The following is a 44,728-nucleotide window of genomic DNA, read 5'->3' on the forward strand; positions in this document are numbered from 1 at the left end:
TGAAAGAATTGTATCCATTGAAAAACTTGAAGAAATTTTAAAGAATGTTAACAACATAAAGTAATAGTTACATACATTATGCAAATAATCTATACAGATAAAAATAATTGAAAATGAATATAATTGAGATTTCCAGGTCTAAGGCAGATTTTATTTTGCTTTAGACCTTAATCCTTTAGTAAGGATTTTTTAAAATATATTCCTATATCAAGATTAAATTTCTTGGTATTCATAAAAGACATAATAGTTAAGAGAAAAAGCACTAATCAAAGATTAGTACTTTATTCTCGAATAAAATATTAACTTTAGTTAGCTTGTTTAAGTGAACTCTTTAAATCTTCCTCTGGTGTACTTATTGGTGTTATATTAAATGTATCAACTAGATATTGTAAAACATTCGGAGATATAAATGCTGGCAAACTTGGTCCTAAATACATTCCTTTTATTCCAAGTGACAACAATGCTAATAAGTCAGCAACAGCTTTTTGTTCATACCAAGAAAGTACAATTGTTAATGGTAGTGAATTTACATCTGTTTCGAACGCATCTGCTAGTGCTGTAGCTATTCTAACTGCCGAATAAGCATCATTACATTGTCCTACATCTAATAATCTAGGTAATCCAGCTACTGTTCCAAAATCCAATTTATTAAATCTGTACTTACCACATGCTAAAGTAAGAATTACGCAATCCTCAGGAACCATTTTAGCAAAATCAGTATAATAATTTCTACCTGGTTTAGCTCCATCGCAACCACCTATCAAGAAAAAGTGTCTTATTTTTCCTTCCTTAACTGCATTAATTATAGTTTCTGCATGGGATAGTGTTGCGTTATGTCCAAATCCCACTAGTATTTCTTTTTCTTCTTCCTCTTCTTTAAATCCCCCTAGTTCTAACGCCTTATTTATTATTTCACTAAAATCTTTAGTCCCATCCTCAGAGACTCCAATATATTTTACACCGTCCCAACCTACAACACTGGTTGTAAATATCCTATCTTTATATGTTTCTCTTGGTCTCATTAAACAATTAGTAGTCATCAAAATACACCCTGGTATTTCATCAAATTCCTTTTGTTGATTTTGCCATGCGGAGCCAAAGTTACCTACTAAATGTTTATGTTTTTTTAATTCTGGATATCCATGGGCTGGTAACATTTCTCCATGAGTATAAATATTAATTCCTTTACCTTCTGTCTGCTCTAGTAACATTTCTAAATCTCTCAAGTCATGACCAGATACTATAATAAATGGACCTTTTTTGATGTTAACGTTTACCTTGTGTGGTGACGGATTTTTGTATTTAGTCGTATTAGCTTCATCTAAAGTCTGCATCACTTGCACACTCATATCTCCAACTCTCATGGTCATACGTATCATATCTTCAAGAGTTAAATTGTCATTTGTAGTAGATTCAAGACCTAAGAAATAAATATTATCTACTTGTTCATTATTATATCCGATAAATCTTGCTTGATGTCCATAAGCACTTACTCCCTTTAATCCATATAATATAGTGGATCTTAGGGAACGAATATCTGCGTCAAGATTCTGATCATACATAATTCCCGCTTTTACTGAATCCTTTAACATTTCTTCTTTAGTATCACTTAGATTATATGTAGCTGCATCTGGATACTTTCCTTCTGGTGCTTGATCTCTTAGCTCTTCTTTTATTTTTTGTGATTCCTTCAACATCCTTACATGAACTTCAGCATCAAAATTTACATTTGTTAATGTTGTAAATAGTCCATTTTCTACAAACTTAACTATATCCTTATCAATAACTTTGCCCTTTTCAATTAATGGTTTTGCATAACAAGAAATGCCCTTTAATTGATATATCAATAAGTCCTGTAAGTTTGCAATTTCTGGTGTTTTTCCACAAACACCACTCTTAGTACATCCCTTTCCTCCAGCAGTCTGTTCACACTGATAACAAAACATTGCATTTTCCATATACATTCCTCCTCATAATAAATTATAAATTAAAGTAGTGTTAACTACATTAATATCATATACTTGCCCCTAATTATAATTTTTTATTATGTATATATGTTTTCTGAAAAATTCCGCCGTAGTTATTCTTACATCTTAATTAAAATATATACTTTTTTATTTCTTTAATTATAGCACATTTTGTAAAAATATAACTATTTATGTTTTCAATTTATATCAATTATATTGTATTAATCTATTATATTATTAGTCTAATTGATTCATTTGTAGATTTGATTTTTGTTTAAGTTGTGAATCACCATATAAAAAACACTGATTCTATTATATTTTACATATAGAATCAGTGTTCCTTCAATGTCTTCTAATCGGATACCTCAGATAACCCCTTTAATAAAAGGTTCTGTTTATTTTTATTTATATAAATATTGCTCACAAGTACATTACTTACTTATAGCATAAACATAGTCATCTATATATTCTCCAATTCTATCCTTTAATAAATCATATGCATTAGGCTTTAATTTTCCTTGACGTATTTTTATATATTGTGTATGCATGTATTGACTTATTAATGTTAGTGGTATCTCTATATTAGTTAAGTTATCTATCATTTTATTTAATGCAAATTCTACTTCTTCATTAGGCATATAATACCTACATCTATCCGATAAGCTGTATTTTCTTTCTAATTTTATTTCTTCTCCTGTTCCATTATAATGTTTCTCCCATTGACTTGGATCCTTTACCATAACGAAATCTAGAATTTCTCTAAATTTTGATACTTCAAAATTAGAATTATATCTAAAGAGTTCATTTTCTATATCATTTAATGCAAAAGCGCCCTCTCTAAAACCAAATGTGAGTGCTGGGCCTACTTTTAATATGATAAATCCATCCTCTACCATTTTCCTTAAAGCTTCTTTTGTTTGATAATCTGTAGAATGTGCTTCAAATACTAATTTATCATATTTTTTTATAACATTTGAAATATCTCTTGCCTTCTCTCTATCATATTCCCATACACTTGTGGACCCAAATTCTACACCTGGCTGGACAACAACTCCAATAACATCTTCAAAAGCTTTGGAGATACCATGTCTTTCAAAGGCTTCTTTAAAGGTTCTAACAGTATTTTCAAAGTTCTCTACCTTCGTTATTTGTAACCCTTCTTCCTCTTCTACAGCTTCAGCACCTCCAGGTATAGGAACTTCACTTCCTATTATATAAATAGGATGCACTGCAGCTTTATCACTGTTAAGTAGCTCTAAGTAAGCTTTCTCAGCAGTTTCACACAATATTGCTGCTCTTTCAGCAATAATCTCATCACCAAATTTTCCATCTTCTGCATCACCTTTAATCTGCATGCTTGTATCAATATGAATCTTTGTAAATCCAGCCATAACATATTGTCTAATTAATTCCTTTGAATTTTCTAAAGCTTGTTCCCTATCTATGTTTCTCCAGGTAAGTGGTCCTAAATGATCTCCGCCTAATATAACTTTATCCTTAGGAAAATCATTTTTCTCGCATAATTCATAAATAAAATCTTTATACTCTTTAGGAGTCATTCCAGTATATCCACCAAATTGATCAACTTGATTTGCTGTTGCTTCTACAAGCAAATACATGTCTGTATTTCTTATCTTGTCCATTGAGGCTTCAATAACAAATTTATTTGAACAACATACTGAAAATATTCCAGCATGTTTTCCTGATTTATAATTTTTTATTATATCTATTATTGGATGTTTACTCATACTTTTTCCTTCTTTCACTATTAATGACCTATTTTTATCACAAAACTTTTAATCAAAGTTTAAGGCACAAGCCTTAATACCTGTGCCTTAGTACTCTCTTTATGAAAATTGTATTATGGTTTTATGGGTCTGTTAGTATCTATTGTTTTTATTTATTCTTTAATATAAAATATATTTGATCATTTATTTTATTACTTACTGCAATAAGTAATATTTACTGGGCTTAGGATTGTTATTTTTCCTAAGCTTTTTTTGTTTTAGTACCTATTAGCACTTCCACAAACTTCAATTTTATGCTTTACAATTTGTTTCATAGCTTCTTTTCCTGGAGTCATATATTTTCTTGGATCACTTTCTACTGAATTTTCACTAAAAAATGTTCTTAATGCATTTGCAAAAGGAATTTTTAAATCAGTTGCAACATTTACTTTACATATTCCAAGTGAGATAGCCTTTTTAACTAATTCATCTGGAACATCAGATGCACCATGCAAAACTAGTGGTACACTAACTTTACTTCTTATTGCCTCTAATCTTTCAAAATCAAGTTTTGGCTCTCCTTTATATAATCCATGCGCAGTTCCTATAGCTATTGCTAATGAGTCAACATTTGTTCTTCTTACAAATTCCTCTGCATCATCTGGATTAGTATATAATGCGTCTTTTTCATCAATTATTAAATCATCTTCTTTTCCACCAAGCTTACCTAGTTCTGCTTCCACCACTGCATCATATCTATGAGCATATTCCACAACTTCTTTAACAATTTCTATGTTTTTTTCAAACTCATATTTAGATGCATCTATCATACATGATTTAAATCCAATATTGATATTTCTCTTTATGTCATCCACATCTTCAAAGTGGTCTAAATGTATAGCTATTGGAACATTATACTTATTTGCTGCAACTTCTGCCATAGCTTTAATATAGTCTGGGCCTGCATAATTTTGTATAGTTGATGGTGTTCCTGCTATAATCACGGGTGACTTCATTTCCATGGCAGTTTCAACAACTACTTGCAAAGTCTCCATATTGTGTATGTTGAATGCAGGAACTGCATATCCTTCACGTTGTGCTTTTAAAAGCATTTCTCTCGTTGATAATATCATATATTACTCCTTCCTTACTTGAACTTAAAATTTCACATGCTTAGATTCCATCTTCACTGCTAATCTCTTCGTTTTGCTTTTCTTTAAGTTCAAATACATTTATTCCATTAGCTCCAGCTTTTTTTGCTTTTTCTACTAGATCTTTAAGACTAATATTATCCCTTCCAAGCACTACTTCCAATAACATTGGTACATTAGTACCTGAAATAACCTCTATTTTTTTATCACTTAATTCCTGCTTTAATAATACAGAATTCATATATGGTGAACCCCCAGCCAAATCTGTTAAAACTAAAATCTCATCACCCAAATTATTTATAGCTTCCTTTAGATTGTTTTTTAATTCAGCTGAACCTTGTCCATCTATAAAATCAATTCCTATTACCATCTCCTGTTCCCCAGCAATTAACTTTATATTACTTAGTAAACCTGAAGCAAAATTACCGTGACCAGATAATATTATCCCTATCATTTGTCCAACTCCATCCTATTTATATTCGTGAATTACAACACCCTTAACTACTCTATTTACAGTACCATCAGGTCTTGGATTGTCTGGTGAAATATTAAGACTTAATGAGTTTAAATATCCAAACATTTGTCCAAACAACATATAGTTAAATACCTTATATATATCAGGTACATTTTTACCATCTATACATAGATAATTATTACAGTTATCTTTTAATTGTGCATCCTCTTCATAACTAATTACTGCAAGCTTATGCTCTCCTGAATCCCCATAGATTTCTTTTACTAAGTCTAAATCATACAATTTAGTGTATTCATTGCTAGAAGCCATAAATATAACTAAAGTGTCATCATTGATTATTGATTTAGGACCATGTCTGAATCCCAATACAGATTCACATATTGTAACTATTCTTCCACTTGTAAGTTCAAGATTCTTAAGTGCCATTTCCTTACATAAGCCTTTGAACATATCAGAACCTAAATAAACAATTCTGCCAGCTTTATAATCAACTAGATTTTTAACTTCTTGCCATTTATTTTCTAATATATTTTCTCCTTGTGATGAAATTATATCAATAACTTCCTTGTTCTTTTCTATATTATCTATATCAAAGATAAGAAGTGTAGCAAGTGTCATGCAGCTAAATGAGCTTGTCATAGCAAAACTTTTATCATTTGATTTTTCTGGCATTAGAATTAACAAATCTTTTTCATTGTTTTTACATCTCTTTGCCAAGTCACCATCTTTATCACAAGTAATTACTAATTGAAGAATATTATCAACATTATTTTCAAATAAGTCATATGCTCCTACACTTTCTGGTGAATTTCCTGACCTACCATAAGAAACTAATATTGTTTTAGTTTCTTTTTCAATATACTTTTCTGGGTTGGAAACTATATCAGTTGTTGCTATAGCCTCTACCCTAGCACTTAAACGTTTATTTAGCTCTAAGTAAACAGTATTACCAACATGCTCTGATGTTCCTGCTCCTGTTAAAACAATTCTTGTATTCTCATCAACATTTTCTTTGATAAATTTTTGAATAACTTCTTTTTGATTCAATATTATCTCATAAGTCTCTTTCCAAAGATCTGGCTGCTGTCTTATTTCTGTAGCTGTAAATATTGCATTTATTTTTTCTAGTTCTTTTGTTTCTTTTCCAAAAATCATTTTCATTTCTCCTTTTTATATTTTAATTTTTTTAAGTTAATATAAATTATTTTTCTTAAGTCCATTTTTATAAATTAAGAAAAATATTAATTTGCTTTAAAAATCTATAAAATACCAAAGAATGATAATACAATAGCCATAACAAATGTTGTCATTATTAAGATTACAGGGCTAACTTGCTTTTTCTTTAATAGATAGAACATTAATAGTGTATATCCCATTGATAATATATTAGGGAAAATTTTATCTAAAAAGTCACCTTGTATCATAACAGTTTTATTTTCATTTACAACTATTCCAGTTAAGACTTGAATCTTAACATATGAAGCTATTAAACCACCAATTACTGTTACTCCAAGTACTGTCGCTGATTTAGCAATTAACTGTGATGTATTCTTGATTTTTTCTACTGCATTAACTCCAAGATTGTATCCTAGATGTGTCCAAACAATACGTAGTACAAATATGGTTACATATGTTGCAAAAAATATTATAGGTCCTATAGCGCTTCCTTCCATAGCAAATGAAGCTGAAATACCTGCTACTATCGGTAATAAAGTAAACCAAAAGATTGCGTCACCTATACCTGCAATTGGAGCAAATAATGCTAATTTTAATCCCTTAATAGTCTTTCTATCTTCCTTATTTTCCTCTAAAGAAATTAGTAATCCCATTAAAAAACCAACAAGATTAGGATGTGTATTTATAAATTCTAGGTTATCACTCATAGCGTCTGAAAGACCTTCTTTGTCATCTTTATATATTTTTTTCAGACTTGGTAATTGAGCTAATGTAAACCCACCACCTTGCATTCTTTCATAATTGAAACTTGCTTGTAAGAACGATGACAGTAGTCCTAATTTCGTAATATCTTTCTTATTTAATACCTTTTTTTTAGATTCCATCGCTATAATCATCTCCTCTATTCTTATTTATACTTGCACTTAAAAGTAGCTTTTCTTTATCTTGGTTGTAAATGAAAAGTGCCAACGCTACTCCTACAATTGCAACTGGTAATAGATTTGAAAATGGTACAAACGATGCTACAACAAATCCAATAATTATAAATGGTATGAATTCTCCTTTTAGCATAACTTTCAAAAGCATACCAAATCCTACAGCAGGTAATATTCCACCAGCGATACCAAAGCCATGTGTAAGCCATTCTGGCATTGATTGTACAAGACTTCTCATTGCATCTTGTGCAAGATATGAACATAAGAACACAACTACTCCATAAGTTATTGCCACTATAGATGTTGTTATAATATTTAGTCTTATGAACTTATTTATATTGGCTTCCTCTGCATATTCATCTGCCTTTTTCATAAAAACTGAGAATGTTGAGTAATAGAATAATATTATATATTGCATTAAGAAACTAAATGGTAATGCAAGTCCTATTGCTGCAGCTGGGTCTTTTCCAGTTGTATGTGCAATAACTGTTGTCATTACACCCGCTAAAATTGGATTTGGAGGTTGTGTTCCACCAGCTGGAGTTAGTCCAGCAAACGCTAACTCTGTTAAACCTCCTGCAAGTAATCCTAACTTAATATCTCCTATAATAATTCCTGTTAAAGTACAAACAATAATTGGTCTAAATATAAATAATCCTTCTAACCAAAAATCAATTCCAACTATTATTGCCATAATTGCTAAGCAAATACCTTGCGTTAAAGTAATAGCCTCCATATGAATTCCTCCCAAAATTTAAATTAATTAATCTTTTCCTTTATGCTACCTGGAACATCTTGTATATATATATCTACCCCCATATCCTTAATAGCTTTCAAGTCCTCCATATCTTGATCATCCACATATACTTTTTTACTTATTTGTCTTTTACCTTTGTCAAAATGCATGTTTCCCACATTTACCTCTTTGATTGGCACCCCCCCTTCAATTAGTTTTCTTACTTCTCTTGGTGATTTAACTACTATAAATATTTTTTGATGTGCTGCTGCCTTGTGTATTACATCTATTGTTTTTTGTAATGTAAAAAACCTAACACCAGCTCCAGATGATTGTGCTGTAACTTCCATCAATTGCTGCTGTAAAGTATTTTCTGCCACTTCATCATCAGCTACTATAATTAGATTTGCACCTAATGTAGTTGTCCATGTTACACCTACTTGCCCATGAACAAGTCTGTTGTCAATACGTGTTAATAAAATATTTGGTGTTCCCATAATCCTTCAGCTCCTTAATTTTTGATTTTATGAGTTCATTATATTGGGGTTTGAAAAAGTTTTCAATAGTTTGGGGGGATTATCGCCCACAGGTCAAAGTTGTTACTAAAATACATACATACCACTCATCATACTGGTATTGTTTTTTCATATCGATATTATCTTTTTCATAGTAATCATCAAATATTTATGTTATTATTTATGTAATTCAAACTTATACGCGAGGGGATACAATAATGAGTAATACTCCACTGTATATGGAAATTTATTTAGATATTTTAGAAAAAATTAGAAATGGGTTTTATTTAGAAAACTCTCCGATAGCATCTGAACGAGAATTGTGTTTATCATATCATGTGAGTCGTTCCACTATTAGGCAAGCCATGTCATTACTCTATAAAAATGGTTATGTTTATACGGTTCAAGGTAGAGGCACATATGTGAAACCTCACATATTTGAACAACCTCTATATAAGTTTTATTCTTTTACAGATGAGCTTAAGAAGAATAATATGGATATATGTAATTCCATAATTAGTTGCGAAATTATAAAATTAGATGCACATCTTTCTTCGATTTTAAATAGACCAAAAGAGGATTTATTTCACAAAATAGTAAGGCTTAGAACTGTTGAAAATTCGCCGCTCATGATAGAGTCTACCTACTTACCTAAAAATAGGTTTTTTAGAATAGAAAAGTCCCTATTAGAGAATGGATCGCTATATGCATACTTAAAATCCAACTATTCTCTAAATGTTGACAGGGCCTTAGAAACCTTCAAGCCAATACTTCCTAAGCAATGGCAGGCTGAATTATTAAATATTTCTACTAAAACGCCTTGTATGCTTCTTGAAAGATTTAGTTATGAAGATGATGAATTAATAGAATATACACATTCCATTGTTCGTGGAGACAAATATGTATTTAAAGTAAACTTATCAAATTAAAATTTGTTAAAAATAAAAAGCACTGATTCCTTTATATTTTATATATAGAATCAGTGTTTCTTCATTCTTAATCATTATTTTCTCAAAATCTTATCCATCGCTTTTCCCTTTGCTAGCTCATCTATTAGCTTATCTAAATAGCGAATTTCCTTCATAATTGGTTCTTCAATGTCCTCCACTCGAACACCGCAGACAACTCCTTTAATTAAAGTTCGTAAAGGATTAAGCTTCGGAGCTTCCACAAAGAAAGTCTCGAAATCAGTCTGTTTTTCTAGCTGATCTTCTAGCTCTTCTTGGCTATATCCTGTAAGCCAACTGATAATTTCATCAACTTCTGTTTTCGTGCGCCCTTTTTTCTCCGCCTTCTTAACATAAAGGGGATAGACACTTGCTACACTCATTGTATAGATACGATGTTTGGTCATAATAAATCCTCGCTTATGTAGTTTTCTTTATTATATCACAATAAATAATCTATTTTGCTTTTTATTCACACCTAGTTTATTTTTAAATCTCCTTAGAATACGGTACAATATTTAGCACTATTTCTTTACTTAATAAATATTTTCATAAGTTTATTATAAAGAGGATTAATCATATAACCTGTAGGACTATGGGAATACCTTTTTCCTGTATTCAGTTGGCCTATTCTTTCCATTTCCTCGTCGGATAATTCAAAGTCAAATAACTGAATATTTTCTTTAATTCTCTTTGGATTTGATGATTTAGGAATAATAATAATTCCCCTTTGTATATGCCAGCGTAGAATAACTTGCGCCACAGTTTTTTTATGATTACTTGCAATTTCATTCAAAATCGTATTTTTAAATAAATCCTTATTGCCTTGTCCTAATGGAGCCCAAGCTTCATGTAAAATCTTATGTTTAATTAAGTAATCATGTAGTTCATCTTGTGGGAACTCAGGATGCGTCTCAACCTGGTTAATCATAGGTGAAATCTTAGAATGTTTCATTAATTTCTCAAGGTGTTGAATTTCAAAATTTGCAACTCCAATAACTTTAATTTTTCCTTCTAGATACAACTCCTCCATAGCCCTCCATGCTTCAATATACCCAGGCGCTGCAAAATGAATTAAATACATGTCAATATATTCTATATTTAGATCTTTACATGTTTTTTCAAATGCCTTTTTAGTTGCTTCATACCCAAGTTCCGTATTCCATACCTTAGAAGTAATAAAAAACTCCTCTCTTGGAATCATACTTTTTTGAATTTCTGCTCCTAAGTTTTCTTCATTTCCATAAATTTTAGCTGTATCAAAGTGACGATAACCAATTCTAATAGCTTCCCCAACCGCAGTTTTAAAGTCTTCTTCCTTAGTTAATTTATATACTCCGAAGCCTACTTGAGGAATTTTCACACCATTAACTGCTTCTACTTCCTTATTAGCTAATTTCATTTATTTACTCCTTTCAAAACGAATTAATATAACCATACCTATTGAAGGTTATAACTTATATGTCTGTCTCATCTGGGTTATCTTTCCAGCAATCTGACATAAATTCTTCAAGATGGGAAAATAACAATTTCATCAAAGCCAACCCGCTTTTTGCCGGATTATTTATATGATAAAAGTTCATCGTACCTTGTTTTACAACATTCACAATTTTTGCTTCTTTCAATATCTTTAAATGATGTGAAACTGCTGGACGTGATAAGTTTGTTCTTTTAGTTATTTCTCCAACCCTCATTCCAGGATACGATCCCTTAGCCAAACTTAATATAATTAATTGTCTTGTCTCGTCTCCAATAGCAGTTAGTACTGGTCTGCATTCTTTAAATTCATTTTCTAGCTGCTTTAAGTTTTCTAATTCATTCATTGATATGACTCCTTTACGAAAGATATCAAATAATAAATGGTTAACTCTTTTCTTTACATGAAATCAACTCATTTATATGTTGATGGTTTAATCATTTAATCCATGATAGCAATTTATAATTACCTTATCAACATTGGGAAAGTAAATCGAGACGAATATCTTATTATATAAATTAACTTGCTTTTAAAATACGTTTTTCAATTGCATATTTCAAAATAAATTTTTATTTACTATAATAAACATAAGAGATACATTATGTGAGGAGCAATTAAGACATGAAATATAAGGTAGAATTATTAAAAGAAAAAAATTACAAGCCAACATTTTGGTCAGGTGGCATGGCTACAGAGTTGACTACATATCCTCTAAATTCTGATTATGCCAGTAAAAACTTTTTATGGAGGCTGGGAGTTGCTAAAATTGATATACCCGAATCCACATTTAGTAGTCTACCAAATGTATCACGTAAATTCATGGTTATAGAAGGAAAGATAACTCTCGACCACAAAGATAGGTATAAGAAATTACTTAACCCTTTTGAACAAGACGACTTTATGGGCGATTGGACAACTAAAACTTATGGTAAAGCTTCTGTTTTTAATTTAATGACAAGGGAAAATTATAGTGGTGAATTACTTCATCTGAATATTAATCCCAGCAACCAGCTTAAATTTGACTATAGAACTTCGTTAAATAAAGATTTAGTTTCAATTTGTTTTTACACTGTGCGTGGAGGATTTAATACTACTATTAATGATACAGTTTTTAAAGCTGTTAAAAATAACTTAATTACAGTTAACTGTGTAAATTCAGATCATACTCATGAATTTATGCTTTGTAACAATACTTCAGAAATTACTGATATAATAGTCAGCATAATTTATCGCAATTAGTTTACCTAATAACATTTATAGTGTTTCTTAAGCTACTAGAATTGTATAAGTAGAGTGTTGCAGCACTCTACTTTTTAATTTATATTAACTATATTCAATTATTTATTTTCAAAGAAAGAAGCTGATAACGGTTGTCTTTCTGTAAATCTTTTAAAGCTATGCTTAGGATATCCTACCATTACAACTCCTGTTATTTTCTTTTTTTCAGGAATGTTAAAAATCTTGTACATTGGCGAGCTATCACTTCGTGCACAAATTTCAAATATTCCTGCCCAGCATGATCCAAGTCCAAGGGATGGAGCAAATAATTCAAGATATGACAATGAGAGCATTGAATTTTCTCTACCATTACGAAAATCTTCATCAGCCAAAGCTATAATTATACTAGGTGCATCTCTTAGGATAGTATCAACTTTATTATTCCTATAACCACTAATCATCCCTGCCAATGCCTTACTCAACATTTCATTATTCTCAAACCAGTTAATGCATTCTTCAACTGCTAATTCAATTGTTTTTTTATCATCTACTATTAGATACGATATCCCTTGTGAATTACTTGCAGTTGGGGCTAAGTGGGCAACTTCAACAAGCTCCAATAATTTTTCTCTTTCCACTTCTATATTCTTATATGAACGAATAGATCGTCGTGATCTAATAAAATTCTTTGCTTCTTCAGGATTTAATTTTTTGATTTCTCCTATCTCACTTTGCATAGCTAATGGCGATTTCTTATTATCTATAGCTTCTTTTGGGCATATTGCTACACAATGTCCACATTCTAAGCATGCATTTGGATTGACCTCTTTTGGACCAGTAGCTTCTAGTTTTAGTACTCCTGTTGGACATTCTGCCACACACATTCCACATTTTATACATTTTTCTTCATTGACTGTTATTAAACTCATTTTCATTCACTCCTCATTAATTTTTTACTTTGATTAAATACAAGTACACTTAATTTTTAATTGATTTATAATAAATGCTTTTACATAAAAGTATCACATGTGATTATCACCTCCTTTAGTTTATACTTATATTTTTTGAGAACAATCGTTCTAATTAACACAAAAAAAATTTATCAGTTTTAATAGAGGTTTTACTTTTCTATAAAGCAAAAGTGTTTAGAGAATCTTAAATATTTCGAGAACGTTCATTCTAATTAATACAAAAATTTATTTATATAATAAATCCAAGAAAAAATTTGCTATACGATGTAACTTTTCTTTACTCGCGGACATTCTTAGCTGTACACGAATTCCATGCAAGGTATTTTGAAAAACTTCTGATAAAATATCAGAATCATAATTGCAGGAAATTTCCCCTGTTTGTTGTCCTTTTCGAACAAGATCAGCAATAAGCTGTTCTGTTTCCTTAAATACTCTTTCTATTTTTTCTTCTACCTCTTTATCCCTGAGAGCCATCTCAGTTGCTGAATTTACAATTAAGCAACCCCATTGTTTATCTTCATATCCTTCGATTATAAAATCAAAGATAAATTGTATAGCTTGCTTTGATGTTTCTGCATGTAAAATTCCAGCCTTTATTTTGTTTTTAATTAATTCTTCATAAAAATCCATGGCTTTTAAAAATAATGTATGCTTATCACCGAAGGCATCATATAGGCTTCTACGATGGATTCCCATGTGCTCTACTAAATCATTCATAGATGTCTTTTCGTAGCCTTGTCTCCAAAATAATTCCATTGCTTTCTCAAGAACTACATTCTCATCAAATTCTCTACTTCGTCCCATTTAGATTCCTCCTTTGCAATATTAATACTATCATTTTGAGAACGATCGGTCAAGAATCATTTATGCTACGGGTGGGTTGTCATCTTACTGATAAACAGATAGAAAAAATAAAAGAGTTCCTATCGGATGTTTTATCTGATTTTCAAGATTAAAAAAAGCGTATCCATTTGCATAGCCGATAGATACGCTTTTCTATATAATGTTCTTTAATGTGTCTTTCCTTTGCTTCTTTACTAAATCTTTTCTCTAATTATAGGCATACTCATGCATCTTGGGCCTCCACGACCTCTAGATAATTCATAAGATTCAAACTCTAATACCTCTATATTATTTTTTCTTAAAGCTTCGTTAGTTACATGATTACGATTATAACAAATTACTTTGCCAGGTGCTACAGCAAGTGTATTACTTCCGTCATTCCATTGTTCTCTGCTTGCTGCAATAGGATCGCCATTACCACACCTTATTAGATTTACTGCTGGCAGGTTTAGATGTCTTTTTAGTATACTAGATAACTCCTCATGTTCATACTTTATTTTGATTTCATTATTTTTTCCTTTATGAATGCTATATACATCTAAAGGTTTCTCAATACCAGAATATATAGTAAACTGATCATAATCCACCATAGTAAATACCGTGTCTAAATGCATGTAAGCCCTTGTTTTAGGGATATCAAAAGCTAAAACTGTTTCAAATGGTTCCTCTGAACTTAACAGCTTATGGGCTAATCTTTCAATTGCTATTGATTCAGTTCTATCGCTTATTCCAATAGCTAAAACCTTATCAGAAAGAACTAAAATATCTCCACCCTCAATTGGATGCGTTTTATTTCTGTTATACCACCTTGGCGTATCTTTGAACCTAGGATGATTATCAAATATATATTTTGCAAATATAGTTTCTCTATTTCTTGTTACATTAGCCATAACATTTAAGGAAATACCTGATCCAATAGATGCAAAAGGATCCCTTTGAAAATACATATTAGGAATAGGATCTAAATAAAAAGGATAAGGATTTTTAACCATATCTCCTAAGGACTTTGGTTTAATATCAATAAGCTCTTCTTTTCTAACACCAGCTATACATTTTCTTATTAGTTCCTTTGGTGAACAGTGGGCAAATAGCTCCATTAGAGCTTCCTGAAACCCTTGTGTAACTATTTTTCCCTCTTCCATAAATTCTTTTAGAAATTCATCTCTAACCTTAGTATCCTCTAAAATATCTGCCATAAGATCAGTAAGATATAGAACTTCTACACCTTCATTGCGTAAAATATCTGCAAATTGATTATGTTCTTTTTTTGCCTGTTTTAGAAAAACAATTTCATCAAATAATAATCTTCTTAAATAATCCGGAACTATATTTTCAACCTCTTCTCCAGGGCAATGAAGAAGTACACTTTTTAGATTGCCTATTTCACTATAAACAGAAATATTAGAATTAGAAACCACGAAATTCATCCCTTCCTTTAGTAATCTAATCCTTAGTGTTCCATTTTTCTTTAATATTATGTTTTGAGTAGCGCTTCACTTGTGGAATGGTTCTATGTATCAGTAACAGGTGAGGCTTTTGTATTATTTAAAATTTAAGATTACATTTTTTGATCTTGATATAGATGTTAAAAGCAAAGAAAAAAGTGCCTCACTCTATAAAGAGTTGCACTTTTTCTTAATTAATATTAACTATATTAAAACCTTGTCTTCTACTCTCTTCAATAAAGTTTTCTCCATCAATGTGAATACAATAAACTTGATTTCTATATTCTTTAGGTACTAATTCACATAACCTTCTTAATGATGTATGAACATTGTCTTTTGAATCATCTATACATGTATCATGATATACTATATTTCCATTCTTTAAAAAATCAACTATATCAATGTTAGTCTCATAAGTGTCTCCACTATAAAAGATACTATTTCCTATATCAAATTTTAAAATATAAGAATAAGAATTAAGTGCTTTCACGTGTTTCGTCAATTTTGAATTTACATTTAAACTTAATGATTCAATTCTATTATTAGAATCCACCACCTTAAAGCTCTCATTATCTTTTAATCCTAGTAATTCTAAAAATATTTTTATTCTTTCTTTTTCTTTAAAATACACTTTTGATATTATTTTATATTTCCAATAACAAAATCCAATAAATCCACCTAATGACCCAATATGATCTGAATGCATATGCGTTATTAATATATGAACTTCTTCAATTCCGTCCATTAAGTTTTTCTCTAAGACTTTCTTAAATACAGTTTCCCCGCAGTCAATTAATAATAACGTTTTATTTTCTTTAATGTATGCTGATGTATTGGCTTCTATAGAATGATACCCTGAACCTCTACCTAAAAACTTCAACCTATTCATATAAATACTCCTTTTTAAAATTATAAATTAATACTCTTATAAACATTAATATCGAAAGTATCCTTAGTTAAGCTGAAATATCCTATATCTATACTAATAGGTATACTCAAACCTATTTCCTTATAATCTTTTACAATATCTAAAATGTTTAGAATTTTATCATGTTCTACTTGTTCTAAAAATCTAATAATTGTAATATGAGCTCCCCAGGGCATCTTAAGTTTAATATTATACCTACTTGCCTCTCTTTCAATAGAATCTAAATACTCTATAAAGTTTTCATTTGGAGTTCCAGAGACTATTATTGAATCTTGATTAATTAAACATTCACTATAATATATTTTGGTATCTTTTATTATTAATCTATTATTAATAGCTATATTAGATATCAGTTCTAATTCATCTTTAATTAATTTAAATCCAACACATTCATTATAAGTTGCTAAAGTTGTATGAATATTGCTCTCATCATACTTAATACATTTAACTTCTTTATATATTTTTGAAGTAATATTTTTAATATTATTAATTACATTATCAGGATGTCTTAATGCTATAATATATCCACCTTTATTTTCTTGAATATTAGGTTTCAGACCTTCTACTATAACTTTTGATGTATCTCTAAACTCAGAATATATTCTCTCTTCATTCTCTAAAAAGTTACTATAATTCAATTGATTTCTCCTAATTATAAAATACTACCTTACCTTAATAATTCTAAAACCTTATTTGCCCATATAATCAATATTATACCACATAAGAAATGTATATATTTACTTACTGCTGTTCACCAAACTATATTCCTCTTCTTCAATTATCTTCTTATCAAGTCTTTCAAATAATAGTGTGACTTCATCAATTGAAACTCCATACTTAGGCTCAATTGTTTCCCATCTATCTCCAGGAATAGCTAGCCATGCTTTTATCTTTCCTGAAGACTCAGGTAAAAAAGGTGATAATAGGTTTGCTAAATTTGCTATTGAATAAATGCAATTATATATTGTATTACTGCAAACCTCGAAATTATCTTTTACTGTAATCCATGGTGCGTTTTCATCAAAATATTTATTTATACTTCTTATAAATTCAAAAATTTTCTCAAGTGCAACTTTTAAATTTCCTTGTTCAATAAGACTTCCTATAACCTCATATAAATTGTCTATTTCTTCTTTTATATTAATAGATACCTTACCATTAGGAATTTTACTGTCAAAATACTTTTTAGCAAAAACTAAAGTTCTATTGACTAAATTGCCATATGCCCCTAATAATTCACCATTATTACTATTCACAAATTCTCTCCAAGAAAAATCAGTATCTCTTTTTTCTGGTGCATTAATTAAGAAAAAGTATCTTAACGCATCTGAGTTGTAACGTTCTATTATATCTGGTACCCACACAGCCCAGTTATTACTTGTTGATATTTTCTTTCCCTCTAATGTTAAATATTCACTAGATATTATCCTATCAGGCAACTTATTATATCCTATCCCATTTATTAAAGCCGGTAAAATTATAGAATGAAAAGGTATATTATCCTTACCATGTATATAATATGAAGTAGCATTTTCATCCCAAAAATCTTCATATGATTTTTTATTTTCTAATGCCCACTTTTTGCTCATTGTAAGATATCCTAATACAGCATCTATCCATACATAAACCTTTTTATCTCTAAATCCTTGTATAGGTATATCTATTCCTAATGATAAGTCTCTTGATATAGCCCTATCACACAACCCTTCATTTAGGTATCTCTCTGTATTATTTACTGCATTAACTCTCCAATTACTTTGAGTTTTATCTAAGTTTTCTTTAATAGTGTTTTGAAATTTAGATAATGAGAAGTATAACTGTTTTGTATTCTTTACTATTGGTGTACTATTGCATAACTTACATTTTCTATCTGAAAGTTCTAATGGCTCTAGTAAAGCTCCACAATTATCACATTGATCTCCTCTTGCAATTGAATGACATTTGGGACATACTCCTTCAACATATCTATCCGGTAAAAATTGGTTGCAATGCTGACAGTAAATTTGCTCTACTTCCTTTTCATAAATTAATTTTTTATTGTATAGCAATACTATAGCTTCTTGTACCTCTCTCTTATGAAATTCATCATCTGTTCTCCCATAATAATCATAAGAAAAATTTAACCTCTCAAAACACCTTTTAAATTCTGCATGATATTTATCTGCTATGTCCTTTGGCAATACGCCTTCTCTTTTTGCTCTTATTGAAATAGGCGTCCCATGACAATCACTCCCTGAAACATATAATACTTTATCTCCCTTCACCCTATAATATCTTGCTAAAACATCTCCTGGTAATAATGCAGCTATATGGCCTATGTGTAATGAACCATTAGCATATGGCCAAGCTCCTCCAATAAAAATATTCATTTTCTAAATCCTCCTCATATATAATAAAATTTAAATAAAAAAACTCCCGTCCTAAGAAATTAATCTTAGGAACGAGAGCTAAACTTCGTGTTACCATCCTATTTCATGCATACCTTACAATATGCACCTCATCAAGTACGTCATATATATCATATGATTATACTCTATCACCATAACGGGTGAATCCGTTGCAGCCTTAATTCTTATAATAAAAATCTCGGTACACTGCTCCAAGGCCATTTTCACTTTAATATCATTTGCTTCCTCTCACCAATAGAAACTCTCTGTATAAGTATTCTTAAAGTTACTTTCCTCTTCATTGCATTTGTAGTTATTATACTCTTCTTAATTACATTGTCAACGTATTTCTTACAAATTCAGTAAAAAATTATCCACAGCAACCTTTAATCTTATCCACATATTCAGGAATAATTGTGTGTATGTCTCTTGTCACGCGACTAGCACTATTACTATAAAGCTCCCATATCTTTAGCTGCATATACAGAAGGATATTGGGGTTTAAAATTCAACTCATTTTTAATACGGGTTGAATCTGCTGTCAATTCCCATATGTTAGACATAAGCCATCCATTTTCAGTAGGTACTTGCTCTGGTCCTCCTTGAAGTTTATATATTTCGCCTATAGTAATAGGCTTATCATCTGCAACGTTATATATACGACCGCCAACATCTGGGGTGGTTGCAGCAAGCAATAGTGCTTGACTTACATCTTCATGATGTATCATCGATTGCAGCTTTAAAGGATTCCAGTTAATCATGTACGGCAAAATTTCTTCAATATGTGGATCACCATCACCATAAACAAATGCTAATCTCATAATACGAATATCTAGTCCTTGTTCACGATGCAATTTTAATAGAGCTTCTTCTGCAGCAACTTTTGTTTTAGGATATATCAGTTTAGATGGCACAAGAATATCATCTTCTCTGCATGGTCTATTTACATTTATGTCACGATATACATTACCGGTACTTGTAAATACAAATCTTGTAACACCTACTTCTATAGCTGCTTTAGCTAGTATAATAGTTGCATCTAAATTTACTGCTGTAGCTACCTCATCACTAATACCGCCTCGGAATTGAGCAGCTGTATGAATCACTGCATCAACACCTCGTATGATTTCAGTAAGATTATCATTATTTAAAAGATCACCTTCAACTACTTCTGCTCCTTGCTCTTTCAATACAAGTGCCTTCTCAGCATTTCTTACAAGAATACGAACAGAATGCCCGTTCTTAAGTAAATATGGTACTAAACGGCTTCCAACTTTGCCTGTTGCTCCAGTTACAAATATTTTCATAAATTAATTCACTCCAATCTAGATAGTTTCGTTTAACAGTTATTTTATGCTATATTACTAATATAGCAGGACTAAAACTATTCAACCACATTGTAGCTATCCTACGATTGAGAGTGGTAGGATATGAAGATGTTGAAGCTCTAAATGAACTTCAACTTGTAATCTTTCGATGGGAAACGGAGGATTCCCCAGTTTTTTGAATGAAAGGAGAAAAACAAATGAAAGACATTATTACATCACAGCAATCCCTAGGTGAATTTTTGAGAGCTACCAGAGAGCGCCTTGCACCTGAACAGGTCGGATTACCCTCATACGGACGCCGCCGTACACCAGGACTTCGCCGCGAAGAAGTAGCTCAACTTGCCAATGTGGGTGTTTCTTGGTACACGTCTATAGAACAAGGTAAAGATGTGCATCCTTCCCGTCAAGTATTGGAAAGTTTGGCTTCTGCGTTAAGATTATCCGATGATGAACGCCGATACCTTTTTTTATTATCTAAATCAGATGAAGCGGACGAAATAAAAACTCACCCCAAAATTAGTACAGGGTTAGAAAGAACTATTTTTGCATTGGAGCCTCATCCTGCATATATTATGGATAAATACTGGGATGTACTATTATGGAATCGTGGAGCAGAATTTATATTTGGATTTCCTTCTTATTCCACCAATATAAGTCCAAAACCTAACATATTGCATAAGTATTTAACTGATTCACAGGAAAAAGAAAATAAATCAGAATGGGAAGAACGGATTAAAATCATGATTGCCAGATTTAGATCTGATTGTGCTAGGTTCCCTCAAGATGCCAGATTAAATGAAATGATTGAAAAGCTTAAAGAGGAAAGTGAATTATTCAAATTATGGTGGCCACGCTATGAAGTAAAAACTGTTACCGACTGCCGCAAGTTAAGGATTGATCCTCTCATTGGCGAATTGGAGTTTGAACATGTGAATTTGCAAATACCGGACTGCCCTGATCTGAAGCTAATGATTTATACTGCCTCGCCTTCTACAGCAGAAAAGCTTAAGCAAAAAATATAAGCAGATTTTTACAGTTATCCACTTTATATTAATTTTACACGTCGATAAGTCCCTCAGAACAAAAACTAAAGGTAATTCTTCAGATTTTTTCTTCTAAAATTCCTTTAAACCACTCTGGGGGACTATATATTTTATTAACATCTTCAAGAAAGTGAGTTTATTCAATTATATTCATCCTTATAAAATACCTTTCTTAAAACTACTACGTATTCCTTTAATTTAGTATAAAATTCATTTCTGCTATCATATCCATAATCATCTAAGGATTTATATAATAAGTTAGAGTTTTCTAAAATTCCGTTAAGGGCCATATCTATAATTTCAAGTGCCTTTTGTTTATCTATATCGTCACGAAATAAAGATAAATCTATATCTATCAAGGTTAACTTTTCTGAATACTCCTTTAATCTTTTATAACGCTCATCAATATCATTTTTTAATTCCTCTGGTGTATTTATAAATACAGATGCAAAAAATTTATACACAATTGGATTTTCTGTAGAAATAGAAATTTTTAATTCTTGCCATTCTAAAATACGCTGAAAAATATCAGGGTTATTAATTTTTATTTTATCCATCATATAATTTAAATAGTATTCTATTGCATAATCTGTAACATAAAGATACAAGTTCTTCTTGTTAGCAAAATAATTGAATAATGCACCTTTTGAAATATCAGCCTCTTTAACAATATTATTTGTAGAAGCCGCCATATATCCTTTATCAGCAAATTCCCTTATGGCTGCTTGTATTATTTTATCCTTTTTATCATCATTTAATTTATCAAAATTTTTATACAAACCATCACCTCAAAGTTATAATAATATCATTCATTTATAATTCAAAAAACTGCTCATTTTTAATACTTCTATTGTTTAACCAGGCTCTTATAATCTCATTAAAACTATCAAACATAACCCAAGGATAAGTATGTAATCCATTTTTTATAATTATACCCTTAGCATTAGGAAGAATATTTATTATATCAGTGACAGATTGCTTCATTGCTTTGGGTTCCTTTCCGCCTGCAACCACCAAGGTAGGAACATATATATTTTCTAATTCCCTAGGAATATTCAAATGTTTATATATTTCATCATAAATTCTAAACAGCGTCTCAGGAGTCATATCTTGAAAATCTTTTTTTAGATAATCTGAATTAATATCCGGAGGAAATTTAAATTGTTTAACTTGAAAATTCAATATCCAATTTACTTTAAGCATTTCTACTGTAAGTTTATAAATTACAGGTTTATGTGTAAGCTTCATAAACGGTATAGGCCTGCATAATGCACTAGCAATAACTGCATGATCAATAATTTCTGGTCTACTATTTAATAATTCTATAACAATTTTTGCCCCCAAAGAATGTCCAACAACATTTACTTTTTTACCTTTAGCAATTTTTTCAACAAGCTCAACAATTAGCTTAGCACTATTTATTATAGATATTTCTCCACTATTTATTGTTTTACCATGCTCTGGCAAATCAGGAACAATGCAATAATAGTCCTTGAAATGCTCTAATTGCTTTTCCCACATCCAACCACTTATTCCTCCACCATGAATAAAAATAATAATTTCCCCCTGCTTATTCCCTGACTCTTTAAAATATAAAGACATATTACCCCTCCTTGACCACATGGTCACTTATAATTGTAATGTACCATATATTTACTATGTGGTCAAGCGATGATTTAGCTGTTGTTTATTGGACATCAACATTTGTAGTTGTAAAGCCAACAAAAGACATCCTGATTTCTTATCTTAAGAAACCTGTTGATAATTTTAAAATAAGTATGTTATCTATTATTCCTGTCTTTCTTTGCATTTTTTCTTTCTTATGGTGTGATACCTTTTTGACTTAAAAACTTCAATAAATCGTTATTAAGTTTCACAACTTCGTTATTTGCATTATTCGCATAATCCGGTAGCATCATATCCTTCACCATTTTAGTTCGTAGCCACATCATAAAGAAAAATTCCAGAATCAAATTTGGAAATTTAAGCACAATTTTAAATGCAGATGGATTAATAGATACTCCAGCTTTTTGTATTGCCCTTAAATATGCTTTTAAAGTGATTGTTATTTTGTGTGCCGTCTTTCTGGTTCTTGCTGTTTTTTCATCACTTATCCTATTTTCAAAATATAAACCTCCCAAAAGTGCAATGTCCGATACTGAATGTGTTATTAGATACGCTTTCATATCCTTATTAATTGCATAGGGAAATTTTGCTGCTTTAAATAATTTTGCGAGATTTTTTACACGATCTGTCTCTAAACCACTTATTTCTCCAAACATAGTAGCTATTAAACCCTTTGGTGGAATTCTAGCATACAATATTCCATCTTTAATCTGTCCGCCAACACTAGGAAACCCTGGTAACAGTCTATCTCCAACAATATCTTGCCAGGTCGAAAACCCAATTGAACTGTTTGTCATCGTAACTATATTTTTGCTTTGATTGTCTTTCAGTGCTAACAACGCTGATTCGGATTGATCGTAACGGACTGTAACGAAAATAAAGTCATATACATCATCATTTTCAAGCTTATCAATGACATTAACTTTTATAGATTTAACCGTACTTTTTTCATTATATTGTAGCCCATTTTCTTTCAATGTTTTAAATCTATTAGAACGTGCAAACATAGTAACGTCAAGCCCAGCTTCAATGAATTTCATTGCGTATATGCTCCCTATAACACCTGCACCAAAAATTAAAATTCTATTTTGTTTTACTGACATAAAAACCACTCCTACTTATTGATAATATCCTCTATTGACTATAAGACAACGCGTTGTATAATAGGATTGTAAATCTTTATTATGGCTTTATCAACCATCAGTTTTTTATTATTTGTTGGATGATATTTTTGCCCACTAAGGAGGATAAAATGAAAAAACAACCCGAAATTACAGAAAAAACTAGACAAACGTTTATAGATGTTTTTTGTGAATTATATAGTCAAAAGCCCATTGAAAAAATCTCGGTTAAGGATATTACCAACAAGGCGGGGTATAACCGTAGCACATTTTATCAATACTTTGCTGATATTTACGAATTGTTAGACTTTGTTGAAAATGATTTATTGAACTACATGAAAAGAGAATTAACGAATGAGAAAGCATCTACGCATCCTATCGAAAATGCGTTTCATTGTTTGGAAAATAGCGAGCATATCTTAGCTCTCAAAGCCCTTTTGAGCGATTATGGAAGTATTCGTTTCTTAGAACGCTTGAAAAAAGAAATTCCCTTTGATGGATTGGGATTAAACTTTCCAGAATATAATTCCTTAACGCCATACTTGATTGAGTTTTACATATCAACATCCCTTTCCTTATTTCGCCTTTGGATAAGACAAGAAAAGGATTTATCGTCAGAAGAATTGTGCAAGTTAGTAGATAACCTATATAAAAATGGGATAACAACCTATTCTAAAAAATGATGACCATATTCCTGCGAGCTACTAAAATGCACAAACTTTACTGTTGATATATTTCCGATTACTACTGAACTCCAAATCAGCAAAACTTCCTACCAGTCGGGATGTTTCCATGCAACGAAAAAAGTGGCAAAGTCAATTTTATAACCAACCTTGCCGCTTTACTATATTCTTAGAAATGCTGTGAAATCAAGACAACATTCTCAATGAGAGCTGTATGTGGAAACACACAAATAATCGCATTTACTTATGGTACGTTTCACCGTATCAGTAGCAAGTGAGGTTTTTCCATTTTATTCTTGTGTTTACGTTCTACATAATTATGGTATAATCCTAAAGTACAATTAGTTGAATGTGGGCTACTGGTATCACTCACCTTTCTTGTGAAAGGAGGTGATACATGTGAGTAACAATACTTTAATGTTACTATTTCAGACAGGATTATTTTTACTAGCACTACTAACATTTATAGTGTTACTTATTGATAAAATGTCAAAAAAATAGTAGCCCCGACTCGCAATTGGATGCTACTATTTTTTATTTCTATAAAATATAGTGATACCAGTTGCCTAAGCAACTAGAATTGTATATTTAGTAGAGTGTTAGCGCACTCTACTTTTTTATTTTCTGCATTTCTTACTTATATTATATCAAACTTTTATAAAAAATAAACACAAATAATTTTTTAATATTTAACACCCCTATAAATCTGGAATTTGTTTAATTCATGAAATTAGATTATAAATTGTTCTCCCCAGACTATTTTTATTTCAATAACGAATATATCAATTTAACAATGGTCAATCCGTAATCAACAAAGAAGTTCTTTTGATCTTCCGAATAGGAATTTCTTTCTGCTATTGCTTCATCTGTAGCATGCCTAAAGCAATGCATTTTCTTTCTATAGCTTGTCACTATATCGTTAGAAATATAATCAAAACAAATCTTAGAATAATCAGGTGTGATAAACTTTCCATTCTTCTTTAATAGGTTTTCTATCAAGTTTGCTATCTCAGCAAGTTTTTCATCTGTGCTCATATTATTGAAAGATGCTTGTCGATTTGATATCTCAACAAACTTTTGATTTATCAAATTATCTATATCAATATGGCTAGATTTCAACTCGAAGGTAAAACTTGCAACAAATTTTCTTCTAACTGCATATCGAACGGTCCCATTATCATCATCTCCCTGGGCAATAATTCTGTTTCTTATTTCTCCATAAGTAAAGTCACTAGGGTCTACAGGCGGTCTCGCTAACACTCTAGGAAATTCTTTTATCTCATATCCCATTTTATATAAATAATACGTTATAAGATAAAACCAACATTTATTTTCACTACTAGAAAAGTTCACCTCTGGCTGACATAATTCCCTGAATTTTGTTATCGCTTCCTCTGCATCATACACTTCAAATTCATAATCATCTACTTCCTCATATCCACTAAATATATTGTATATCCTATTAACATTCTTAATTGAATCATGAAAACGATAATGATATTCTGCTTCTTGTATATTTTGAAAATAAAATTCTTTTAAATCCATCCTAACGCTCCAAATCTTTTAAGTAATTCTATAATGTGTCTTCATATAATCATCACTATAAATTCCAATTTATCTTTTACTTTAAACTTATTATAACATAATTTGTAAATCAAATCTTACTTATGATACAGTATTTTCACCTATAAAAATAGCCTTAGACAAGTCATCTCAATGCCTAAGGCTATAAACTTCCGTTATTTATGATACGGTTCACCCTTCATTATCCTAAATCCTCTATAGATCTGCTCCAACAACATAACTCTAAATAGTTGATGAGGGAAAGTCATCTTTGAGAAACACAACTTATAATTTGACCTACTTAAAACTGCCTTTGATATTCCTAAGCTTCCGCCTATTATAAAGGCAATGTTTGAGTTCCCCATTACTCCTTGGTTTTCTATATAATTTGCAAATTCTTCTGAACTTAATTGCTTTCCTGCTAAGTCCATTGCTATAACAAACATATTATCCTTAACTTTATTTAATATTGCTTGCCCTTCCTTCTCCTTGATTGCTTCTTCTTCCTTCTCTGAAGCATTATCAGGAGTTTTCTCATCCTGAAGTTCTATTATCTCAAGCTTACAATACCTAGACAATCTCTTTGCATATTCATCTATAGCATCTCTTAAATATTTTTCTTTTAATTTTCCAACTGTAATAATTGTTATATTCATTTTCTTCTCCTTTTGTATAGAGTTCTATAATAATTATATCCTAAAATAAAAAGAGCGCTATACCAAAAGCTTGATATAGTGCCCCTTATTATTAAAAGCTCTTAAGTTACGCTAGCCCTATACTATTACGCCTTAATACGCTTACAATAAGCTAACTTAGAAAATAATTAGTTATTTCTTCTGGTTTATTAAATACAAGTTTGCATTTAATATCATCTGTTTTCTCTGCATATCTACAGTGACCAAACAACATTCTCGCAGCACTAGCTGCTTCATAATCCACTAAGGCATCCCCAAGGTATATTGCCTCTTCACCTTGAATCTTTGCTTTTTCCATTAACTTTAATAATGGATCTGGATTTGGTTTGTGTTTTTCAGTATCATCCTTACATATAAACACCTTAAAATATTCTAGTATGCCTGCTTCCCCAAAGTCTTCTACTAATTGAGCTTTAGTTTTAGATGTTACTATTCCTAAGGAATATCTTTCGCTTAGTTTGCTAAGCGCATCTTCTATTCCATCAAATATATAATTAAATTTTGCATACTTCTTTACATTATCACTCCACTGTTTCCAAGTGTCTTTGATTAATTCTTCTTTTACTCCAAGTTTACTTAATGCCTCATCTCCTGGTATTCCCATTAAATATCTTAGCTCTTCTTTTGAGTATTCTCTCCCATGTAAATCTTTCATAACCTCCTGCAAACCTAAAAGATTCGATAAAGCAGTTTCTATTAAAGTTCCATCTACATCAAAAATAATCCACTTAATCATAAACTTTCTCCATAAATATTATTTAATCTCATTTTTAATAAGCTTAATACCACTATTCATAGCTTCATTAGTTAAATAAGCTATTCCATCTAAATAATCATCACCACTATCCTCTGACATTATTATCTTAGGAATTACATTATTGGGCACATAGGTTTTACATTCTTCCTTTATATCTTCAATAAGATTTCTTCTAAGAGAATCTCCCCCTACCACAATAAAAGCAGGATTAATAATACAATTTACAGTCGCTATAACCTGAGCAATAATCCTTACATAACTTTTGTCATCTGGATTGTTATTTAATACCTTTATTAGATGCCCTTCTGTTCCTATTGGTATAAACCCTAATTCTCCTGCAAAATTATTTTCTCCTCTTACAAGCTTTCCATTTGCTATTATTCCAGCTCCTACTCCTATTTTTGTGAAATTTATATATGCAAGATTTAGGGAATTAATATCTACTTCCTTCATTTCTTTTATATAATTCATACTAAAGCCTAAGGCTATAGCATTTAAGTCATTTTCAAGTATAACTGGTATGTTATATTTTTGAGAAAGATATTCCCCAACATTTGATTTACTCCAATTGTTAAGATTTCTCCCAGAAAAAAAGTTTCCCTTATCAACTACTCCAGATACCCCTATTCCTATTGCCTTAATTTTATATACTTTAAACATATCTTCTATAAACTCGTATATAGATTTACCTTCTGCTTTAATGGATTTCTTCTCTACAATATCTCCCAATTGATTATACGTTGCATAATTAATATTTCTATCATCCATATAAAAAGATAGCGAAAACCTATTTCTTAAATTTAAAGCATATCTCTCAGCTCTTCTTCCACCACTTGAATCGTCATAGCCTACACTAACTATTTCTTTATCTATAATTAATTCTTCAATTAATGTTCTTACTGTTGTTGTGCTTATACCTGTATATTTAACAATTTCTGCTCGTGTTGCAGTGGTTTTTTCCTTTAAAACTTGTTTTATTAGCCCACTATTAACTTCTTTCATTATCTTTGGATTTCCTGATAACTTATTCACACTCACACATCCTAAATATAAATTAAACTTTTGTCGGATACTTTTAAAAGTATCTAATATAAGTATATTCCTTTTATTTTAGAAAAACAACCCTATATAGAAAAAGAGTTGGATTATGTAAATCCAACTCAATGTTTTATTCATTTGCTTTTCTCTTCTTTGCACCATAAAGTCTATATGCCGTAAGTATTGCACCCAAAACACATATAGTTGCTGCTGAATAATAAACCCATCTCATTCCATATATAAATACATCATCTCTCCCATTTACGTAACTAGTAACATGATATCCTATCTTTGCACTCATTCTGTTATATAAAAGTGTTGTTGATAAGGATACTCCAAATACCATACCTAAATTTCTTACTAGTGCATTTATGCTTCCTGCGATTCCTAGTTTATGCTTAGGCACTGTTGACATAACCAATGAATTATTAGGGGATTGGAACATACCATTTCCCAAGGTCATGATAGCTATAAACATTATTAATAAGGCTATAGCTGAATATTGATTTAAGGTTCCAATTAAAAATAACCCTATACTTGTTAATATTAAGCCTATAAATGTTAGCACTTCAGACCCTATTTTATCTGATAAATATCCACTCATCGGAGCTACAACAGCTAATATTATAGGCGATACCATCATAAGTATTCCTGTAAATGACGGTGTAAGCTTCATAACATCCTGTAAATAGAATGGAAGTATTATATTAGAAGAGCCAATAGCTACAAAAGAAATAAATGCACAGAACACACTTAATGAAAACAACTTATTACTAAAGAGTTCCATATGTAAAAGTGGTACAGATATTCTTCGTTCTGCGTATATGAAAACAATGAAAGCTACTACTGCTATAATAAATCCACCTATTATGAACTTATTATCATACCCAATTTCTTGTCCTTGAACTAATGCTCCAAATAATGAAATTATTGAAATCGCAAATAATAATGCTCCTTTAATGTCTAAAGGTTCATCAACAACTTCAGATGCCTTAGGTAAAGTATTCATTGCCATAATGAATGCTATTATTCCTATAGGAACATTTATTAGAAATATATATTCCCAACTAAATGCAGATACTATAAATCCACCTAAAGGAGGACCAACCATAGAGCCTAATGCTACAAAGGTTCCATTAAGTCCAAGTGCTCTTCCTCTTTCACTCGCAGGGAATACATGAGTAATTATTCCTTGGTTTGTTGCCATTGTTCCTGCTGCTCCTATTGCTTGAATAACTCTCGCTATTACAAGCATCACTAAAGAATTAGCTAAACCACATAATAATGATCCAGCGGTAAAGATTACTATTCCTATTTTAAACATCTTAGTTTTACCTTTGATGTCTCCAAGTCTTCCAAATATTAAAATAGTTCCTACAATAATTATTAAATAACTTGATACCACCCATCCAATTGATGCCATACTAACTGATAACTTCTTAGCCATAACTGGCAATGCAACATTTACAATACTACTATCTAATGTTGACATAAAAGTTAGTAACACTGTAGTAAATAATATCGTCCATCGTCTCTTATATACTGCATTATTTGTTTGCTCCATATATATTCTCCTTCATATGTTTGATCTATAATAAGCCTAAAAACAGAGACTCAAATTTTATTGAATCTCTGTTTTTAGTATTTTATCATAACTTAGATTATATTATAGCTTTACTAAAACTTTCAACTAAATCTTCAAATTCTTCAAGTCCAACTGATACCCTAATTAATGTATCGCTTACTCCAAGTGCTTCTCTCTCTTCTCTTGGAATTGCTGCATGAGACATCTTAGCAGGATATGAAACTATAGTTTCTACTCCTCCTAATGATACTGCAAAAGCTGCATTTTCAATATTATTTAAGAAATATTTTGTTTGTTCTAAAGTCTTAAACTTAAAAGAAAGCACTGCCCCTGCTCCTGATGCTTGAGAAAAGTGTATTTCTTTTCCTGGATGTCCTTCTATTCCTGGATAATAAACCTCTTCAACTTGTTCTTTTTCCTTTAACCACTTAGCTAGTTTACCAGCTGTTTCTTGATGAACATCTAATCTTACCTTTAAGGTTTTAATTCCCCTAAGTAATAACCAGCAATCCTGTGGTCCTAATATAGCCCCGAAAGAATTTTGAATTGCATATATTCTATCTGCTAACTCCTTATTTTTTGCTACTGCTAAACCACCAACTACATCACTATGCCCGCCTATAAATTTAGTTGCACTATGTACCACAATATCTGCTCCTAAGTCTAAAGGTTTTTGAAGATATGGTGACATAAAAGTATTATCTACTATAACAAGTATGTCCTTTTCTTTTGCTATTGAGATAGCTCCCTTTAAATCAGTTATCTTCAGTAATGGATTTGAAGGTGTTTCTAAAAATATTGCTTTTGTATTTTCTTTAATAGCCTTTCTTATATTATCTACATTAGAAGCATCTACAAAAGTAAATTCTATATTGAATCTGCTTAAAACTTTAGTAGTTATTCTATAAGTTCCCCCATAAACATCTTCACAAATTACTATGTGATCTCCTGCAGAAAATATTGATAAAACTGACGAAGTAGCTGCCATTCCTGATGAAAAGGCAAACCCTTTATATCCATTTTCAAGCTGTGCTATAGTATTTTCTAAAGCTTCCCTTGTAGGATTCCCACTTCTTGAATAATCATATTTCCCAAAGTTATCGATATCTCTTTGATGATAAGTTGATGCTTGATATATTGGTATACTTAATGCCCCAGTTTCTTCATCTATTTCGTTGCCATTATGAATTAATTTTGTTCCAAATCTCATTTATATCACCCCAACGCATATTCTAAATCTTCAATTAAATCATTAACATTCTCAATTCCAACTGAAAGTCTAAGAAGTGTTTTTGTTACCCCAAGTTTTTCTTTTATTTCATCTGGAACCTCTGCATGTGTCTGAGTTTGAGGATATGTAATCAAACTCTCTACTCCCCCCAAGCTTTCTGCAAAAGTTATAACCTTTACTTTCTTTAATACCTTTGCTACATCCTCAACGCTTTTAACTTTAAATGAAATCATTGCTCCAAAGCCTGTAGCTTGCTTTTTAGATATTTCATATCCCTTAGATTCTGGGAGCCCCACATAAAATACCTCTTCTATCTTTGGATTCTTCTTTAAGAATTCTGCGATTTTTATAGCATTTTCCTGACTTTTCTCCATTCTTATATGAAGAGTCTTAATACCTCTTAATAAAAGCCATGAATCAAATGGTGATAATGTTGCCCCAGTAGATTTATGATAAAATCTTAGTTTTTCATCTATTTCCTCATCATTAGTAGCTATGAAGCCTGCTAGTGTATCATTGTGTCCTCCCAAAAATTTAGTTCCACTATGGACTACAATATCAGCTCCTAAGTTTAATGGTTTTTGGAAATATGGCGTTAAAAACGTATTATCTACTATTACCTTAAGTCCCTTTTCTTTTGCTATTTCAACTATTGCTTTTATATCAGCAACCTTCATCATAGGATTTGATGGAGTTTCAACAAAAATTGCTTTAGTATTTTCTTTTATATTATTTATTACATCCTTTAGATCTGTAGTATCAACAAATGTATGTTGAATTCCAAATGGTTCATAAATATCTCTAAATAGCCTAAAAGTACCTCCATATAAATCATCTGAAACTATAATATGATCTCCTGCCTTAAACAAATTAATTATAGCGGTTATGGCTGCTACCCCTGTAGAAAAACCAATGCCCCATTTAGCTCCTTCTAACTTAGCAACCGTACTCTCTACTTCTTCTCTCGTTGGATTCTGAAGTCTAGAATAATCATATCCAGTACTCTCATTTAAACCCCCATGTTTAAATGTAGCTGTTTGATAAATTGGAAAACTTATTGACCCTGTTAATGGATCAAAGCCTTTATCTCCATGTACTGCTGTCGTTTCAAATCTTAATACGTTTTTTTCACACTCTCCACACATATATAATGCCCCCTTAATATTTTTGGAAAATAAAAAATGCCAGAGAATAAACCCTGACATTGTGATAAACAGCAACAGAAATCTATTCTCATCTACCAGTTAATTAAAACTGCAGGAATTAGCACCAATACATAAGTTAAATGGAACCTACGCTGGTTGCTGGGCTTCATAGGGCCAGTCCCTCCACCTCTCGTGATAAGATTATAAAATTATTATTTAATTTATAAGTATTATATACACCTTTTGGTTTTTTTGTCAAACCTTTTTTAGAAATCCTAAAATATATATCTTGAATTCTATCCTAATATCCAAGCTCTTCATTTAGGAAAATTACGTGAATTCTATCCTTATTCCCTTGGCTTTTTATCACTGTATATTCTCTACAGAGTCTATCTGGAGATTTACAATCCATGCAATAACCAACTCTTGCGCAAGGTGTAGCCTTATTAAGCCTTTTAGCATTTGCTGGAGCTGAAACTGTTCTGTTTCTCTTTATTGCCTCATCTAAGTCCTTAACTATTTTATTAATTCCTGCTACTATTATTACCTTATCTGGTCCATATAACATCGCAGCTACCCTATTACCATTTCCGTCAACATTATATATTTCACCACTTTCAGTTATTGCATTGGAGCTAGCAAAATATGCATCACTAAAAAATGATTGTCTAAATATATTTTTTATTTCTTCTCCTGTTAAGCCTTCCTTATATCTATCTAAAAAATCATATCTACCACTTCTTAAGTGTTCTATTATTCCAGTTTCAAAAAGTGTCATTGACCCACCACAAGCTACTTTTGAACCTTCTTTAACAATTTCCTTGATTTTATCAATTAACTCTTCCTTAGAATTTACAAGGTACCCATTAATATTGTTTTTATTTAATGCATCAATTACTCTCTCAATTTTTTTCTCTTTAACATAGCTTATATTACTATCCATAACTATCACCCTCCTAATGATATTATTATAACACCAAAATAAATCCAAAAAAAATAAGAAATCCCTTTAAGGATTCCTTATTTATAATTACCTTTATGTTATTTTCCTGCTCCACAGCATTTCTTATATTTCTTTCCGCTTCCGCATGGGCAAGGATCATTTCTTCCTATTTTATTTTCATTTCTTACTGTTTTAGAATCTTTGTATTTTCTAGCTATTTCTTCTCTCTTTTCAACAGAGAAAATTCCATCCCATTGTGGTAACTCATACAAATATTCAGCCTTAGCATCTAACATATTAAAGTATAAGTTTTCAAAATCTATGTCAAAATTTAATTCTTCTTCTGCAGTAATTTTTTCTAAATCAAATGGAGTCTTTAAACTATCATTAATACCATCTACAAATCCCATTACAAACTCATTAGATGCATTAAATTCTTTAGCTAAAGCTTCTATACTTAGTTTGGCTACTTCATTATGATTAGCTAGTAACTTTCTGTATATTCTAGTTTCTATATCGCTATATTCTTCCCAAAAAGCTTCTTCTCCTCTTGTTTTAACGTATTCCACAACCATATCGGTCCATTGTTTGTAAAGACTCATTTTATCTTCTCCTCTTCCTTAATTATGTTTATTATAGGACTTTTATAAACTTAATCAACTGCTCCGATCAAAATCCTATGAAAAATTATACTAAAGCTTATATGTAATAGCAAGTTATCCCTGTTTTTCCAAAGAATAGCTAGCATCTTTTTTACAAAAACTACATATTCCTTCTTGAACTTTCTCCAAGATTGGAAATGTTTCTTTCTCTACAATGAATTCGTCTAAAGCTTCATCTATATGTTCCTCACAAGCTAATATTTTATTATCCATATAGTTTTCTCTCCTTTTAGAATTCTATATAATTACTAGGTCTATGTCTTTCAGCAATTGCAACTCCAAGATCTACATTTACCTTAATGTTGTTTTCATTAAGCACATTAATTACTGTTTGATATGCTAAATCAGGGTGATTATTTGTATTACTTAAGTGACCTAAAAATAAATTCTTGAGTTTTCCATTAGAAAATAAATCTACTATCGCTTTGCCACAATCTTCATTTGATAAATGGCCTATTTCACTTAAAATTCTTCTTTTTAGAACATAGGGATATGGTCCATACTTTAACATCTCAATATCATGATTGCTTTCTAGTAGTATTACCTCAGAATCTCTTATATTATCCCTTATTTCCTCTGTAAATGTTCCAAAGTCAGTTGCCACACTAGCTTGCTTTCCTTTAGAAAAGAAGGTATATCCAACTGGTCCTGCTGCATCATGTGGAATATTAAATGACTTAACACTAATATCCTTTATTTCTACAGTAGTTCGCTTGTCCATCACTCTTATATTATGTTCTTTTATTTTTCCTAAACCAGACTCCATTGCACACCAAGTAGAATCATTTGCGTAGATTGGAATATCATATTTTCTAGATATTACTCCAACCCCTTTAATATGATCTGTGTGCTCATGGGTTATAAATATCCCATCTAATTCTTTTGGACTTTGCCCTATGGATTCAAGAGCTTCATCTATCTTTTTTCCTGGAAGACCTGCATCTACCAAGATTTTTGCATTTTCTGAACCAACGAAAATTGAGTTTCCGCTGCTCCCACTATACAGTGAACAAAAAATCATCTCTTGTTCCCCCAATTTTATTCAGTTTCTATTCTTGTTATTTGGGCTCCTAGTGCTTTAAATTTTTCTTCAATATGAGGATACCCTCTATCTATATGTTCTATACTTAATATTTCTGTTTTTCCCTCTGCTATTAATCCTGCAATAACCATAGCTGCTCCAGCTCTAAGGTCTGTTGCTTTAGTTATAGCTCCTGTTAATTTCTTAACTCCATCTATAATTGCAGTTCTTCCTTCAACCTTTATATTTGCTCCCATTTTCTTAAGCTCATCTATATGCTTATGTCTGCTTTCCCATATAGATTCTGTAATGATACTTCTTCCAGCTACTGAACTTAATAAAGTTGACATTGGTTGCTGAACATCTGTTGGGAATCCTGGGTATGGTGCAGTTTTTATATTTACACCTTTTAACGGTCCCTCTACATAAACTCTTACTGAATCGTCACCCTCTTCTACCTTAGCACCCATCTCAATAAGTTTTGCTGAAATAGACTCTAAGTGCTTAGGAATAACATTCTTTACCAATACATCTCCTTCTGTAGCAACAGCTGCAATCATAAATGTACCAGCTTCAATTTGGTCCGGTATAACACTATAGTTACATCCCTTAAGTGAGTCTACCCCCTTAATTCTTATAACATCTGTTCCCGCACCCTTAACATCTGCTCCCATGGAATTCAGGAAATTCGCCACATCAACAACATGTGGTTCCTTAGCAACATTTTCAAGCACAGTAGTTCCCTCTGCTAATGTTGCTGCTATCATAACATTAATAGTAGCTCCAACACTTACAACATCAAAAAATATGTTGGCTCCTTTTAAATTTTCCGCTTTTACTCTAACTGCTCCATGTTCTATAGTTACGTCAGCACCTAATGCTTCAAATCCTTTTATATGTTGGTCAATAGGTCTTACTCCTATAGGGCATCCCCCTGGAAGGTCAACTTTTGCTTCTTTAAATCTTGCTAAAAGTGCACCAATAAAATAGTAAGAAGCTCTCATTCTTCTCACATCTTCTGTGCATGCATCTACGCTTGCAATTGTTGTTGCATCTATTTCTAATGTATTTCTATCAATTTTATTTACAGAACAACCTAATCCCTTAAGTATTCTTTCTAAACAATGTACGTCCTCTATGTCAGGTATATTATCGATTAAACATTTATTTTCACTAGCTAAAATGGCAGCTGGTAGAATGGCAACCGCAGCATTTTTGGCACCATTAATCTCAACTTCTCCTCTTAAGGAAATGCCTCCCTCTATAACTAATCTTTCCATTTATATTCACCCTTACTAAATTATTTATAATATAATTTTAAAGTTCCCAAATTCAAAATAATTATCCATTTTTTCCATCAATTTCATATATTTAAGTAATTATTAATTATTTAGTGCTTATTTAAATATATCCATTAGTTTTCATTATAACATAAACAGAGAATATTTAAATAATTTTTTAGTGGTTTTTTTTAGTAATTTGTTGGGTTTAAGAACATTTTAGCAATATTTAATTTTTACGGAGGATATTTAATTAATATTATTAAAAACAAATTTATTTTATTAATGAGTTTTCATAACTATTCTAAAAAGTAAAAAAATCGAACCGCTAGGTTCGATTTTAATTATTAATAATTAGCTTCAAAGCTTCCACAATCAGTACATTCTGTTGTAGTAGCCTTCATTTCATGTTTTACTACTTGTATTTGATTTAAAGTGCAATAATCATCGTCTTTACAATGATATTTACATTCTTCTACTGTACATCCAATGCTTTCATTATGATCCATTAGTTAATCCCTCCTTTCACTCAAAAATAGTATTGTTCTTAAGAAATTTTTTTATACTAGTTTTACTTTGTAAAAATGTGATATAATCTATAGAAATGATGAAATTATTTACAATGAGTGAGGGTATAGAATGAGGTATTATCTAGTAGCATTATTTGATGATGAGTCATATAAACAAATTGAACCTATCCAAAAGAGTATTTCTAAAAAGCATAGGTTATACAAAAATCTTCCTACGCTTCATATAACTTTGGAAATTATTGAAGACCCAAATATTGAAAAGTTAGATGCAGTTTTAACAAAAATTATAAATCCATATAAGAGATTTAAGGTAGAACTTAAGGATATAATTTGTTTTAATGAACCTCATAAGTCTGTTAATCTTAAGGTGGAGAAAAAAGGATATATAAGTAGATTATCTAGAAACATAAATGATACACTAAAACTCCATGGTTTTAATGTTAGAGATAATATTGAATATTGGGATCTTCACGTATCATTAGCAAATTCAAACTTCGCTCAAAGAGAATGGAAAAAGAATGAGTATGAATTAGCTTGTAGTACTGCAAAGACTCAAGGATTCTACGATATGGCTAAAATTGATAGAATCGAATTATGGAAGCCAGTAAATAATAAAAAAGAAATGGTTATAAAATCTTATAAGTTGAAGACTTATTAATATAAGTTTTGATAAATTTGAAAAAAATTTTTCTGAAAATTCCGTGTATTCGTTTTCCCCTTCTTTTCAATATTGAAAAGATTATGTACAATATAGAAAGCAGGTTTTGCTAAGTTGAAACGGGGGAGTAAATATTATGAATTTACAAAAGTTTTTTAATGCACAAGAAGAAGCAAACAATAAGTTAATAATAAATGAAAAGCTTAGTGATTATCAATTAACAGCTAGAAGATTCTTAGCTCTTCATACAAAAATCAGCGAATTAGCAAATGAAACTAAATGCTTTAAGTTTTGGAAAGATTCTCAAGAAGAACTTATATCAAGAGAAAATGTTATGGTTAAATACATTAAATGTTTAAGTTGTATATTAAACATCGGTTTAGATAAAAAATATTCCGACTTAGAAGATATAGAAATTAGACCTAATGACTATTGCTTAAGTGATCAGTTTTTAAATATTCTTATAGATCTTAACGACTTAATAATTTCTCCCTCACAAGATCATTATAAAACACTCATTGAGGATTTTGTAAGCATCGGCATAAGTTTAGGCTATTCGGAAAAGATTATAGAAGATATGTTTTTTTCAGATATTTACAGCCTATCAAGATAGAATATACATATAACTTAATAGACGATTGAAGGCTAAGGAATATAAAAAGTTTTCCTTAGCCTTTTATATTTAGAGATTTTTTGTGGAATAATACTCTTGAGGTGATAAATCATATGGGAATAATTTTTTCTATAATTGCTGGTCTTGCAATGTCATTACAAGGAGTATTTAATACAAGGTTAAGTGAAAAAGTTGGTACTTGGGAAACAAATGCTTTTGTTCAAGGATCTGCCTTTATTGTTACACTTATAATTACTTGGTTTTTCGGCAAAGGTGATTTCAAACAATTGTTAAGTGCTAAAAAGTTATATCTACTTGGCGGAGTTCTAGGAGTAATTATTATTTTCACTGTAATGTATGGTATAAAAGATCTTGGAGCTACCTATGCTATAGGAATTATTCTAGTAGCTCAACTTACAGCTGCAGGTCTTATTGATGCTTTTGGAGTTTTTGATTCAACAAAAATAACCTTTGGTATAAATGAGATCATTGGCGTTGTTTTAATGATTATTGGAATAATAGTTTTTAAATGGAGGTTCTAAAAGTACGAAATGAAGGTATTATCAAATATTAAGTTCTTAACTACACTAACAATAAATAACATAAAAACTTACGGTAAACCCGCAGGTGTAGAGTTTAATGACCCAATTGAGAACAATTCTGTTTACTGGTATGGCCATGCTACGACAATAATAAATCTTGAGGGAAAGTTAATACTTACAGACCCTGTTATTACTAATAATTTGGGATATTTTAAAAGGCAAGTTAAGATTCCAATGAACTTAAGAACTCTAAAATTTGATTATATTCTTTTATCCCATGGTCATTCTGACCACATACATTTCTCTTCATTAATGCAAATTAACAAAGATGCTAAAGTTATAGCCCCAAAGGGATATAAGAGATTCCTAAACCTTTTGGGCTTTAAAAATGTTTTTATATTAAATCACGGTAAGGTCTATGATGATGGCATAATAAAGGTTAAGTCCATAGAAGCAAAACATGACGGAAGAAGATATTATTTAGGAAAACCAACTGAAAGTCATTCATTTTTAATTAGGGGAAAATATAAAAGTGTTTTTTTTGCTGGTGATACTGCATATACAGAGAACTTTAAAGGTATCAGTTGTGATATTGCTCTAATGCCCGTAGGATGTTATAAACCAGATAAGTTTTTAGCGATGCATTGTTCCCCCTTAGAAAGTTACAAGATGTTTGAAATGATGGATTGTCCAATCATGCTTCCAATTCATTATAAGACCTTTATTTTATCTCTTGAAGACTTTAATGAAACTTTTACTTCATTAACTTCTATTGAAGATGAAAAAGTAGCTATTGCGAAAATAGGTCAAGTAGTTAAATTCTAGCTCATTATTTATTATAGTGTCTAAATTAATATCATATATATATAATATAGAGAATTAATTTTTAGGAGTTAACTATGCTTTCCTCAAAAACCAAATTAGATTTTTCTCTCAAGAAAATAATTTCACTTAATTTATATAAAAAATTCAGAGTAATTATAAAGTGTAAAAGCTTCCTTAAGGATATTGAACGGAAAGTTGTATCTTATAATGGTACACATATTGGATCCTTCCCTGAATTAAACTTAATTTTTGCAGAGGTAAATAAGAGAGCCTTAGAAAGATTATCTGAGTTTCCACAAATTGAAGTTATTTTTCTTGATGAATTCTGCCATTTATGCGGAGGACTTTCCACTATAAGTGCTAATAGAGTACCTTCAAGCACTAAGTATATGTTAACAGGTAAGGGGATCTCCATAGGAATAATAGATTCTGGTGTATACCCTCATGAAGATTTAGTTATTCCTTCAAATAGAATTGCTGGTTTTTATGATTTTATTAATAAATATAGTTATCCTTATGATGATAATGGTCATGGGACAATGGTCGCCGGAATAATTTCCGGAAGTGGTCATTGCTCTAGAAGTTCTTTTAGAGGAATTGCCCCTGAATCTTCTATTTATTCCTATAAAGCTTTCGATTTAACTGGTAAAGGCTATATCTCAAACATATTTTTATCTATAAATTCTATTATATCTACGAATGAAATAACAAAAACTAAACTACTTTGTTTACCGTTCGAATACTTAGGAAATAGTGCTTATATTCTTGATCTTTTCTCTGATGCTTTTAAGCTGCTAATTAATAACAATATTATTCCTATAGTTCCTTCTGGTAGTATGAAAAATGACTCCTTATCAATTACAGGAATAGCTATGTTAAAAAATTGTATAACTGTAGGGGGTTTAGATACTACTAATGAGCCTAAGCCATATGAGTATTCCTCCTGTGGTTTTTCAGGGAACATTCAAAAACCAGATTTGTCTGCTGCCGCTAAAAATATAGTTTCTTTAAATACTCATAAATATTATATTCCAGAAAGAAATGGTGTTAAGATATATGCACCTAAATTAAATAAATCTTATGAAACATTTAGTGGTACTTCATGCTCTTGCGCCTATATAACTGGTTTGTGCGCACTTATTTTTGAGAATAACCCAAGCTTAGGCTTTAAGGATTTAGTTTCAATATTAAAATTATCCTGTGAATCTATCGATTATGATAAAAACTTATATGGTGAAGGTTATGTAAATTTATCAAAACTATTCTAATAAATTTACTTAAGAAAAAGAGAGCTTTACATTTACAATTTAAAAAAGCTCTCTTTTTTCTATTTAACGTATTTAATTGGATTTATAGCCTCACCATTTACTCTTAATTCAAAATGTAAGTGTGGACCAGTGCTTCTTCCTGTTGTTCCTATCCTTCCTATAAGTTCACCCTTTTTTATCTTTTCTCCAGCGCTCACAAGAATTTTACTACAGTGTCCGTAAACTGTTTCTACACCTTTCCCATGGTCTATCACTATCATATTTCCGTATATACTGTTATATCCAGTATCAGCTACAGTTCCATCAAATGCAGCTTCAATGGGATCACCTGTATTTCCGGCTATATCTATTCCGTGATGTTTAGAACCCCACCTAGCTCCATAACTTGAAGTTATACCTCCTCTTGATGGAGGATCTAAAAATGCTACGCCACTAGAAATAGGGTCTTTAGCTCCTTTATATATTATAATATCTGTTGCTTTTGTTATTACTTTTTCAGAAATTCTCTGCTCACTTATAACCGTACCATTTTCGTAGGTTAAATCTCTTAAAACTTCTTTTGTCCCAGCCTTACCTTGGATTGTATTGCTTTCTCCCCAATATAAATCTTTAGTTGAAACAATTTTAGTTGATGGCGGTATTTCTTCCTTAACAGTATTTTTTACAACTATATCTATTTTTATTAACGGATTACTTGATTTTCTATTTTCATTGTATATATTACTTGCAATAATCTCTATTGGCTCAATTTTTGATATATTTATTGTTTCATCTTCTAATTTTATATTTCCTGAAACGTCAACTTTCTTTATTTCATCTTTAGAAATCCCATTATCTTTTATATATGCACTAGCAAGCGCCTCAAATACTTGATTTTTTTCCTTATCAGATGAAACATATCCTATAGTTCTATCCCCTAAAATTAATTTTTTTGCTTTTACACTTCCCTGTAAACTTTTGAGTATATTTTCCTTAACTTCAATATCCTTTGATAATTCAAACTCTTTATTCCAAATGTTTTTAAAAACCAAGGTGGTCTTATCTATATCTGCTTCTTCATATTTACTCTTTAAATAGCTCAATACTTCCTTATATTCTTTTTTTATTTCTTTTTTATTATTTGTATAAGTAATAAATCTATCATTTATATAAACTTCATAATATCTTCTTTCATCATATATTCTATTTGAATATGTAATAAGCAACAAACATAATGCCGTTAGAACTATTATCTTTTTATCATTAATTATTTTTTTACAGAATGTCTCTATATTAACTTTTCTTGATAACTTTCTCAGGCTACACTTCATTGTTAATCCTCTTTAAAACTTTATTTTTTTAAACACAAATATTACTGTTCCCAAAATTTAAAATACTATACCACCTATTATTTTATTGTTACCTTAGTATAATAAATTGAAAATTGTATTAAGCATCTCTGTTTGTTATAATATCCTTACACTTAGAAATAATTATATTTTATATACTAGATTATCTAAGTATATAAATTTTAGTGAAAGGTAGATAGCCTATGAGTACATTTATGTTAAAAAACTCACCTGTTTCTTTCACTCCAGTAAATAATATATTTATTGAAAAATATATGCCTAAAGCACGCGGAGAGTTTGTTAAGGTATATATTTTAATGCTTAAATATATTCTGTCTGGAGAATTAGGTGTTAGTTCCTCAATTATTGCTACAAAGCTTAACCTTTTAGAATCTGATGTGATGAATGCCTTATATTATTGGCAGGAAGAAGGTCTACTAAAGCTTATACCAATAGATAAAATGAATAACTTCAATTTAGAATTTACTAGTTTTGCAGAAGAAAATGAAGAAACTTCTAATAGTATAAGTCTTCTAGATGCACTAAATACTGATTCTACTAAGGATATGTTAAAAGATATCGAAAAACTTATTGCAAGACCCTTATCCCCTAAAGAAATGACTTCTTATTTAAGTTGGCAAAAAGATTTTGGTTTTACTTCAGAGTTAATATTATTATTAATTGAATATTGCGTTTCAAAAGGAAAAAGAGACGCCCGCTACATAGAAAAAGTTGCCTTAGCATGGAATGATAATAATATAAAGACTATAGAAGATGCTCAAAACTATATTAAAAAATCTGAAGATAAGTGGGTGAAAATAAAAAATATACTTTCTTATCTTGGAATTAAAAACTCTGAAATTATGAAACCTCAAGAGGAACTTTTAGATAAGTGGATTTCTAAATACAATTTCTCACTAGACATAATATATAAAGCATGTAATATATGCTTTGAGAGATTAAATCGTGCAGATTTCAAATATATTGATGGAATATTATCTAAATGGCATGCAGACAACTTAAAGACCCTTGACTCTATTGCCGAGAAAGAGGCTGCTTATAGATCTAAAAATACAAAAAACACATATCAACCTAAAGAAAAAGAAAAATCTAAGCTTAGATTCGATAACTTCGAGGGAAGAAATTATGATTATGATTCTTTAGAAAAAAAATTATTAGGATGGGATAATGATGATTAAAGGTTATAAAGCTGAAGTTTTAAGTCTTTATGAACAAATAAGAGAAAATGAAACAAAAGCGTTAAAAGCTAGAAAACAAGAAATAGAACGACTTTATCCTGAAATAACTGAATTAGATCAGGAAATAGGAAAACAATCTTTGCACTTATCAAGAAGCATATTGAAAGCTGGTAATAATTCTGAAACTTTAGTTTTGGAAATTAAAAATAAAATTATGGATCTAAGGGCAAGGAAATACGAATTATTAGTTTCTAAAGGATATCCGCAAGACTACTTAAATATTCATTATCACTGTAATATTTGTAAAGATACAGGTTACGTAGGCGTAAATCCATGTTCATGTTATAATGCGAAGTTAGTTCAAGTGTATTATAAAAACTCTCAATTAGCTGAAGCTGTAAAAAAGAATAATTTTGATAATTGGGATATATCATTATATTCATCTCATAAAACAGATATGGAGAAATACTCTCCTAGAAAGAATATAGAAACTATTTATCAATATATTTTAAAAGAGTATATTCCAAATTTTAAAAACCATAATGAAAACTTATTATTCTTTGGTGGTCCTGGTACAGGAAAAACTTTTTTATCTGATTCTATAGCTAAAGATTTATTAGACAGTGGTTATTTAGTTCTCTATAGAACTTCTGATGAACTTATTAAGAATTTCAGAGAAATCAAATTTGATAACAATCGTGACTTAGAAGATCTTCTGATCAATTGTGATTTGCTTATTATAGATGATTTAGGTGCAGAACAGATAACTGAGTTTACCATAACTGAATTATTTAATCTTTTAAATGCTAAACTATTAAGAAATAAGAAGATGCTTATTTCAACTAATCTTTCTCTTATTGATTTAGCGAAGAGTTATACTGAAAGAATTAGTTCAAGGTTAATTGGAAACTTTAAATTATGTAAATTTTATGGAGAAGATATAAGAGTTAAACTTAACTTAATAAAACCAAATAAAAGTTAGAGTCTTGAAATTCAAGGCTCTATTTTTTTGAATAAACTTTAAACTATTATAAATAGCAAAAAAAGTCTTAGTAACACTAAGACTTTTTCTTTGGCGACTCAGAAGGGGCTCGAACCCTCGACCTCCGGCGTGACAGGCCGGCACTCTAACCAACTGAGCTACTG

The 44,728-nt window shown here is 30.6% G+C and carries 48 protein-coding genes, 1 riboswitch and 1 other annotated feature (1 of these 50 only partly in view); of the genes, 13 read left to right on the forward strand and 35 right to left on the reverse strand.

The window, feature by feature from the left end:
• A protein-coding gene (locus L1S47_RS13550) for an FBP domain-containing protein (protein ID WP_238884068.1) crosses the window boundary here: on the forward strand, window positions 1–64 show its final stretch. Its footprint begins 596 nt before the window's first position; only the last 64 of its 660 coding nucleotides appear in the window; the start codon falls outside the window, past its left edge; its stop codon occupies window positions 62–64.
• Between the two features lie 241 nt (window positions 65–305).
• Here L1S47_RS13550 and hcp read toward each other — a convergent pair whose 3' ends face one another.
• The 8 genes from hcp to agaB all read right to left on the reverse strand — a co-directional run bounded on the left by hcp (window position 306) and on the right by agaB (window position 8,664).
• Entirely contained in the window at window positions 306–1,958 is a 1,653-nt protein-coding gene (gene hcp / locus L1S47_RS13555; protein WP_238884069.1) for a hydroxylamine reductase, read from the reverse strand.
• 440 nt (window positions 1,959–2,398) lie between these two features.
• Complete coding sequence (locus L1S47_RS13560; RefSeq protein WP_238884070.1) at window positions 2,399–3,715, reverse strand: class II D-tagatose-bisphosphate aldolase, non-catalytic subunit; 1,317 nt, start codon at window positions 3,713–3,715, stop codon at window positions 2,399–2,401.
• Window positions 3,716–3,972: 257 nt separating this feature from the next.
• Complete coding sequence (locus L1S47_RS13565) at window positions 3,973–4,827, reverse strand: tagatose bisphosphate family class II aldolase (RefSeq protein ID WP_238884071.1); 855 nt, start codon at window positions 4,825–4,827, stop codon at window positions 3,973–3,975.
• Between the two features lie 40 nt (window positions 4,828–4,867).
• Complete coding sequence (gene agaF / locus L1S47_RS13570; protein WP_238884072.1) at window positions 4,868–5,299, reverse strand: PTS galactosamine/N-acetylgalactosamine transporter subunit IIA; 432 nt, start codon at window positions 5,297–5,299, stop codon at window positions 4,868–4,870.
• Between the two features lie 15 nt (window positions 5,300–5,314).
• The gene (locus tag L1S47_RS13575) at window positions 5,315–6,475 is read right to left on the reverse strand and encodes an SIS domain-containing protein (protein WP_238884073.1); all 1,161 of its coding nucleotides are present in this window, start codon (window positions 6,473–6,475) and stop codon (window positions 5,315–5,317) included.
• A 104-nt stretch (window positions 6,476–6,579) separates the two neighbouring features.
• Window positions 6,580–7,380 (reverse strand): PTS galactosamine transporter subunit IID, encoded by an 801-nt coding sequence (gene agaD, locus L1S47_RS13580; protein WP_238884074.1) that lies wholly within the window; start codon window positions 7,378–7,380, stop codon window positions 6,580–6,582.
• Window positions 7,370–8,167 carry a PTS galactosamine transporter subunit IIC gene (gene agaC, locus L1S47_RS13585; RefSeq protein WP_238884075.1) on the reverse strand — a complete coding sequence of 266 codons (798 nt, stop codon included), beginning with the start codon at window positions 8,165–8,167 and terminating at the stop codon, window positions 7,370–7,372. The genes agaD and agaC overlap by 11 nt, the downstream gene beginning before the upstream one ends.
• A gap of 23 nt (window positions 8,168–8,190) precedes the next feature.
• Complete coding sequence (gene agaB, locus L1S47_RS13590; protein WP_238884076.1) at window positions 8,191–8,664, reverse strand: PTS galactosamine transporter subunit IIB; 474 nt, start codon at window positions 8,662–8,664, stop codon at window positions 8,191–8,193.
• A gap of 236 nt (window positions 8,665–8,900) precedes the next feature.
• Here agaB and L1S47_RS13595 point away from each other — a divergent pair, with 236 nt between their 5' ends.
• Window positions 8,901–9,611 carry a GntR family transcriptional regulator gene (locus L1S47_RS13595; protein WP_238884077.1) on the forward strand — a complete coding sequence of 237 codons (711 nt, stop codon included), beginning with the start codon at window positions 8,901–8,903 and terminating at the stop codon, window positions 9,609–9,611.
• A 74-nt stretch (window positions 9,612–9,685) separates the two neighbouring features.
• Here the strand turns inward: L1S47_RS13595 and L1S47_RS13600 are convergent, their stop codons facing one another.
• The 3 genes from L1S47_RS13600 to L1S47_RS13610 all read right to left on the reverse strand — a co-directional run bounded on the left by L1S47_RS13600 (window position 9,686) and on the right by L1S47_RS13610 (window position 11,452).
• Window positions 9,686–10,036, reverse strand: coding sequence for a DUF2200 domain-containing protein (locus tag L1S47_RS13600; protein WP_238884078.1), 351 nt, complete (start codon window positions 10,034–10,036; stop codon window positions 9,686–9,688).
• A 125-nt stretch (window positions 10,037–10,161) separates the two neighbouring features.
• Window positions 10,162–11,031, reverse strand: a complete 870-nt coding sequence (locus tag L1S47_RS13605) for an aldo/keto reductase (RefSeq protein ID WP_238884079.1) — start codon at window positions 11,029–11,031, stop codon at window positions 10,162–10,164.
• A 55-nt stretch (window positions 11,032–11,086) separates the two neighbouring features.
• Entirely contained in the window at window positions 11,087–11,452 is a 366-nt protein-coding gene (locus tag L1S47_RS13610) for a helix-turn-helix transcriptional regulator (RefSeq protein WP_202765953.1), read from the reverse strand.
• A gap of 275 nt (window positions 11,453–11,727) precedes the next feature.
• Between L1S47_RS13610 and L1S47_RS13615 the strand changes: the two genes are divergently transcribed.
• Window positions 11,728–12,345, forward strand: coding sequence for a HutD family protein (locus tag L1S47_RS13615; RefSeq protein ID WP_238884080.1), 618 nt, complete (start codon window positions 11,728–11,730; stop codon window positions 12,343–12,345).
• Window positions 12,346–12,443: 98 nt separating this feature from the next.
• On the opposite strand, the gene L1S47_RS13620 is transcribed toward L1S47_RS13615, so the two are convergent.
• The 7 genes from L1S47_RS13620 to L1S47_RS13650 form a co-directional block, all read right to left on the reverse strand.
• A complete protein-coding gene (locus L1S47_RS13620; RefSeq protein WP_238884081.1) occupies window positions 12,444–13,253 on the reverse strand; it encodes a nitroreductase family protein in 810 nt (269 codons plus the stop codon).
• Between the two features lie 267 nt (window positions 13,254–13,520).
• Window positions 13,521–14,099 carry a TetR/AcrR family transcriptional regulator gene (locus tag L1S47_RS13625; RefSeq protein WP_238884082.1) on the reverse strand — a complete coding sequence of 193 codons (579 nt, stop codon included), beginning with the start codon at window positions 14,097–14,099 and terminating at the stop codon, window positions 13,521–13,523.
• 233 nt (window positions 14,100–14,332) lie between these two features.
• Entirely contained in the window at window positions 14,333–15,565 is a 1,233-nt protein-coding gene (arcA, locus tag L1S47_RS13630) for an arginine deiminase (RefSeq protein WP_238884083.1), read from the reverse strand.
• A 208-nt stretch (window positions 15,566–15,773) separates the two neighbouring features.
• Window positions 15,774–16,472: an MBL fold metallo-hydrolase gene (locus L1S47_RS13635; RefSeq protein WP_238884084.1), complete on the reverse strand. Its 699-nt coding sequence runs from the start codon at window positions 16,470–16,472 to the stop codon at window positions 15,774–15,776.
• A 20-nt stretch (window positions 16,473–16,492) separates the two neighbouring features.
• Window positions 16,493–17,149, reverse strand: coding sequence for a hypothetical protein (locus L1S47_RS13640; protein ID WP_238884085.1), 657 nt, complete (start codon window positions 17,147–17,149; stop codon window positions 16,493–16,495).
• A gap of 99 nt (window positions 17,150–17,248) precedes the next feature.
• On the reverse strand, window positions 17,249–18,880 hold the full coding sequence (gene metG, locus L1S47_RS13645; protein WP_238884086.1) for a methionine--tRNA ligase: 1,632 nt from the start codon (window positions 18,878–18,880) through the stop codon (window positions 17,249–17,251).
• Between the two features lie 64 nt (window positions 18,881–18,944).
• Window positions 18,945–19,209 (reverse strand) — a binding site (T-box leader).
• Between the two features lie 141 nt (window positions 19,210–19,350).
• Window positions 19,351–20,205 carry an NAD(P)-dependent oxidoreductase gene (locus L1S47_RS13650; protein ID WP_238884087.1) on the reverse strand — a complete coding sequence of 285 codons (855 nt, stop codon included), beginning with the start codon at window positions 20,203–20,205 and terminating at the stop codon, window positions 19,351–19,353.
• A 218-nt stretch (window positions 20,206–20,423) separates the two neighbouring features.
• On the opposite strand from L1S47_RS13650, the gene L1S47_RS13655 reads away from it, so the two are divergent.
• Window positions 20,424–21,248 carry a helix-turn-helix transcriptional regulator gene (locus tag L1S47_RS13655; RefSeq protein WP_238884088.1) on the forward strand — a complete coding sequence of 275 codons (825 nt, stop codon included), beginning with the start codon at window positions 20,424–20,426 and terminating at the stop codon, window positions 21,246–21,248.
• Between the two features lie 161 nt (window positions 21,249–21,409).
• Here L1S47_RS13655 and L1S47_RS13660 read toward each other — a convergent pair whose 3' ends face one another.
• The 3 genes from L1S47_RS13660 to L1S47_RS13670 form a co-directional block, all read right to left on the reverse strand.
• Entirely contained in the window at window positions 21,410–22,048 is a 639-nt protein-coding gene (locus L1S47_RS13660; RefSeq protein WP_238884089.1) for a TetR/AcrR family transcriptional regulator, read from the reverse strand.
• Window positions 22,049–22,082: 34 nt separating this feature from the next.
• Entirely contained in the window at window positions 22,083–22,871 is a 789-nt protein-coding gene (locus L1S47_RS13665) for an alpha/beta fold hydrolase (protein WP_238884090.1), read from the reverse strand.
• 218 nt (window positions 22,872–23,089) lie between these two features.
• Window positions 23,090–23,998 carry a ketopantoate reductase family protein gene (locus tag L1S47_RS13670; protein ID WP_238884091.1) on the reverse strand — a complete coding sequence of 303 codons (909 nt, stop codon included), beginning with the start codon at window positions 23,996–23,998 and terminating at the stop codon, window positions 23,090–23,092.
• Window positions 23,999–24,147: 149 nt separating this feature from the next.
• Here L1S47_RS13670 and L1S47_RS13675 point away from each other — a divergent pair, with 149 nt between their 5' ends.
• Window positions 24,148–24,699: a TetR/AcrR family transcriptional regulator gene (locus L1S47_RS13675; RefSeq protein ID WP_238884092.1), complete on the forward strand. Its 552-nt coding sequence runs from the start codon at window positions 24,148–24,150 to the stop codon at window positions 24,697–24,699.
• 399 nt (window positions 24,700–25,098) lie between these two features.
• Entirely contained in the window at window positions 25,099–25,200 is a 102-nt protein-coding gene (locus L1S47_RS13680; RefSeq protein ID WP_238884093.1) for a putative holin-like toxin, read from the forward strand.
• 261 nt (window positions 25,201–25,461) lie between these two features.
• On the opposite strand, the gene L1S47_RS13685 is transcribed toward L1S47_RS13680, so the two are convergent.
• The 13 genes from L1S47_RS13685 to L1S47_RS13745 all read right to left on the reverse strand — a co-directional run bounded on the left by L1S47_RS13685 (window position 25,462) and on the right by L1S47_RS13745 (window position 37,128).
• Window positions 25,462–26,244 carry a hypothetical protein gene (locus tag L1S47_RS13685; RefSeq protein ID WP_238884094.1) on the reverse strand — a complete coding sequence of 261 codons (783 nt, stop codon included), beginning with the start codon at window positions 26,242–26,244 and terminating at the stop codon, window positions 25,462–25,464.
• Between the two features lie 194 nt (window positions 26,245–26,438).
• Complete coding sequence (gene rlmH, locus L1S47_RS13690) at window positions 26,439–26,918, reverse strand: 23S rRNA (pseudouridine(1915)-N(3))-methyltransferase RlmH (protein ID WP_238884095.1); 480 nt, start codon at window positions 26,916–26,918, stop codon at window positions 26,439–26,441.
• 151 nt (window positions 26,919–27,069) lie between these two features.
• Window positions 27,070–27,693 carry an HAD family hydrolase gene (locus L1S47_RS13695; RefSeq protein WP_238884096.1) on the reverse strand — a complete coding sequence of 208 codons (624 nt, stop codon included), beginning with the start codon at window positions 27,691–27,693 and terminating at the stop codon, window positions 27,070–27,072.
• A gap of 18 nt (window positions 27,694–27,711) precedes the next feature.
• Entirely contained in the window at window positions 27,712–28,746 is a 1,035-nt protein-coding gene (locus tag L1S47_RS13700; protein WP_238884097.1) for an ROK family protein, read from the reverse strand.
• Between the two features lie 136 nt (window positions 28,747–28,882).
• Window positions 28,883–30,316: an MFS transporter gene (locus L1S47_RS13705; protein WP_238884098.1), complete on the reverse strand. Its 1,434-nt coding sequence runs from the start codon at window positions 30,314–30,316 to the stop codon at window positions 28,883–28,885.
• Window positions 30,317–30,413: 97 nt separating this feature from the next.
• Window positions 30,414–31,547 carry a PLP-dependent aspartate aminotransferase family protein gene (locus L1S47_RS13710; RefSeq protein WP_238884099.1) on the reverse strand — a complete coding sequence of 378 codons (1,134 nt, stop codon included), beginning with the start codon at window positions 31,545–31,547 and terminating at the stop codon, window positions 30,414–30,416.
• Between the two features lie 5 nt (window positions 31,548–31,552).
• On the reverse strand, window positions 31,553–32,713 hold the full coding sequence (locus L1S47_RS13715) for a PLP-dependent aspartate aminotransferase family protein (RefSeq protein ID WP_238884100.1): 1,161 nt from the start codon (window positions 32,711–32,713) through the stop codon (window positions 31,553–31,555).
• An 85-nt stretch (window positions 32,714–32,798) separates the two neighbouring features.
• Window positions 32,799–32,915, reverse strand: a riboswitch (SAM riboswitch).
• A gap of 99 nt (window positions 32,916–33,014) precedes the next feature.
• A complete protein-coding gene (locus tag L1S47_RS13720; RefSeq protein ID WP_238884101.1) occupies window positions 33,015–33,656 on the reverse strand; it encodes a lactate utilization protein in 642 nt (213 codons plus the stop codon).
• A gap of 98 nt (window positions 33,657–33,754) precedes the next feature.
• Entirely contained in the window at window positions 33,755–34,258 is a 504-nt protein-coding gene (locus tag L1S47_RS13725; RefSeq protein WP_238884102.1) for an SEC-C metal-binding domain-containing protein, read from the reverse strand.
• A 114-nt stretch (window positions 34,259–34,372) separates the two neighbouring features.
• On the reverse strand, window positions 34,373–34,531 hold the full coding sequence (locus L1S47_RS13730; RefSeq protein ID WP_238884103.1) for a CxxH/CxxC protein: 159 nt from the start codon (window positions 34,529–34,531) through the stop codon (window positions 34,373–34,375).
• Window positions 34,532–34,547: 16 nt separating this feature from the next.
• Window positions 34,548–35,339: an MBL fold metallo-hydrolase gene (locus L1S47_RS13735; protein ID WP_202765916.1), complete on the reverse strand. Its 792-nt coding sequence runs from the start codon at window positions 35,337–35,339 to the stop codon at window positions 34,548–34,550.
• Window positions 35,340–35,356: 17 nt separating this feature from the next.
• Window positions 35,357–36,619: a UDP-N-acetylglucosamine 1-carboxyvinyltransferase gene (locus tag L1S47_RS13740; RefSeq protein ID WP_238884104.1), complete on the reverse strand. Its 1,263-nt coding sequence runs from the start codon at window positions 36,617–36,619 to the stop codon at window positions 35,357–35,359.
• Between the two features lie 347 nt (window positions 36,620–36,966).
• The gene (locus L1S47_RS13745; RefSeq protein ID WP_202765914.1) at window positions 36,967–37,128 is read right to left on the reverse strand and encodes a DUF1540 domain-containing protein; all 162 of its coding nucleotides are present in this window, start codon (window positions 37,126–37,128) and stop codon (window positions 36,967–36,969) included.
• Window positions 37,129–37,258: 130 nt separating this feature from the next.
• Here L1S47_RS13745 and L1S47_RS13750 point away from each other — a divergent pair, with 130 nt between their 5' ends.
• The 5 genes from L1S47_RS13750 (at window position 37,259) to L1S47_RS13770 (ending at window position 41,055) form a co-directional block, all read left to right on the forward strand.
• Complete coding sequence (locus tag L1S47_RS13750; RefSeq protein ID WP_238884105.1) at window positions 37,259–37,807, forward strand: 2'-5' RNA ligase family protein; 549 nt, start codon at window positions 37,259–37,261, stop codon at window positions 37,805–37,807.
• 136 nt (window positions 37,808–37,943) lie between these two features.
• Window positions 37,944–38,420, forward strand: a complete 477-nt coding sequence (locus L1S47_RS13755; protein WP_238884106.1) for a dUTP diphosphatase — start codon at window positions 37,944–37,946, stop codon at window positions 38,418–38,420.
• Window positions 38,421–38,533: 113 nt separating this feature from the next.
• A complete protein-coding gene (locus tag L1S47_RS13760; protein WP_202765911.1) occupies window positions 38,534–38,962 on the forward strand; it encodes a DMT family transporter in 429 nt (142 codons plus the stop codon).
• 9 nt (window positions 38,963–38,971) lie between these two features.
• A complete protein-coding gene (locus L1S47_RS13765) occupies window positions 38,972–39,787 on the forward strand; it encodes an MBL fold metallo-hydrolase (RefSeq protein ID WP_238884107.1) in 816 nt (271 codons plus the stop codon).
• 74 nt (window positions 39,788–39,861) lie between these two features.
• A complete protein-coding gene (locus tag L1S47_RS13770; protein WP_238884108.1) occupies window positions 39,862–41,055 on the forward strand; it encodes a S8 family serine peptidase in 1,194 nt (397 codons plus the stop codon).
• A gap of 59 nt (window positions 41,056–41,114) precedes the next feature.
• Here the strand turns inward: L1S47_RS13770 and L1S47_RS13775 are convergent, their stop codons facing one another.
• On the reverse strand, window positions 41,115–42,365 hold the full coding sequence (locus L1S47_RS13775; RefSeq protein WP_238884109.1) for a peptidoglycan DD-metalloendopeptidase family protein: 1,251 nt from the start codon (window positions 42,363–42,365) through the stop codon (window positions 41,115–41,117).
• 221 nt (window positions 42,366–42,586) lie between these two features.
• Here L1S47_RS13775 and L1S47_RS13780 point away from each other — a divergent pair, with 221 nt between their 5' ends.
• Both L1S47_RS13780 and L1S47_RS13785 read left to right on the forward strand, forming a co-directional pair.
• Window positions 42,587–43,582: a DnaD domain protein gene (locus L1S47_RS13780; protein ID WP_202765907.1), complete on the forward strand. Its 996-nt coding sequence runs from the start codon at window positions 42,587–42,589 to the stop codon at window positions 43,580–43,582.
• Complete coding sequence (locus L1S47_RS13785) at window positions 43,575–44,564, forward strand: ATP-binding protein (protein WP_238884110.1); 990 nt, start codon at window positions 43,575–43,577, stop codon at window positions 44,562–44,564. Before L1S47_RS13780 ends, L1S47_RS13785 begins: the two co-directional genes overlap by 8 nt.
• Window positions 44,565–44,728 lie beyond the last annotated feature (164 nt).

The organism is Clostridium sp. YIM B02551, assembly GCF_022324735.1.
Classification (GTDB): Bacteria; Bacillota; Clostridia; order Clostridiales; family Clostridiaceae; genus Clostridium_T; species Clostridium_T paridis.

Bases quoted from the DNA above. Each gene is read 5' to 3' on its own strand.
- hcp (WP_238884069.1), bottom strand. From the start codon at position 1,958: ATGGAAAATGCAATGTTTTGTTATCAGTGTGAACAGACTGCTGGAGGA.
- L1S47_RS13560 (WP_238884070.1), bottom strand. From the start codon at position 3,715: ATGAGTAAACATCCAATAATAGATATAATAAAAAATTATAAATCAGGA.
- L1S47_RS13565 (WP_238884071.1), bottom strand. From the start codon at position 4,827: ATGATATTATCAACGAGAGAAATGCTTTTAAAAGCACAACGTGAAGGA.
- agaF (WP_238884072.1), bottom strand. From the start codon at position 5,299: ATGATAGGGATAATATTATCTGGTCACGGTAATTTTGCTTCAGGTTTA.
- L1S47_RS13575 (WP_238884073.1), bottom strand. From the start codon at position 6,475: ATGATTTTTGGAAAAGAAACAAAAGAACTAGAAAAAATAAATGCAATA.
- agaD (WP_238884074.1), bottom strand. From the start codon at position 7,380: ATGGAATCTAAAAAAAAGGTATTAAATAAGAAAGATATTACGAAATTA.
- agaC (WP_238884075.1), bottom strand. From the start codon at position 8,167: ATGGAGGCTATTACTTTAACGCAAGGTATTTGCTTAGCAATTATGGCA.
- agaB (WP_238884076.1), bottom strand. From the start codon at position 8,664: ATGGGAACACCAAATATTTTATTAACACGTATTGACAACAGACTTGTT.
- L1S47_RS13595 (WP_238884077.1), top strand. From the start codon at position 8,901: ATGAGTAATACTCCACTGTATATGGAAATTTATTTAGATATTTTAGAA.
- L1S47_RS13600 (WP_238884078.1), bottom strand. From the start codon at position 10,036: ATGACCAAACATCGTATCTATACAATGAGTGTAGCAAGTGTCTATCCC.
- L1S47_RS13605 (WP_238884079.1), bottom strand. From the start codon at position 11,031: ATGAAATTAGCTAATAAGGAAGTAGAAGCAGTTAATGGTGTGAAAATT.
- L1S47_RS13610 (WP_202765953.1), bottom strand. From the start codon at position 11,452: ATGAATGAATTAGAAAACTTAAAGCAGCTAGAAAATGAATTTAAAGAA.
- L1S47_RS13615 (WP_238884080.1), top strand. From the start codon at position 11,728: ATGAAATATAAGGTAGAATTATTAAAAGAAAAAAATTACAAGCCAACA.
- L1S47_RS13620 (WP_238884081.1), bottom strand. From the start codon at position 13,253: ATGAGTTTAATAACAGTCAATGAAGAAAAATGTATAAAATGTGGAATG.
- L1S47_RS13625 (WP_238884082.1), bottom strand. From the start codon at position 14,099: ATGGGACGAAGTAGAGAATTTGATGAGAATGTAGTTCTTGAGAAAGCA.
- arcA (WP_238884083.1), bottom strand. From the start codon at position 15,565: ATGAATTTCGTGGTTTCTAATTCTAATATTTCTGTTTATAGTGAAATA.
- L1S47_RS13635 (WP_238884084.1), bottom strand. From the start codon at position 16,472: ATGAATAGGTTGAAGTTTTTAGGTAGAGGTTCAGGGTATCATTCTATA.
- metG (WP_238884086.1), bottom strand. From the start codon at position 18,880: ATGAATATTTTTATTGGAGGAGCTTGGCCATATGCTAATGGTTCATTA.
- L1S47_RS13650 (WP_238884087.1), bottom strand. From the start codon at position 20,205: ATGAAAATATTTGTAACTGGAGCAACAGGCAAAGTTGGAAGCCGTTTA.
- L1S47_RS13655 (WP_238884088.1), top strand. From the start codon at position 20,424: ATGAAAGACATTATTACATCACAGCAATCCCTAGGTGAATTTTTGAGA.
- L1S47_RS13665 (WP_238884090.1), bottom strand. From the start codon at position 22,871: ATGTCTTTATATTTTAAAGAGTCAGGGAATAAGCAGGGGGAAATTATT.
- L1S47_RS13670 (WP_238884091.1), bottom strand. From the start codon at position 23,998: ATGTCAGTAAAACAAAATAGAATTTTAATTTTTGGTGCAGGTGTTATA.
- L1S47_RS13675 (WP_238884092.1), top strand. From the start codon at position 24,148: ATGAAAAAACAACCCGAAATTACAGAAAAAACTAGACAAACGTTTATA.
- L1S47_RS13685 (WP_238884094.1), bottom strand. From the start codon at position 26,244: ATGGATTTAAAAGAATTTTATTTTCAAAATATACAAGAAGCAGAATAT.
- rlmH (WP_238884095.1), bottom strand. From the start codon at position 26,918: ATGAATATAACAATTATTACAGTTGGAAAATTAAAAGAAAAATATTTA.
- L1S47_RS13695 (WP_238884096.1), bottom strand. From the start codon at position 27,693: ATGATTAAGTGGATTATTTTTGATGTAGATGGAACTTTAATAGAAACT.
- L1S47_RS13705 (WP_238884098.1), bottom strand. From the start codon at position 30,316: ATGGAGCAAACAAATAATGCAGTATATAAGAGACGATGGACGATATTA.
- L1S47_RS13710 (WP_238884099.1), bottom strand. From the start codon at position 31,547: ATGAGATTTGGAACAAAATTAATTCATAATGGCAACGAAATAGATGAA.
- L1S47_RS13715 (WP_238884100.1), bottom strand. From the start codon at position 32,713: ATGTGTGGAGAGTGTGAAAAAAACGTATTAAGATTTGAAACGACAGCA.
- L1S47_RS13720 (WP_238884101.1), bottom strand. From the start codon at position 33,656: ATGGATAGTAATATAAGCTATGTTAAAGAGAAAAAAATTGAGAGAGTA.
- L1S47_RS13725 (WP_238884102.1), bottom strand. From the start codon at position 34,258: ATGAGTCTTTACAAACAATGGACCGATATGGTTGTGGAATACGTTAAA.
- L1S47_RS13730 (WP_238884103.1), bottom strand. From the start codon at position 34,531: ATGGATAATAAAATATTAGCTTGTGAGGAACATATAGATGAAGCTTTA.
- L1S47_RS13735 (WP_202765916.1), bottom strand. From the start codon at position 35,339: ATGATTTTTTGTTCACTGTATAGTGGGAGCAGCGGAAACTCAATTTTC.
- L1S47_RS13740 (WP_238884104.1), bottom strand. From the start codon at position 36,619: ATGGAAAGATTAGTTATAGAGGGAGGCATTTCCTTAAGAGGAGAAGTT.
- L1S47_RS13745 (WP_202765914.1), bottom strand. From the start codon at position 37,128: ATGGATCATAATGAAAGCATTGGATGTACAGTAGAAGAATGTAAATAT.
- L1S47_RS13750 (WP_238884105.1), top strand. From the start codon at position 37,259: ATGAGGTATTATCTAGTAGCATTATTTGATGATGAGTCATATAAACAA.
- L1S47_RS13755 (WP_238884106.1), top strand. From the start codon at position 37,944: ATGAATTTACAAAAGTTTTTTAATGCACAAGAAGAAGCAAACAATAAG.
- L1S47_RS13760 (WP_202765911.1), top strand. From the start codon at position 38,534: ATGGGAATAATTTTTTCTATAATTGCTGGTCTTGCAATGTCATTACAA.
- L1S47_RS13765 (WP_238884107.1), top strand. From the start codon at position 38,972: ATGAAGGTATTATCAAATATTAAGTTCTTAACTACACTAACAATAAAT.
- L1S47_RS13770 (WP_238884108.1), top strand. From the start codon at position 39,862: ATGCTTTCCTCAAAAACCAAATTAGATTTTTCTCTCAAGAAAATAATT.
- L1S47_RS13775 (WP_238884109.1), bottom strand. From the start codon at position 42,365: ATGAAGTGTAGCCTGAGAAAGTTATCAAGAAAAGTTAATATAGAGACA.
- L1S47_RS13780 (WP_202765907.1), top strand. From the start codon at position 42,587: ATGAGTACATTTATGTTAAAAAACTCACCTGTTTCTTTCACTCCAGTA.
- L1S47_RS13785 (WP_238884110.1), top strand. From the start codon at position 43,575: ATGATTAAAGGTTATAAAGCTGAAGTTTTAAGTCTTTATGAACAAATA.